Source organism: Dactylosporangium sp. NPDC000521 (assembly GCF_042898305.1).
Classification (GTDB): domain Bacteria; phylum Actinomycetota; class Actinomycetes; order Mycobacteriales; family Micromonosporaceae; genus Dactylosporangium.
Genome location: NZ_JBIAYW010000002.1, coordinates 805,117 through 862,787, shown reverse-complemented (window position 1 = coordinate 862,787; position 57,671 = coordinate 805,117). Strand labels below are relative to the sequence as shown.

The following is a 57,671-nucleotide window of genomic DNA, read 5'->3' as shown; positions in this document are numbered from 1 at the left end:
GGCGGGCAGGCGCGCTCGCCGGCGGTGCACACCGGGTAGGCCGTGTCCGGGTCGGCGGGGAACACGTCCTCGACCGTCAGCTCGTGCTCCCACCAGTCGCCGAAGTCGTAGGTGTACCGCAGCCGGGCGTCCTTCCGCGCGACCGCGTCCAGGCGGGTGTCGAGCTCGTCGCGGACGTCGAGCAGGCCGTCGGGGTCGGGCACGCCGTACTGGACGCCCTCGACGTCGAAGACGTGCAGGTGACGGTCGCCCCAGCCCATCGCGAACTGCACGACGCGGTGGACGCGGTCGAGGGTGAAGCCGCCCGGGATGAGGACCCGTCGCCACACGGTGGGCTCGACGCCGTCGAGCGTGATGCGGAGTTGGATGATCGCGCGCGCCATGGTGCAGTCATTGTTGACCGAGGCGGTATGGCGGCGCACGCTGAAGTGATGATCTGTCCTGCGTGTCGGGAGAAACGGCACGCCGACTGCCCGGGCGGCAACCGGTGCGACTGCCAGCACCGCGAGCCGGCGCCGACCCCTCCCGTCACGGGCGCGCCGGGGCCCTAAGGTTGGCTGGTGCAGCAGCTGTACCCGCATCCGGGAGACGTCGACCAGGCAACGCTCATCGACCTGTACGCGCCGCCGCCGGAGCCCTCCGTCAGGGTGAACTTCGTCGCGAGCCTGGACGGCGCGGGGACGCTCGACGGCAGGTCCGCGGGCCTGTCGGGGGTGGAGGACAAGCGGGTCTTCGGGATCCTGCGGATGCGCTGCGACGCGCTGCTCGTCGGCGCCGGCACGGTCCGCGACGAGGGTTACCGTGCGTTGCGCCTGGACGAGGAGCGGCGGCGGTGGCGCCTGGAGCACGGGCTGAGCGAGTATCCGACCCTGGTCATCGTCTCCGGCCGGGGGGACCTCGACCCCGCGCAGCCCGCCCTCGCCGACGCGCCGGTCAAGCCGGTCGTCGTCACGAGGAACCGGACGGACACGGAGCATCTCGAACCGGTGGCGAACGTCCTCCGGGCCGGTGACGACCACGTCGACCTGGTCGCGGCGCTCGGACGCCTCCGGGCGGACGGCTACGCCCAGATCCTCAGCGAGGGCGGGCCGCGGCTGTTCGGGTCGCTCACCGCGGCGGGCCTCGTCGACGAGCTGTGCCTGACGGTGTCGCCGTTGCTCACCGGCCCCGGAGCGGGCAGGATCACCGCCGGACCCCTGGCACCGACCCCGGAACACCTCACGCTGCGTCACGCACTGCTGGCCGATGGTCAGCTACTGCTGCGGTACGGGCGCTGAAGCGAATTCCACACCGCCGTCCACAGGCCTGTGGACAAGTGTCCCCAACCTGTGGACACGTGACTGGTTTGCGCCTGTTTCGCGGCAGTTTGGCCGTGTGAACGAACGTGAACGCATCCACAGGTGGGCGTGGTGGCTTCGATCCGCCGGTGGTCTTGGGGCACGATGCACAGGCGAACACATGTACTGGGGGTCGACCGGATGGACGTTACGGACGAGACGAAGGACGGGCCGGTCGTCGGCCGGGTCCTCGGCACCGCCGACGCGACCCCGCTCACGTTCTGGGTCGCCGTGAACGACGACGCCTACCTCCAGCTCGACGACGTCGTCGTCACCGAGCGTGAGCTCCCCGGCCAGCCGCCGGTGAAGATCGCCGGCGTGGTGACCGCGGTCCGGGCCCGGCACGAGGGCGTCGTGTTCGACTCCGACGTGTTCCTCGTCGCCGACGGCACGCTGCCGGCGACGGTGCAGGAGGCGGCCGAGATCACCACGACCCGCGTCGATCCCGAGGTGTACGTCCCGCCGACCCCCGGCGCCGTCGTGCACCGCGCGCAGGGCGACGCGCGGGCCGGCGCGCTCTACTTCGACCGGATGGACCGCACGATCCCGATGGGCTTCGGCCGGGACGGCGCCGCGATGTTCCTCAACGCGGACTTCCTCGACGGCAGCCGCGGCGCCCACGTGTCGATCTCCGGCATCTCCGGGGTGGCGACGAAGACGAGCTTCGCCACGTTCCTGCTCTACTCGGTCTTCCGGTCCGGTGTCCTGGGCGGCGCCGGCGAGACCGCCAACACCCGCGCGCTCATCTTCAACGTCAAGGGCGAGGACCTGCTGTTCCTCGACCACCCCAACAGCCGGCTCGACGAGGCGACGGAGGCCGGCTACGCGCGGCTCGGGCTGGTCGCCGGCCCGTTCCCCGACGTGCGGGTCTACGCGCCGCCGCGGGCCGGCGACTCGTCCGGCACGCCGGACGTCAGCAGCCGGCTGACGGGGGTCGACAGCTTCTACTGGACGCTGCAGGAGTTCTGCACGGACCGCCTGCTGCCGTACGTGTTCGCCGACGCTGACGACGAGCGCCAGCAGTACACGATGGTCGTCCACTCGGTCACGGCCCACCTGGCGCGCGTCGCGCAGCCCGCCGAGGGCGGCGTCGCGGTCGACGGCACCCGGCTCAACTCGTACGCCGACCTCGTCGACTACCTGGTGGAGCAGCTCAACGACGACGCGACCCGCGGCCAGTGGGCGGGCAGCGCGGTCGGGCTCGGCACGGTCAACGCGTTCGCCCGCCGGCTGATCGGCAGCAAGAAGGACCTGTCCCGGCTGATCCGCGGCGACCTCGCCACCCGCCGGCCGCACGCGGTCAACACCGCCGAGAGCGCCCAGGTGACCGTGGTCGACCTGCACAACCTGCCGGACCGGGCGCAGCGCTTCGTGGTCGGCGTGACGCTGCGCAGCGAGTTCGAGCGCAAGGAGAAGGCGGGCACGGCGAAGCCGCTGCTGTTCGTGGTGCTCGACGAGCTCAACAAGTACGCGCCGCGGGAGGGCACCAGCCCGATCAAGGAGGTGCTGCTCGACATCGCCGAGCGCGGGCGGTCCCTGGGTGTCGTGCTGATCGGCGCGCAGCAGACGGCGAGCGAGGTCGAGCGGCGCATCGTGGCCAACTCCGCGATCCGGGTCGTGGGCCGGCTCGACCCCGCGGAGGCGTCCCGGCCGGAGTACGGGTTCCTGCCCCCGGCCCAGCGCCAGCGGGCCCTGCTCGCCAAGCCCGGCACCATGTTCGTGTCGCAGCCGGAGATCCCGGTGCCGCTGTGCATCGAGTTCCCGTTCCCGTCCTGGGCGACCCGGCCCGCGGAGGCGGGCGCCGCGCCGAGCGCGACGCTGCGGTCGATCGCGCAGGCCAACGACTCGTTCGCGGTCGTCGCCAGGGTCGGCGGCGGCATCACCGACGACGAGATCCCCTTCTAGCCACTGCGAAAGGACTGCACCGGTGCGGATCCTGCACACCTCGGACTGGCACGTCGGCAAGGTCCTCAAAGGACAGTCGCGGGCCAACGACCACATCGCGGCCCTCAAGGCACTCGTCGACGTGGCCGAGGCCGAGCAGCCCGACCTGGTGATCGTCGCCGGGGACCTGTACGACTCCGCGAGCCCGCCCGCCGACGCCACGAAGATCGTCACGCGGGGGCTGTCGGCGCTGCGCAAGACGGGCGCGGACGTCGTCGTCATCGGCGGCAACCACGACAACGGCCAGGCCCTCGACGCGCTCCGGCCGTGGGCGGACGCGGCCGGCATCACCATCCGCGGCGCCCTCACGAAGCCCGAGGAGCTGCTGCTTCCGGGGCGGACGAGGGACGGCGAGGAGTGGCGGCTCGCCGCGCTGCCGTTCGTGTCCCAGCGGTACGCGCTGCGGGCGGCGGAGATGTTCGACCTCAGCGCGGCGGAGAGCGCGCAGAGCTACGCGCACCACATCGGCGGCCTGCTCGCCACCCTCGCCAAGGGGTTCGGGCGCGACACCGTCAACCTGATCACCGGGCACCTCACGGTCATCGGCGCGACGATGGGCGGCGGCGAGCGCGAGGCGCACACCATCATGGGCTACGCCGTGCCCGCGTCGGTCTTCCCGTCCTCGGCGCACTACGTCGCGCTCGGCCACCTGCACCGGGCGCAGACCGTCAACGGGCCCTGCCCGATCCGCTACTGCGGCAGCCCGCTGCCGATCGACTTCGGCGAGGAGGAGAACTTCTCCGCCGTCGCGGTCGTCGACGTGACCACCAGCACCGCGGCGCGGGTCCGCGAGGTTCCCCTGCCGGTCGCGACCCCCTTGCGGACGGTCCGTGGCACGCTCGCCCAGCTGGCCACCCTGGACACCGGTGAGGCGTGGCTGCGGGTGTACGTGTCGGAGCAGCCCCGGGCGGGGCTTCGCGAGGAGGTCCAGGAGCTGCTGCCGAAGGCCCTGGAGGTGCGCATCGACCCGAAGCTGCTGCCCGACCCGAAGGCCGCCGAGCGGGCCGCGGCGCGCGCCGGCCGGTCCGCGGGCGAGCTGTTCGCCGACTACCTCGGCCAGAAGGGCCACGCCGACGACGCCACGGTCAAGCTGTTCCACCAGCTGCACGACGAGGTTCAGGAAACGAGGAACTGATGCGGCCCATCCGGTTGGACATGGACGGGTTCACCGTCTTCCGGCGGCCGACGACCGTCGACTTCACCGACACGGACTTCTTCGCGCTCGTCGGGCCGACCGGCTCCGGCAAGTCGACGATCCTCGACGCGATCACGTTCGCGCTCTACGGCACCGTCCCCCGCTGGGGCGACCGGCGGGCCATCGCCAACGCGCTCGCCCCGTCGGCGACCGAGGCGAGGGTGCGGTTCGTGTTCGAGTCCGCGGGCGTGCGCTACGTCCTCGCCCGGGTCGTGCGCCGCGACGGCAAGGGCGCGGTCAGCACGAAGCACGCCGGCCTGGAGGCGCTCCCGCACGGCTTCGACCTGTCGCGCTTCGACAGCGGGATCAGCGCCGAGGACATGGGCACCGTGCTCGCCGGCACGCCCATGGAGGTCGACCTGGCGGTGCAGACCGTGATCGGGCTGCCCTACGAGCAGTTCACCAAGTGCGTGGTGCTGCCGCAGGGCGAGTTCGCGGCGTTCCTGCACGCCAAGCCGGCCGAGCGGCAGAAGATCCTGGTCAATCTGCTGGGCCTCGACGTGTACGGGCAGATCCGCGAGCGGGCGAACCTGCGGGGCAGCGCCGCCGACGCGAAGCTGAAGGTGCTCGGCGAGCAGCTGAGCGGCTTGTCCGATGTCGACGACGCGGCCCTCGCCGCGGCGGTCGCGAGGGCGGAGACGCTCCGGGCGCTCGCCGGCGACGTCGACCGGATCGGACCGCAGCTGGCCGACGCGGCGAAGCTCGCCGTCGCCGCGTCGGAGGCGCTCACCGACCTGGACACCGACATCGACCGGCTGACCCGGCTTCGGGTGCCGGCCGACGCGGGCACCCTGGCTGCGGGCGCGGCAAAGGCCCGGGCCGCGGTCGCCGCCGCCGCCGACGCGGTCCGGGCCGTGGAGGAGCGGGAAGAGAAGCTGCGCGGCGAGCTGCAGGCCGCCGGCGACCAGACCGCGCTGCGGCGGCTGCTCGACGCGCACGCCGAGCGGGACCGGCTCGCCGGCGAGGCCACCACCGTCCACGCGACCGTCGCGGCGGCCGAGCAGGAGCACGCGAAGGCCACCGCCGCGCTGGGGGTGGCCCGTACCAAGGCGAGCGACGCGATGGGAGCGCTGGAGGCGGCCAGGGAGGCCTACCAGACCGCGGTCGCCGTCGACCGGGCCACCGCGCTGCGGCCGCACCTGCGGGTCGGCGACGAGTGCCCGGTGTGCACCCAGACCGTGCGGACCCTGCCGGAGACGCCGCTCGAGCCGGCGGTCGCGGCGGCCAAGGCGGCCGGCGACGCCGCCCGCAAGCGCAGCGACGCCGCCGAACGGGTCGTCGCCGACCAGGACAAGATCGTGCGCGACCTCGACCGGGGGCTGGCCGCGGCGCGGGCGCACGCCGAGCAGGTCGACGCCCGGCTGTCCACACTGGACAAGGCGCTGGACGGCGCGCCTGCGCCCGACGCCCTGCGCCGCGACCTCGACACGATCGCGAAGCTCCACAGTGGACTGGAGCAGGCCGGCGCCGAGGTCCGCAAGGCCCGCGAGGCGCACCGCAGGGCCGCCGGCGCCGCCGACCGGGCCGAGGACCAGCTGCGCGCGGCGTGGAAGGCGTTCGACGCGGCCCGCGACGCGCTCGCGGCGTTCGGCCCGCCGCCCGCGGACCGCGACGACCTCGCCGACGCGTGGGCGGCGCTGACCGGCTGGGCCGGCACCGCCGCCGGCGAACGGCAGGCGCGCCGCCCCGCGGCCGCCGAGGCGGTCCAGGACGCCGAGGCGCGGGTCACCGCGGTCCGTCACGAGCTGCGGGCGCTCTTCGCCGACGCGGGGCTGCCCGCGCCCGGCACCGACCCGGCCCGCGAGGCCGCCGTCGCCGTGGAGCGGGCCGAGGCGGCGCACCGGCGGATCGAGGAGCGGCGCGCCGAGGCCGCCAAGCTGACCGCGCAGCGCGACGAGGTCGCGAAGGAGGCACAGGTCGCGAAGGCCCTCGCCCAGCACCTGCGGGCCGACCGCTTCGAGCGGTGGCTGCTCGCCGAGGCCCTCGACACGCTCGTCGACGGCGCGTCGCGGACGCTGCGGGAGCTGTCCGGCGGGCAGTACGACCTCGGTCACGAGAAGGGCGAGTTCTACGTCGTCGACCACCACGACGCCGGCCTGCGGCGCGCGGTGCGGACCCTGTCCGGCGGTGAGACGTTCCAGGCGTCCCTCGCCCTCGCGCTCGCCCTGTCGGAGCAGCTGGCCGGCCTGTCGACGGCGTCGGCGAGCCTCGAGTCGATCGTCCTCGACGAAGGCTTCGGCACCCTCGACCAGTCCACACTGGACACCGTCGCGGCGACCCTGGAGGCCCTTGCCGCGCGCGGCGACCGGATGGTCGGCGTCGTCACCCACGTCGGCGCGCTCGCCGAGCGCATCCCCGTCAGGTTCGAGGTGCGCAGGGACGCGCGCACCGCCCGGGTGGAACGGGTCGGGCTGTGAGGTTCCACGTCGACGCGTGGGACCCGTCGTACGGCGTCGCGTTCGAGGCCCCCGGTGGTCTGGACGGGCCGCAGGCGCAGAGCAGCGCGCAGATCCAGCCTGACGTCGAGCTGCCCGCCCAGGCCTGGCGGGGTGTCGACGCGCCCGCCGGGCTGCGCCCGCCCGGCACGGTCCTCGTCGTCGACGGCGTCCAGCGCATCGACGCGCGGGTCTGGGCCACGGACGACGAGGGCGTCACCCACCCCGGCGTCGCCGCCTCCTACGCGGCCGGGGTCGTGCGCTGCGACCTCGACCGGGGCGCCGCCGCGATCGCCACGACCCGCATCGAGCGCGGCCTGTTCACCCCGTTCGAGCTGGCCCCGCCGCTGGTCGCCGGCGCCATCCGCTATCCGGCGATCCGGGTCTCGCGGGGCGAGCCGAAGGACCTGGCGCTGGGCGTACAGCGGCACATGCGGGCGCTGGAGGTCGGCGTGTCCGGCGAGGAGCGCGACGACGGTGACCTGCTCATCGTCGACGGTCCGCTGCAGGAGCGTGCGCACCTGCCCCGCGCCCTGGGCTACATCAAGACCCACCGCGTCGAGTACCTGCCGGCGGAGCTGACCGCCGTCGTCACCGGGCTGCGCGGCGGCCAGCGCTCCCCCGTGTTCCTCCTGGGCACCTCGTGGCACCGGTTCGCCTGGTACCTGCGGCTGCCGGGGCCGGAAGGGTCGCCGTGGGCGGGCATCGTGCGGGCCGAGTGCTCCGCCGACCTGCCCCCCTCCGAAGCGATCGCCCTCGCCCACCTGTCGGCGGTCACGCTCCCCCGCTTCGCCTCCAGCGCCTACAAGGACCCGCGGGCCCCGCAGAACCTCATCCCGATCGCGGGCCTGGAGCGTAAGCTGCGCGCCATGCTCGGCGACGCCCGCCTCCTGCACCGCGCCCTCGCCCGGGCGGCGTCCCTGCCCCGTTCTTCGCCGCCCCGTCCGGTTTCCTGATGCGGACCTTTGTCGTCCCGGACCGCTACGACCTGGCGGGGACGCTGCGCGGCCTGTGCCTCATCAACGGCGACCCGACGCTGTCCGTCGGTGCGCGCGAGGGCTGGTTCGCCACCCGTACACCCGACGGCCCGGGCACGCTCCAGCTGACGCTGTCGGGTTCCTCCCTGGTCGCGACCGCCTACGGCCCGGGCGCGGACTGGCTGTTGGACCGCGCCGACGCCGTCGCCGGGCTCCGGGACGACGTCACCGGCTTCCTCGAGCTCGCCCGGCAGCACCCGCTCCTGTACCGCCTCGCCCGCGAGCACTCAGGCCTGCGCATCGGCGCGACCGGCCGGGTCTTCCACCACCTGGTCCCGGCCGTCCTCGGCCAGAAGGTCACCGGCAAGGAGGCCCGCGACGGCTACGTGCGCCTCCTGCGCCACTTCAGCACCGACCCCGCCCCCGGCCCGCACCCCCGGCTCCGCCTGCCCCCTCCACCCGACCTGATCGCCGCCGCGCCCTACTGGGTGTTCCACCCGTTCGGCATCGAACAGAAGCGCGCCGACGCCCTGCGCCGGGTCGCCGCCGAAGCGGACCGCCTGGAGCGCTGCGCCACCGCCACCGACGCCGTCACGCGGCTGCTCACCATCCGCGGCATCGGCCCCTGGACCGCCGCCGAGGTCACCCGCGCCGCCTACGGCGACGCCGACGCCGTCTCCGTCGGCGACTACCACATCAAGAACGTCGTGGCCTACGCCCTGACCGGCGCGGCCCGCGGCACCGACGAGCACATGCTGGAGCTGCTCGCCCCGTACGCCGGCCACCGCGGCCGCGTCTGCGGCCTCCTCGCCGCCGCCGGCATCACCGCCCCCAAGTTCGGCCCCCGCATGCCGCTCCGCAACTTCGCCCGCTTCTGAGCTGCACTTCCGCCCCACCGCTGTCGCGGCGGGTCCGGCGGGAATGCTCACCCGACCGCCGTGCTGCCGCCCCACCGCAGCCGCAGCGGACCCCGGCGGGGATCCTCACCCACACCCCAATACGCCGCTCCGCGCGGCACTGCCCGCGCGCGCCCCGCTCCCAGATCCAAGGACCATTCCGGCCGAGCGGGCAGCCAGATCCGTCCTTCGATCACGCCGGCAATCGATCCGCCAACCCCGGTCGACGGTGACAGAGCCCCCGCCCTGAACGCTTCCGGGCTCACCGACACCACCGCCGTGATCCAAGGACCATTCCGGCCACGCGGACAGCCAAATCCGTCCTTCGATCACGCCGGCAATCGATCCGCCAACCCCGGTCGACGGTGACAGAGACTCACCCTGAAGGCTTCCGGGCTCACCGACACCACCGCCGTGATCCAAGGACCATTCCGGCCACGCGGACAGCCAAATCCGTCCGCCGATCACGCCGACGACCGACCCGCCGCGCCCGGTCGACGGTGACAGAAACCCACCCTGAACGCTCCCGGGCTCACCGACACCACCGCCGTGATCCAAGAACCATTCCGGCCGTGCGGACAGCCAGATCCGTCCGTCGATCATCGCGGAGAAGCAACAATCGGGGTCCGCCGCGGCGGCGGTGGGGGGAATTGCAGCTCAGCTTCGGCGCATGGTGATGTGTTCGATGCCGCCCTCGAGGTAGGGGGCGCCCGAGGCTACGAAGCCGAACCGTTCGTACACGCGGACCGCCGTGGTCTGGGCGTCCAGGACCGCGGGGCGGGGGCCGATCAGGGCGACGGCCTCGGCGAGCAGGCGGGCGGCGAGGCCCTGGCCGCGGTGGGTGGCGGCGGTGACCACGCGGCCGATGCGGGCAATCCCCGAAGGGTCGGTGAGCAGGCGCAGGTAGGCGGTGACGGCGCCCGAAGGATCCGTGAGCCAGAGGTGGACGGTGGTGGGCTCGGTGTCGCGGCCGTCCAGTTCCGGGTAGGGGCAGGCCTGCTCGACGACGAAGACGTCGCTGCGGAGGCGCAGGATGGCGTACAGGGTGAAGACGTCCAACGAGGCGAAGGGCGCGCTGTGGAGGGTCACGGTCTGAGCGTAGCCAGCTGCTCGGCGGTCTTGCGGGCGGCGATGAGGACGGGGTCCCAGACGGGGGCGAAGGGCGGGGCGTAGGAGAGGTCCAGGCCGGTCATCTCCTCGACGGTCATGCCGTTCCAGAGGGCGACGGCGAGGGCGTCGATGCGCTTCGCGGCGCCTTCCTGGCCGACGATCTGGGCGCCCAGGAGGCGGCCGGTGGTGCGCTCCGCGATGATCTTCGTGGTGATGGGGACGGCGCCGGGGAAGTAGCCGGCACGGGTGGTGGACTCGGTGACGGTGGAGAAGACGGCAAAGCCGGCGTCAAGAGCCTCCTGAGTGGTGAGGCCGGTGCGGGCGACCTCGTGCGAGCAGATCTTCGACGCGGCGGTGCCGACGACGCCGGGGAAGGTGGCGTAGCCGCCGCCGATGTTGATGCCGGCGGCGCGGCCCTGCTTGTTGGCGTGGGTGCCGAGGGCGATCGCGGTGGGGCGTCGCGAGATCAGATGGTGCACCTCGACGCAGTCGCCGGCGGCCCAGACGCCCTCCGCGGACGTGCGCTGGCGGCGGTCGACCACGATGCCGCCGGACGCGCCGACCGTGATGCCGGCGTCGGCCGCGAGGGCGCTGTTGGGCTTCGTGCCGAGGCCGAGAATGACGATGTCGGCCGGCAGCGTCCCGGAGTCGGTGTGGACTCCGGTGACCCGGCCGCCGGCCGACGAGAAGCCCTTGAGGCGGCACGACAGCCGCAGGTCGACGCCGAGGTCGCGCAGCGCGTTCGCGACGAGGCCGGCCATGTCGGGATCGAGGGTGCGCATGGGCTGGTCGGCGGCGTCGATGAGGGCGACCTCAAGGCCGCGGCGGATCATCGCCTCCGCCATCTCCAGGCCGATGTACCCGGCACCGACCACCACCGCGCGCCGCGGTGCGCGGTCCTCGAGAAAGTCCATCAGCCGGATGCCGTCCTCCAGCGTCTGTACGCCGTGGATACCCGACGCGTCCGAGCCCGGGACGTCAGGGCTGGCCGGCACGCCGCCGGTGGCGATGACGAGCTGGTCGAAGGGTTCGTCGTACGTGCGCTCCCCGCTCCGGACGGTCACCGATCGGGAGGACAGCGAGATCCCGACGACCTCGCAGCCGAGGCGCAGGTCGATGTCGAGCTTGCGGAACTCCTCGGGCGTGCGGGCGACCAGGTCGTCCGGCGAGGAGACGTCGCCGGCCACCAGGTACGGGATGCCGCACGCCGAGTAGGAGACGTGCTGCCCCTTCTCGAACGCCACGATCCGCAGCTCGTCGCGGGACCTGCGCCGGCGGGCCTGGGAGGCGGCGCTCATGCCCGCCGCGTCGCCGCCGATGACGACCAGACGCTCGACGGAGGAGGAAGGGGTCACCAGATCATTTAATCGTGTTTGTCCGGCGCGGGGATCGGCGCGCCGGTGTCGTCCCAGACGTTTCCGGAATTGGCGCTCAGCGTGGTCTGCGTACTGATGAGAACGGGGCAGACGTACTTGCTGTTGCGGCCGAAGCGGTTGTTCACCACGGCGATGCCGGTCATCGGGGTCGGGCCGCCGCCACGGTGGGCGAAGTTGAGCACGCAGGAGCCGCCGTCGAGCCAGTTGTTCTCGACGCGCACGTCGCCGCTGGCGCCGCCCTCCTGCGTGACCTGGAAGGCGGCGTTGGCGTTGGCGCCCGGATAGAGCACGTTGTGCCGCAGCGTGATGCGGCGTTTGCCGCGGGTGTCGACGGCGTCGTTGACGGTCGCGCCCGGGGCGCCGGTGCCGAAGTACGTCAGGTCGTGGATCCACGAGTCCTGGATGACGACGTCGTTGCCGGCCTTCACGCCGTCGACGGTGCCGTGGATGTTGACCCGGGTCAGGGTCGTGGCGGTGGCCCACACGCCGTCGAGGCACGCGTTGGGGCTGGCCGGGGCGACCTCGACGTCCTCGATGACCGCGCTGCCCTCGACCTGGATGACGGCGGCGGCGCAGCGCGCCGGCCCGCCCCGCACGATCGAGTTGCGGATCGTCACGTTCTTCCCGGTGATGCGGACGTATCCGCGAATATCCGCGTTCGACACGACCGCGTTGTCGACGGACAGCGTCTGGTCGCCCGCGAGCACCGTCAGCGCGGTACCGGCGATCACGCCGGTGTTCGCCGCGGAAGGCTTGCCGCCGCCGCGCGACACGTTCCGCGACACGGTGGACGGCGTCGCGCCCGCCGAGGCCGACGGAGACGGAGACCGCGAGCCCGACACCGAGACCGACGGCGAGGCACCGGATCCGGGCTGCCCCGCCCGCTCCGCGGAGCGGCGCTGCTCAGGCGTCAGGCCGTCCGCCGAGGCCAGGCGGTCGGGCTGCGTCAACGGGTACACCATGATCGCCGCCAGCGTCACCGTCACGACGCCGGCGACCGCGACGCCGATCGGCCCCCAGTGGAAGCGGCGCCAGTCCATGCGCCGCCCCGTCGCGGGAAGATCACTCTCGGTGGTCACCGACCCTTTCTAGTGGTACCAGAGTGACGTTGTCCACCTGTTGATGCACGTGTTCACGCAAGCGCCTTCGACATCTGCCGCGAAGTCGTCTCGAACCCCAACGATTCGTACAGGCGCAGCGCCCCCGGATTGTGACCGAAGACGTTGAGGCCGACCCGGGTCACGCCGCGGGCGCGCAGCTCCTCCTCGGCGGCGAGCATCAGCGCCCGGCCGTAGCCGCGGCGGCGGTGCGCCTCCTCGACGGAGATCTCGTAGATCCAGGCCTGCGTCCGGTCCGCCGTCGGCAGCTCGATCCACAGGTGCCCGACCACGTCGCCGTCGACCTCGCCCGCGTACAGCAGGTGCCCCGCGGTGGCGAGGCCATCGGGCAGCCACGTCGCGAACTGCCGTTCGATCCGTGCCTCGACCTCGGCCGGGGAGCCACGCCCCGCCTGCACCTCGTCGAGCGCATAGGCCGTCTTCAGCGAGGCGATGAAGGACGAGAATTCGGTCGGGGTGAGCGGGCGCAGCGTGAGCATGACGCTCACAATACGAAGGCGTCCGTCCACAGCTGCCGAGACCGGCCCGACAGCGCGTCGAGCAGCCCGACCGCCTGCCCGTCGGTGAGCGCCGCCACGAAGTCGACGATCGCCCGCCCGCGGGCCATCGCCATCCGGTCGAGGTCCCCCGAGGGCAGGCCGTAGTCGGCGGCGGTCAGGTCGCGGACCTCCGCGTGTGCCATCTCGACCAGGTCGTGCAGCCGCCGCGGCAGCCGCGCCGCCTCGTCGGGGTCAACCAGCCACGCGTGCAGCGCCTCGACGAGCGCGCCCAGCAGCCGGGCCTGCCCCCGCTGGTGCAGCGCCAGGTCGGGCCGCTCCAGCACGAACCGGTGGTGCACGAACTTGAGCACCTGCACCTCGTGCCACTGGGCGGTGCCGAGCGCGACGTGCCCGGCGCGCATCGGCGGCTCCGGCAGCACGTTGATGGCGTCGATGAGCCGCCGGGTCCAGCGGGCCGAGAAGCGCGCGACGCCCTGCTCCGCCTCGATCGAGCCGTCGAACGGCGCCGCGAGCAGCCCGTCGACGAGCTCGTGCCGCACGTGCTCGACGGCCGCCCAGAAGGCGTCGTCGTCGCTGATCCAGCCGTCCTTGCGGAACAGGTCACGGCGCAGCAGCTCCACCGAGCGCCCCGGCCGGCGCGCGGAGGCGCGCAGATCCGCGAGATCCAGGCCGCGCAACGCGGTCGCGTCACGCTGCCACGCCATCAGCTCGGTGGCGACGGTGCCCTGCTGCAGGACCCCGACCCGGTGGAAGTCCTCGAGGTCGTGGATGGCGTAGGCGATGTCGTCGGCGGTGTCCATCACGGACGCCTCCGCGGTCTGCTGCCACTGCGCGAGGAGCCCGTCGAACGGCGCGCGGGCCTGGCGCAGGTCGGCCAGCTCGGTCACGTAGGCGCCGAACTTCAGCGACCCCACCGCGGGGTCCTCCGGGTCCACACCGGCACCACGAGGTGTCGGATGCATCAGGTGTACGTGCGGCGAAGGGTACGTCCGCCGGGTCCACGGGTACTTCGCCATGGCCGCGCGGACCGCGGCGGTGAGGTCCAGCCCGACGGTCGAGCCGCTGATCTCGGTGCTCGTCACGATGCGGTACGACTGTGCGTTGCCCTCGAACCCGTCCGGCAGCCCGAGCCGCTGCCGGGCGAGCCGGTCCAGGACCCGCTCGCCGAGGTGCCCGAAGGGCGGGTGCCCGAGGTCGTGCGCGAGCGCCGCCGCCTCCACGACGTCGGCGTCGCAGCCGCCGAGCTTGTCCAGCAGCGGCTGTGCCCCGCACTGGGGCGAGCACAGCCGCTCCACGATGCCGCGGGCGACGCTGGCGACCTTGAGGCTGTGGGTCAGCCGGTTGTGCACCAGCAGCCCCGACCCGCCCGGGCTGATCACCTGGGTGACGCCGCCGAGGCGGGCGAAGAACGGGGACGCGACGATCCGGTCACGGTCGGCGCGGAACGGGTTGCCGGTCAGGTCCCCGGTGGAGGGGCCCCGGCCACCGAAGAGTCGCGCGTCCCTCATGCCGGCTTGCGGACCTCGATGACGAAGCCGCTCGCGGTCACCGCGGCCGCCGGGTGGTGCGCCAGCAGCAGGTCGAGGACCTTCAGCGGGGACAAGATCCAGGTGAGGGGCAGGATCGCCCGGTACAGCCGCATGCTGCCGAACGACAGCAGCATCGCCAGCCACTCCTGCAGCGTCCACAGCATGCCGGACGTCGGGCCGGCGCCGACCTTGACGCTGAGCACCTCGAACTGCGGGAACTGCTCGCGCAGCCCGACCTCGGTGTAGCGCTGGAAGTCGTACGGCGAGGCGTGGAACGGCTGCATGAACGGCACGAACACGAGCATCCGGCCGCCGGGCCGCAGCACGCGGTGCATCTCCGCGATGTGCGCCGCCGGGTCGGGCACGTGCTCCAGGACGGCGATGCTGATCCCGCCGGCGAGGCTGCCCTCGGCCAGCGGCAGGCTCCGCAGGTCGGTGACGATGTCGACGTTGGGGTAGGTGCCGCCGTCCATGCAGATGACCCGCTGGTCGCGGCGGTGGGTGCCGCAGCCGAAGTCGGCGACGAGGTCGCGCTCCAGGTCGAAGCTGCGCAGGAACGGCATGATCAGGTTGCGGTCCATGACCGGCGAGAGCACCTTGATCGCCGTCGGATACACCTTGTTGAACCGCTTCTTGACGAACTCCTTGATCCGGTTCAGCGCGTCGGCGGTGAGCTCCTCGGAGTCGAACCCGCCGAACTTCAGCTGGCTGCCACCGTTCTTCCTCAGCAGCTTGCCGGTGTGACCGCAGGCCGCACAGGCGACGATCTCACCGCCGTCGAGCCGCAACGGTGCGTGACAAGCGGGGCAGGCCAGCACCTCGGCCAGCCGGGCCTGGCGGCCCGCGGCGGTCGGCTCCATCGCGGGGGCGTCAGTCACAGTGTCGTTCATCATCCCTCAGCGGATCTCGTAGACAGCGATCTTCCCTGCACGGTGCCTGAACTGCGCGAACTCGCCCAGCGTCGGCGAGGCCGGGACACCGGAGCCGTCCGCGACCTCATAGACGAACAGCCACCGCACACGATACTGGTCGCGCAGTTTGCCGATCGTCGCCGCCGACGGCGTCGTGAACGCCGCGTCGTTGTCGGAGAGTAGCCGCTCGTTCCAGTACGGCGCGAACACGGCGTTCAGACCGGTCTCGGCCGCCACCTGGTGGGTGCGGTTGGTGAAGCCCCAGCCCTCGATGAGGAAGCGACGCTCGCTGTAAGCGGTGAATTCGAAGTGCCGGTTGTCGCACTGGGCGGGGGGATAGCCGACGAAGACGACGCAGTGCGCGTTCGTGGCGACCAAATCGTCCGGGTCGGAGTGGTCGCGCAGCCACCGCCCGGCCTCCATGGTGCCGGCCGGGATGAACTGCGGGTACTGGTTGATGCCGCGCCAGCCGGTCCGGTTGGCGTCGCGGGTCGTCGCGTGCAGGTGCAGCACCGTCGTGACCAGGCAGACGCCGGCCAGCATGCTGGCGATGACGGTGCCCTTCGCCGGGAAGGACGAGCGGCGCACGAGCAGCGCGGCGATGCCGACCAGCCCGAACACCGCCGCATACGGCCAGGCGAGGTGGAGCGCGCTCATTCCGGCCGACCCGTTGAAGCGCGTCGGCCGCGGGATCCAGTTCGGGCCGAGCTCGTGGACCACGATCAGGATCGCGGCGCCGACGGCGATCGCGCCGTACACCCACGTGAGCATCCGCCGGGTGGGCACGCCCGCGGGCGTGATCATCGCCAGGCCGACCACCGCCGCGAGCGACAGGTACGGCCGGCCGGAGACCATGAACCAGCCCTCGGCGCCGCCCTCGTGCCCGAAGACGAGCAGCGCGCCGACGCCGGACAGGCCGATGCCGAACATCAGGATGACCGGGTCGGCGGGGATGGACAGATCGGGGCGGCGGCGCTTCGCGAGCTTCACCAGGCCGAGCAGGCCGGGCCAGATGCAGGCCCAGCAGGCGACCGTGATCGCCGTGACCACCAGCAGCCGCCACAGCCCGGTCAGGCCGGGCAGCGGCATCGCGAACTCGGCCGTGTAGGGCGCGCCGGAGATCTGGGCGAAGTGCAGCGGGTCGATCGCCAGGCCCTGCGCCGCCCCGCCGAAGAGGACGAACTGGGCGAACAGCACCGCGAGGAACGCGACACCGGCGGTGATCAGCGCGGCCGGGTGGACCCGGCGGCGGGTCAGCAGGCGCACCGCGACGACCAGCAGGACGCCGGCGAGGAGCATGGGCAGGAACGTCGCCTTGCCGCCGGTGACCGCCATGGTCAGCAGGGCCACCAGCGCCCAGCGCTTCCAATTGCGTTCCGTGAGCACGTCCACCAGTACCAGCGCGAGACCGGCGAACAGCATCGCGCCGAACGTCTGCGTCGGGCTGGTCCACAGCTGCGCGCGCAGCGACGAGCCGTCCTCGTAGACGTTGGTGCCGAAGCTGGAGAACCAGGAGTGCTGCGGCCACTGGTACGGCGTCGGGGTGAGCACGAAGAAGGTGATGACCGCGGCGGCCGCGCCGGCCCACCAGTGCCCCGTGAGCCGCTTGCCGAGGACGGCCATCAGCGCCAGCATGCCCAGGATCATCGGCAGCGGCGACAGGCGCAGCAGCAGGACCTGCGGCTCGATCCCGGTGATCCAGGAGGTGGAGGCCATCTCGGCGTAGACGAACCAGTGGTAGAGCACCGGCTGCTCCGGCAGCCACGGCGAGGCGAGCGGCATGTGGTGCTTGGCGTCGCCGAGCAGCGCGAGGTGGAACGGGGAGTCGCCGTCGGGGCTCAGCGAGCCGGGCTCGGCCAGGTCGTGCGTGCGGAAGAACCGGACGACGCTCCAGTAGAAGAGCACCAGCCCGGATCCCGACAGGATCGCCGAGAACCAGAACGGCGTCTTCTCCTCGGCCCGGTCGGTGCCGCGCCAGTACCGCCGCAGTTTCGGCACGAGCAGGAAGACCGCCACCGTCGCGACCGGCCACGCGACGGTCAGCAGCGGCACGCCGATCCACCTGGCGACGATGTAGGTCATCACCTCGCACGAGTAGCCGACGGCGAGACCCGCGGCGACGTCCTCGACGAGCCAGCCCGGCCGGCCGCGGACCGCCCGCCAGATCAGCACGCCGGGCAGGATGATCCCGAGGGCGATGTACGCCGTGAAGATCGCCGTGGTCCAGACCGGCACCCCGTAGAGCCACAGTCCGATGAAGACCAGAACACTGAGCGTCACCGGCGGCGCCCACGCGGGCGGCTTCCGCCGGGCCGGGGCCGCTGTCGGCGCATCCGACGATGGCTGCTCCACGGTTACTGCCACGTAGTCCGCCGTTCCTTCGAGATGACCGGTCGCACCCTATCAACGCGCCACTGAGAGTGGGAGGCGCGCGGGCGCCTCGGTGCTGCGGTCGGCCGATGTCCTGGTACGACCGCCGGCCACGGGCACGATCACCCGGTCCGGGACGTCCCGGGCCGGTCGGCGTCGCACGGTTGCCTGCGGTCGATCAGGGTCTGAATTCCGTCCAGAACGCGCGCCAAACCGAACTCGAAGTCGGTATCGGGGGTCTCGTCGGGCAGGTCGAGGATGCCGGTCGCGAGGAGCCTGCCGATCGCGGGGAACCGCTGGGGGTCGACCAGCCTGCCGAGCAGCTGACCGTAGCTGAGCATCGCCTCGTCGGCGGTCGCCCCCGACGCCTGCGCCGCCGCGGTGATGTCGGCGGTCAGCAGCGCCCAGTTCCGGGTGATGCCGCTCACGGTCATGATCGTGGAGAGCTTCTCGTGCTCCTCCAGGGCGGTCTCCGCCAGCACCGCGAGGCCGTGGTCCATCCAGGCCACGTGGTTGGGCGTCAGGGGCGGCGAGGTGATCGGCACCCGCACCATCCACGGCTGGCGCCGCAGGATCCCCAGGTGCGTCCGGGCGAAGCGCAGCATCCCCTCCCGCCAGCCCTCGCCCGGCGACACCGGCGGCGGAGGGCCGATCGCGGCGTCGACCATCAGGTCGAGCAGCTCGTTCTTCGCGGCGACGTAGCGGTACAGCGACATCGTGGCCGCGCCGAGCTCGGCGGCCACCCGGCCCATCGACACCGCGCCGAGCCCTTCCGCCGCGGCCACCTGCACGCCCGCGGCGACGATCCGATCCAGCGTCAGGCCGGGTCGCGGCCCCTTGCCGGGCCGGGCGCGCAGGCCCCAGGCGACGGCCAGGTTCGGGGGCAGTTCCTTCTCCATTGACTGAGATCCTACTTCTGCGTATAACTTACGCAGTAGTGCGTACGACATACGCAGTAAACAATCTTGGAGCGTGCCTCATGACCCTCGCCGTCGAGGCGGCCGGCCTCACGAAGTCGTACGGCAAGCTCGACGTCCTCACCGGCGTCGACCTGGCGGTGCCGGCCGGCACCGTGTTCTCCCTGCTCGGGCCCAACGGCGCCGGCAAGACCACCACGGTGCGCATCCTCGCCACGCTCCTGCGCCCCGGCGGCGGCCAGTGCCGCGTCGCCGGCTACGACGTGGTCCGCCAGCGCCGGCAGGTCCGTGCCGCGGTCAGCCTCACGGGGCAGTACGCGGCGGTCGACGAGCTGCAGACCGGCGCCGAGAACCTCCGCATGATGGGCAGGCTCAGCGGCCTCACCGCCGCCGCGGCCACGAAGCGCGCCGGCGAGCTCCTTGAGCGCTTCGACCTGACCGCCGCCGCCGACCGGCGTGCCGGCACCTACTCCGGCGGCATGCGGCGCCGGCTCGACCTCGCCGCCGGCCTCGTCGGCACCCCGTCGGTGATCTTCCTCGACGAGCCGACCACCGGCCTGGACCTGACCAGCCGGCAGTCGATGTGGCAGGTGATCGCCGGCCTGGTCAGCACCGGCGTCACCGTCTTCCTCACCACGCAGTACCTGGAGGAGGCCGACCAGCTCGCCGACCGCATCGCCGTCGTCGACCACGGCCGGGTCGTCGCCTCAGGCACCCCGGCCGAGCTGAAGCGGCGCTTCGGTGACCAGCGCCTGGACCTGGAGATGGCTTCGCGCCCGTCCTGGGACACGGCGCTGGCCCGCTTCGGCCCCCGGGTGGTGCAGCACGACGCCGGCCGTCTCACCGTCGGCGTCACCACCGACGGCAGCGCCGCACACGTCCGCGCCGTCCTGGACGAGATCGACCCGCAGGGCACCGACGTGCTCCGGTTCTCGCTGCACAGCGCCACGCTCGACGACGTCTTCCTCGCCCTGACCTCCTCCGCCGCGTCCTTGAAGGAGCCCGCCAATGTCTAGCCTCGCCACCGCCCCGGTTCAGTGGCTGACCATGGGAGGCCGCTCGCTGCGCCTCGGCCGGCGCAACGTCGAGGCACTCATCATGTCGCTGGTCCTGCCGGTGATGCTCATGGTCGTCTTCGTGTACCTGTTCGGCGGCGCGATCGACACCGGCACCGCGTACGTCACCTATGTCGTGCCGGGCGTCATGCTCCTGTGCGTCACCTTCGGCTCCGCCATGACCGCGGGCTCCGTCGCCAACGACATGACCGGCGGCATCATCGACCGCCTCCGCTCCCTCGACGTCGGCGGCCCGGCCGTCCTCGCCGGCCACGTCGCCGCCAGCATCGCCCGCAACGTGTTCTCCAGCGTGCTGGTCTTCGGCGTCGCCTTCGCGATCGGCTTCCGCCCGCACGCCTCCGCCGGGCAGTGGCTCGCCGCGCTCGGCGTCCTCGTGCTCACCATCGCCGCCGTGTCATGGCTGGCGGCGGCGCTCGGCCTGCTCGCGTCCTCCCCCGAGGCGGCCGGCGGCTACACCTTCGGGATCACGTTCCTGCCGTACGCCAGCAGCGCCTTCGTCCCGATCGACACCATGCCCTCGTGGCTGCGCGGCTTCGCCGGCAACCAGCCCGTCACGCCGATCACCGAAAGCCTGCGCGGCCTACTGCTCGACCAGCCGGTCGGCTCCGCACCGTGGAAGGCCGTCGCCTGGTGCCTGGCCATCATGGCCGCGTCGATCGTGGCGTCGGCCCTGCTCTTCCGCTCCAAGACCCGCGGCTAGCGGGTCAGCCGGCAGTCGCGGGCATCCTGGGCGTCGTCGACCTGGAGCTCCAGGTGCTCGAACTCGTCGGCGCGCTCGGCCCTGAGCTGGACGGCGGAGTGCTCGCCGAAGTTCAGGAAGACGCGCTGGTCGTTGTATGCGTCCTTCGCGACGATCGACCAGGTGCCGTCTTTGGTGAACGGCGGCATGTTCCCGTCGTCCAGGACAAGGCCCTCCGCGTGGTAGGTGCCGTCGTCGCGGATGCTGACCTTGCCGCCGCACTCGCTCTTCCACACCCCGACCACCTGGTCCTGGGTGAACTGCGGCCGGCCCTTCTCGGGCAGGACGTCGTCGACCGAGGACGGGATGGCGTCGCAGCAGTTCAGGCAGCCGAGCAGCAGCGGCAACGCCAGGATCGCCATGGCCACCCTGGCCCAGGTCGATCTTCGGGGCACGCGGTGATCATGGCAGATCCGTGAATGTCTTACCAGATGCCAGGTCAGCGGACCGGGCGACCGGCACCATCCTTGCGGCGGTGGCGGGACCAGCGTGAACAAAGACTCCGACCGCGGGCGGTGGGACCACCCCTACGCTGGTTCGTAGCCCACCATCCGCCGCGCGGCTAGAACGTACGTTCGGACGTCACTTCGGGTCGAGTCGGATCGAGAGGCTGTTGACGCAGTGGCGGGTGTTCTTGTCCGTCATGCGCTCGCCGCGGAAGACGTGGCCCAGGTGCGAGTCGCACCGCGCACAGCGGATCTCGGTGCGGACCATGCCGTGGCTGCGGTCCTCGATCTCCTTCACGGTGCCCGGGATGGCGTCGTCGAAGCTCGGCCAGCCACAGTGCGAGTCGAACTTGGACGTGCTCTCGAAGAGCTGGGCGCCGCACGCCCGGCAGTTGTAGACACCGGCGGTCTTGGTGCTGACGTACTCGCCGGTCCAGGGTGCCTCGGTGCCCGCGCGGCGCAGGACCCGGAACTCGTCCGGTGACAGCCGCACGCGCCACTCGGCGTCGGTGGTGGGCAGGTCGACAAGTGGCTCGGTCATGCCTCAACGGTAGGCGGCACCGGGCCGGACGACCATTACGGCCCGCGAACGCGATGTCCCCCCGGCCCGCGACGTCTCCGTCCCCACCTCGTTGGACCGACGAAAGCCACGATTCGGACTTTTGTTACACAGTGGGCGAGCGGACGGGACACGACGATGAGGTTGCTCTACAAGGCGGTTGCGGTCGGCGCGGCGGGCGCGGCCGGCATCACGCCGTTGGCCACCGCGGCGCACGCCGCGTCCTCGTCCACCGAGATACGCGTGGACGGCTGCGGCACGTCGTGGAGCGGGGCGCTCGAGCTGTGCGGCGAGACCCCCCACCAGGGCACCGGTCCCGCCGGCTACGGCCCGAACGACACCCACGACTGGCAGTACGCCGCCCCCGCCCAGGCCGGCACCGGCGGCCCGCTCTACGCCGGCCACGCCACCGGGGACGATGACGACGCTCCCGGCTACGGGGGCGGCCACGGCTCCGGCAACGGCGGCTACGGAAGCGGCGGCCACGGTCAGGGCGGCGGGCACCACGGCAGCGGCGGCCACGGCTTCGGCAACGGCGGGCACGGCTCGGGCAGCGGCGGGCACGGCTCGGGCAGCGGCGGGCACGGCTCGGGCAGCGGCGGCGGATACGGCAACGGCGGGGGCTCGACCAACGGCGGCGGCAACGGCCATGGCGGTCACGGTGGCGGCGGGCATGGTCAGGGCGCCGGTCACCACGGCGGCCACGGTTCAGGCAACGGCGGCCACGGCTCCGGGAACGGTGGCCAGGGCAACGGCGGCGGCGGGTACGGCGGCGGACCGGGCGGCTCGCACAACGGCGGCGGCAACGGCCACGGGTCGGGTGGGCCGAGCACACCCGGCGGCGGCGGCAACACGCCCGGCGGCGGGGGCGGCAACGGCGCCGGAAACGGTGGCAACACGCCCGGCGGCGGGGGCAACACGCCCGGCGGTGGCACCGGAACGCCCGGTGGTGGCGGAACGACGCCCGGCGGGGGCAACGGTGGCACGCCCGGTGGCGGTGGGTCGACCCCGGGCGGCGGTGGCACCACGCCCGGCGGTGGCGGCGGCAACGCCAACGGTGGCACCACCCCGGGCGGCGGTGGCACCGCGCCCGGCGGCGGGGGCGGCACCGTGAACGGCGGGGCGACACCCGGCGGCACCGGGTCGGTCAGCGGTGGCGCCACGGGGGCGGGTGCGGGCACGGCGACGGCCACCGGCACGCTCCCGGTGACCGGCACGTCGTCGATGATGACGACGATCGGGTTCGCGTTCATCATCGGCGGGGCCGGCATCCTGTACTTCACCAGGCTGGGCGACCGGGGCGAGGACACCGCCCAGGAGCAGGAGCCGACCCGCAGGACGCCGGCGAACCGCAGCGGCGGCCCCGGCCGGGCACCGGCGCCGATGCCACGGCGCAGGCCCAGCCCCCAGGCGACCCGCAGGCCGTGACCGCGAGGCGACCCGCACGACAGACGCGCGGCGCGTAGGGTGCTTGGCATGGCCGATGCGCTGGAGATCGAGGTCGCTGGGCGGCCGGTGCGGCTGACCAGTCCCGACAGGGTCATGTTCCCGGAGCGCGGATTCACCAAGCGCGACGTGTTCGAGTACTACGTGGCCGTCGGCGACGGGATCATGCGGGCGCTGGGGAGCCGGCCGACGACGCTGCAACGGTTCCCCGAGGGGATCGGCGGCGAGACGTTCTTCCAGAAGCGGGTCCCCGTCCGGGGCGTGCCGCCGTGGCTGGAGACGGCGCAGATCGCGTTCCCCAGCGGGCGCAAGGCCGACGAGCTGTGCCCCGCCGACCTCGCGCACGTGGCGTGGGCGGCGCAGATGGGCACGATCGTGTTCCACCCGTGGCCGGTGCGCAAGGCGCACGTCGACCACCCCGACGAGCTGCGCATCGACCTGGACCCGCAGCCGGGCACCGACTTCGCCGACGCGGCCGTCGTGGCCGGCGAGCTCAAGGCCGTCCTCGACGAACTCGGCTGGAAGGGCTGGCCGAAGACCAGCGGCGGGCGCGGTGTCCACGTGTACGTGCGGATCGAGCCGCGGTGGACCTTCGTCGAGGCGCGCCGGGCGGTGATCGCCCTCGCCCGCGAGGTGGAGCGGCGCCGGCCCGACCTCGTGACCACCAAGTGGTGGAAGGAGGAGCGGGGCGCACGGGTCTTCGTCGACTTCAACCAGATGGCCCGCGACCGGACGATCGCGTGCGCGTACTCGCTGCGCGCCAACGCCCGGGCCACCGTGTCGACGCCGCTGCGCTGGGAGGAGCTGCCGGACGTCGAGCCCGACGACTTCGACCTGCGGACGGTGCCGGACCGGATCGCGAAGCTCGGCGACGCCCACGCCGGCATCGACGACGCCCCGCACGACATCACCCCGCTGCTGGAGTGGGCCGAGCGCGACGCGGCGAACGGCGAGGGCGACATGCCGTATCCGCCGGAGTACCCGAAGATGCCCGGCGAGCCGATGCGGGTCCAGCCGAGCCGGGCCCGCAACGGCGTGCGGTAGCTACTTCTCGCAGGTGAGGTCGGCCGGCGGGACGCGCAGGTCGATCAGGTAGCGGTTGACGGCGTCGTTCACGCAGCCGGTCTTCGGGTAGGCCGTGTGCCCCTCGCCCTTCCACGTGATGAGCGTGCCGACGCCCAGCATCTTCGCCAGCGCCGGCGCCTGCTCGTAGGGGGTGGCCGGGTCGCCGAGCGTGCCGACGACGACGATCGGCGCCGAGCCGGTCGCCTCGCCCGCCGGGTACGGGTCACGCTTGCCGGGCCACTGCGCGCAGATCAGGTTGAGCGCGAGCGCCCCGCCGAACAGCGGGTACTTCTGCCGCCACTGCGGCTGCAGCGCCCTGGCCTGCTCGACCGTCGGGGTGTCGTCACTGTCCGCGCAGCCGACCGCGGCGTTGGCGTCGAACATGTTGGTGTACTTGCCCTCAGGGTCGCGCTCGGCGTACGAGTCGGCGAGCTGGAACATCTTCTCCGGCTTGCCGGCCCGCAGGTCCTGCATCGCCTGGGCCAGCATCCGCCAGCTGGACTCGCTGTACAGCGACGACACCACCGCGGTGAAGACCCACCCGGCGGTCGCGTTGCGCCCCTTGCCCTGCACGGGGGCGGTCCGGGCGTCCGCGATCGCCTTCATGACCACGGCCCGCGGGTCGGGCCCGATCGGGCAGGCGGTCACGTTGGCCTTGCACCAGGTGGTGAAGTTGTCGAAGGCGTGCTCGAACCCGGCGGCCTGCTTCTCCGCGGAGTCCTGCATCGACAGCGTCGGGTCGACCGCCCCGTCGAGGACGAATGCGCGCACGTTCTTCGGGAAGAGCTGCGCGTAGACGGCGCCGAGCAGGGTGCCGTAGCTGTAGCCGAGGTACGTCATCTGCTGCTCGCCGACCGCCGCCCGCAGCGCGTCCATGTCCCGGGCGGTCTGCTCGGTGGAGTAGTAGCGCAGCTTGTCGCCGTACTTGTCGCCGCAGCTCTGCGCGAGCCTGCGGGTCAGCGCGACCGACTCGCCGTACGTCGCGTCGGTCTGCGGGTCGGGGTCGATGCCGAAGTTGGCGTCCAGGTCGGCGTCGGAGAAGCACTTCACCGGCGACGACTTGCCGATGCCGCGCGGGTCGAAGCCGATCACGTCGAAGCGGCGGATGACCTCGGCCGGCAGGTACACCGACCGGTAGACGGCGTACTCGATGCCCGACGCGCCCGGCCCGCCAGGGTTGATGAACAGCGACCCCACCCGGTCCCGCTGCGTCGTCGACCGGCCGCGGACCATCGCGACGTCGAACGTGCCGGTGCCCTCGGGGTTCTGCCAGTCCTGCGGGACCTTGACCGTGGCGCAGTCGTACTTCACGTTCTGCGGCGGGCTGGAGAAGATCCCCTTGTAGACGTCGGGGCACGGCTTCCACTGCGCCGGCTCGACCTTCACCCCGGACGAGGTCGCCGGCACGGCCGGCGGCCGGTCCAGCCGGCGCGCCTCCTGCGCCGGGTCCGTCGGAAGGCTGGCGCACCCGCCGAGCAGCGCCGTGACCAGCAGAATCGCCAGCGAACGTCGTGCGGCGCGAGCGCTCAAGGCCGCCCTGCCAGCACGGACTCCACGTCGAAGCGGATGGGCCGGTCGAGCTGCTCATACGTGCACGAGCGCGGCTCCCGGTCGGGCCGCCAGCGCTTGAACTGGGCGGTGTGCCGGAAGCGGTCGCCCTCCATCGCGTCGTAGCCGACCTCGACGACGAGCTCCGGTCGCAGCGGCACGAACGACAGGTCCTTCTTGCCGGTCCAGCGGCTCACGCCGCCCGGGAGCCTGGTCGCGGCGTCGCCGGCCGGCACCGACTCGATGCTCGCGGCGGCGGCGCCGGGGGTCTGGCCCGCCCAGTTCCACGGGTGGTCGACGACGCCCTCCCGGTACGCCTCGAGCTCCTGGACCAGCTCGGCCCGGCGCTCCCGGGTGAACGACGCGGCCACCCCGACGTGGTGCAGGCGGCCCTCCTCGTCATAGAGCCCGAGCAGCAGCGACCCGACGATCGGCCCGTCCTTGTGCCACCGGAACCCGGCCACCACGGCGTCGGCCGTCCGCGCGTGTTTGATCTTGTACATGCTGCGTTTGCCCGGCTCGTAGGCGCCTTCGGCCGGCTTCGCGATCACCCCGTCGAGCCCGGCGCCCTCGAACCGCGCGAACCAGTCCCGCGCCACCTCGATGTCCGTCGTCACCGGCGTCACGTGCACCGGCGCCACGACGTCCGACAGCACCTCGACCAGCCTGGCGCGGCGCTGCGCGTAACCCACCTCGACCAGCGCCTCGTCACCGACCGCGAGCAGGTCGAACGCGACGAACGACGCCGGCGTCTGCTCCGCCAGCAGGCTGACCCGCGACGCCGCCGGGTGGATCCGCTGCCCGAGCAGCTCGAAGTCGAGCTTCGGCTCGCCTTCGCCCCGCCGGATCACGATGATCTCGCCGTCGACGACGCAGCGCTCCGGCAGCTGCGCCAGGACCTGCTTGACGACCTCGGGGAAGTAACGTGTCAGCGTCTTGCCGCCACGGCTGGCGAGCTCGACCTCGTCGCCGTCACGGAACACGATGCAGCGGAACCCGTCCCACTTCGGCTCGTAGCTCATCCCCTCCGCGCTCGGCAGGCTGGGAATACTCTTGGCCAGCATCGGCTCGACGGGGGGCATCACCGGCAGATCCACCCTCCCACACTAACTGTTTCTGGCTCCGGGCATGCCCCAGCCGCTCCCCCCATGATCCGCCCGACCTCAAGCACCCGACGCACACAAGGCTTTCCGGCTCACGCGACGGCGCTTCGAGGAACGCCAGGCCGATGTGGATCGCACCGACGCCGTGCCCCGGCCGCGCTCCCCCACGAACCAGCCGACCTCCGCCGCCGCCGGCCGGCGCATCCCGGACGCACAAAACCTTCCGGATCACGCGGCGGCGTCTCACGGAACGCCAGGACGCCTGTGGACGGTGCCGACGCCGCGGCACGCCCCCGCCGCACTCCCCCGTGAACCAGTCAACCTCCCCCAGCCGGCGGCGCACCCCGGACGCGCATGGTCGTCCGGATCACGCGACCGCCGCCCAAACGCCGCGCACGCGACGGCGCGATCCCGGACGCGCGTGGTCGTCCGGATCATGCGGGCGCCGCCCAAACGCCGCGCCCGCAGCTGCGCGATCCCGGACGCGCGTGGTCGTCCGGATCACGCGACCGCCGCCGCCCGGGCGGGCTACGGCAGGTTGGCGATCAGGTCGGCGATCTCCCGGCGGCGGCCGGTGTAGAACGGGACCTCCTCGCGGACGTGCCGCCGGGCGGTCGAGGCGCGCAGCTCCCGCATCAGGTCGACGATCCGGTGCAGGTCGTCCGCCTCGAACGCGAGCAACCACTCGTAGTCGCCGAGCGCGAAGCTGGCCACCGTGTTGGCACGGACGTCGGCATACCCGCGCGCCATCTTGCCGTGCTCGGCGAGCATGGCGCGGCGCTCCTCGTCGGGCAGGAGATACCACTCATACGACCGGACGAACGGATACACGCAGACCCAGGCCCGGGCCTCCTCGTCGGCGAGGAACGCCGGGATGTGGCTCTTGTTGAACTCCGCGGGCCGGTGCAGCGCCATCTGCGACCAGACGGGCGCGAGGTGGGTGCCGAGGGCGGTGCGGCGCAGCGCGGCATACGCCTCCTGAAGCGCCTCGGCGCTCGGCGCGTGCCACCAGATCATGAGGTCGGCGTCGGCCCGCAGCCCCGCCACGTCATAGGTGCCGCGGACCACGACGTCCTTCGCGGCCAGATCGGCGAGGAACCCGGCCGCCTCCGCGGCGACCTCGGCCCGGGTCGAGGGGTCGAGCGGAGTCTTCGCCTGGAACACCGACCACATCGTGTAGCGGATCGAGTCGTTCAGCTCGCGGATGCGCGCGGCGTTGCTGGTCATGTGACTATCCTTCCAGTGCCTCGAGCAGGGCGTCGGCAGCGGTCCACCCCGACGTGACGCAGGCCGGGATCCCGACGCCGTCATAGGCGGCGCCGGCGACCGTGAGCGGCGGGCGCCCGGGAGCGGTGTTGTGGGCCGTCAGCGCCGCCCGCAGCTCCCCGACCCGGTCGCGATGATGCGGCGCGTACTGAGGAAGCGCCCCTCCCCACCGGAACACCGCCGCGTCCACGGGGTCGGGCAGCCGGTCGGCCCCGATCAGCCGGGCCACCTCGTCACGAACCAGGCCGAGCAGGTCGGTGTCGCTGCGCTGGAGCTGCTCCTCGTCCCCGGCCCGGCCGACGGACGCGCGGACGAGGGTGAGCCCGGACCGCCGCAGGTGCGACCACTTCTGGTCGAAGAACGTCACCGCCTTGACCGCGAACCCCTCCGTCGCCGGCACGAGCAACCCCGACAGCTCGGGCAGCTTCGTGACGGGCAGCGCCAGCGCGACCAGCGCGACACTGGCATAGTCCAGCGGCACGCCACGCAGACCGGCGGTGGACAGCAGCCGCGCCGCCGGGGTGGCGGGCACGGCGAGGACGACGGCGTCGGCGTCCAGCGCGGACGGCGAGTGGGTCGAGCCGATGGTGAGCCGCCACCGGGAGCCGTCACGGCGGAGGTCTCGCACGGGTAGGCCGAGACGGACCTCGGGCAGGGTGGCAGCGACCGCGTCGACCAGCTGGCTCATGCCTCCGCGGATCGCGCTGAACACCGGCGCGCCCGGCGTGCTCTGCCGGGCGGCCAGGGCGGCCCTGACCGCCCCGGTGAGCGTGTCGGTGCGCTCCGCCGCGTCGGCGAGGGCGGGCAGCGCCATCCGCAGGGACAGGTGGTCGGCGCGGCCGGCATAGACGCCGCCGAGAAGGGGCTCGACGAACCTGTCGACGACGAGGTCGCCGCGGCGGGGGCGGACCAGGGCGCCGACCGTGACGTCCTCGCCGGGGCGCAGGAGGGGGCCGGCAGCGGGGCGCTCGGCTGGGTCGGTGTCGACGGGGATGCCCATCAGAGTGCCGGGTGGCAGGTCGTGAAGCGTGCCGCCGGCCGCGACCGCGGCCTTCGACGTGGCGGGGTGCACGATCGCGTCACCGAGGCCGACCTGCTCGGCCAGGCGGACGGCGGCGCTCGGGCCGCCCGCCGGGTCGCCGGACAGGAACGACTCGGCGCCGCGCTCGACCGGGCCGCCGGCCAGCTCGACGGTGCGCAGCTTGCCGCCGGGGCGGTCGCTCTGGTCGATCAGGACCACGTCGAGGTGCGGGGCCCGCTCGCGCAGCCGGTGCGCCGCGGCCAGGCCGGCGATGCCGCCGCCGATCACCACGACCCGTCGCCGCGCTCCGCCGGTCACGTCATCGCCCCCCGATCAGGTGCCGCCCCGCTCATGCCACCGAGTCTATGGTCGGCGTATGACAGAAACGCGAGTGGCGGTCGTCACGGGTGCGGCGCTCGGCATCGGGCGGAAGACCGCCGAGCTGCTGGCCGAGGAGGGGTACCAGCTGGCGGTCATCGACACGAGGCCGGTGGACCTCGACGGGCTGATGTTCGAAGGGGACGTGTCGGACGAGGCGACCGTGGCGCGGTTCGTGGCCGAGGTCGAGTCGGTGTACGGGGGCTGCGACGTCCTCGTGAACAACGCCGGCATCGCGTCGATCGCGCCGGCCGAGGACACCGACGCGGCGCAGTGGCGGCGGGTCCTGGACGTGAACCTGACGGGGCCGTTCCTGCTGTGCAAGGCGTTCGGGCGGCGGATGCTCGTGCGCGGCTCGGGGTCGATCGTCAACGTGGCCTCCGTGGCCGGGCTGATGGGCGTGGCGGACCGGGTGGCGTACAACTCGAGCAAACACGGCCTGATCGGCATGACGCGCACGCTCGCGGTGGAATGGGGCGGGCGTGGGGTCCGGGTCAACGCCGTCTGTCCCGGCTGGGTGAAGACGGAGATGGACGACGAGTCGCAGGCGTCGGGGGCCTACGCGGACGCCGACATCACCGAGCACGTGCCGATGGCCCGGTTCGCGCAGCCCGAGGACATCGCCAAGGCGGTGGCGTTCCTCGCGGACCCGGAGCGGTCCGGGTTCGTCAACGGCGCCGCGCTCTCCGTCGACGGCGGGTGGGCGGTGGACGGCTCGTGGCAGTCGCTGCGACTGGACAGCCGGGGGCGGTGACCCGGAAGACGTACACCCGAAGTGCGTCGATATGTCGTCGGGTCGGGCGAATCTGACCAGGGGAATGTCCATCTGTGGGACGAACCCCTCTGGAAGATCTCGCCCGAGGCGAGCACACTCTCTCGGATGAGCGACCTCGCGTCCTCCCGACCGTCCCCCGACGAGCCGAGCGACCGCGCGCCGGCCCCGGGCGGCGGCCACGCGCCCTGGTCCGCCGAAGCGTGGTCCGCCGAGCCCTGGACCGCCGAGCCCTGGACGACCGACCCCTGGCAGATCGGCACGGGTCAGCTCGGGGCGGGCACCAGCGGCTCGGACCCGCTCGCCGACGTCATCGCGGACCTGGCCGACCACCTGGCCGACCCGGCCGACCCCGCCGTGGCCGCCGCGGCGGCTGCGGCGGCCGCTGCCGCGCGGGCGGTGCCGGTCGACGACGTGGAGCCGACCGCGAGGACGATCTCGGCGCTGCTGGCGGACACGACGACGACGCCGGCCGAGCTCGCCGACGCGGTCGCCTGGTGCTACGACGACGAGGCGCTGCCCCTGCTGCTGCCGCTGATCCACCACGCGGACGCACGGGTGCGGCGGGCGGTCGCGCAGGCGTTGCCGAGCGTCCTGGGTGAGGCACCGCCCGACGACACCGTGCGGGCGTTGCTGCTGCTGAGCAACGACCCGGACGACGACGTGCGTGACTGGGCGTGCTTCGCGCTCGGCACCCAGCTGTCGGAGATCGACGCCCCGGCGCTGCGCGACGCGCTGGTCGTGCGGCTCGACGACCCGCACGACGACACCAGGTGCGAGGCGCTGCTGGGCCTGGCCCGGCGCCGCGACGAGCGGATCCTGCCGGTGCTGCAGGAGCGGCTCGCCCGCGACAACGTGTTCTCGCTGGAGCTCGACGCGGCCGGCGCGCTCGGTCACCCGTCACTGCACACGCTGGTCCGCGGGCACCTGTCGGGCTGGGACGACGACGTGGTCGCGCGGGTGTGCGCGGCGCTGCGGCTGACCGACCCCGACGGCGTCGGCGACGACCTGCTCGACGGGCTGGCCGAGTGGTTCACCTGCGGCGCCCCGCACGCCAGCGACGAGGACCGCTACTGGTGGTCGGTGACGCTCCAGCTGCTGGAGCACGCCGAGTACCGGGCGCCGGAGATCGCCGAGCAGGTGCACGCCCGGCTCGCCGGCGAGCCCCGCGCCACGTCGCTGATGCTCGGCTCGCGACTGGCCCAACTCGCCGGCGACCACGGCTGGTGGCGCTGGCGCCCCACGTACTAGCCGGCGCCCCACCTACTGGCTGAAGCCCCACGTACTGGCTGGCGCACCACGTACTAGAGCGAATGCACCAGGGAGACGACCCTGGTCAGCACGTCCGGGTCGGTCTCGGGCATGACGCCGTGCCCGAGGTTGAAGATGTGCCCCGGCGCCTTGCGGCCCTCGGCGACCACCCGGCGCACCTCGGCCTCCACGACCTCCCACGGCGCGAACAGCACGCACGGGTCGAGGTTGCCCTGCAGGGCCTTGCCGGGCACCCGGCCCGCGGCCACGTCCAGCGGCGTGCGCCAGTCCACGCCGACGACGTCGGCGCCGGCCTCCCCCATGGCGGTCAGGAGCTCACCGGTACCGACGCCGAAGTGGATCTTCGGAATTCCGGCGATGCCGTCAAGGACGCGACGGGAGTGCGGCAGGACGTAGCGCCGGTAGTCGGCCTCCGACAGGGCCCCGGCCCACGAGTCGAAGAGCTGCACCGCGTGCACGCCCGCGTCGGCCTGCACGCGGAGGAACGTGAGGGTGATGTCGGCGAGCCGCTCGCACAGGGCGTGCCAGACGTCGGGCGCGCCGTACATGAGCGCCTTGGTCTTCACGTGGTGCCGTGACGGACCGCCCTCGACGAGGTAGCTGGCCAGGGTGAAGGGCGCCCCCGCGAAGCCGATCAGCGCGGTCTGCCCCAGCTCGGCGAGCAGCAGCCGGATCGACTCGGCGACGAACTCCACCGCCGACGGGTCCAGCAGGGGCAGCGCGGAGACGTCGGCCATGGTGGCCACGGGCGAGGCGACGACGGGGCCGGTGCCGGCGACGATGTCCAGGTCGACGCCGGCGGCCTGGAGCGGCACGACGATGTCGCTGAAGAGGATCGCGGCGTCGACCTCGTGGCGGCGGACCGGCTGGAGGGTGATCTCGCAGACCAGGTCGGGCCGGCGGCACGACTCGAGCATGCCGATGCCGGCGCGGACCGCGCGGTACTCGGGCAGGGAACGGCCGGCCTGGCGCATGAACCAGACGGGCGGGTGCGGCACCGCCTGCCCGCGGGCGGCACGCAGCAGCAAATTGTCAGTCATAGCGAAGTCATCGTTTCACTGCGTGCACATCGGCGGCGCGGCGGCACCCCCCGAGCGGGTCTGCGGCCTTACTCTTCCGGTATGGCGCCATCGACCGCGACTCCCCCAACGTTCATTCGGGCGGTGGAGGAGCTGCGCGCGTTCACGGCGCGGCCCGAGATCGAGCTGGAGGAGATGCCGGCGCCGCAGCGGCTCGCGCCGTATGCGCACGCGATGAGCGGCACCGTGCTGCGCGACGGTGACGAGGTCGCGACCGGGCGGCTGATCCTGCTGCACGACCCGGCCGGCCACGACGCGTGGGACGGCACGATGCGGCTCGTCACGTACGTGACCGCCGAGATGGAGGCCGAGCTCGCCGCGGACCCGCTGCTGCCGGGGGTCGGCTGGAGCTGGCTGACCGACGCCCTGGAGAGCCACGGCGCGTCCTACACGGCGATCGGCGGGACCGTCACGCAGACGCTGTCGACCCGCTTCGGCGACCTCGCCGGCCCGCCGACCGCGGCCGACCTGGAGATCCGGGCGTCGTGGACGCCGACCGACGGCGACCTGCAGTCCCACGTCAGCGCCTGGTGCGCGCTGCTCGCCTCGACGGCCGGCCTGCCTCCGCCGGGCGTGACCGCACTGCGATAGCGAAGGGCGGGCCCTTTTCGAGAAGAGCCCGCCCTCATCGGTGAATCAGAGTCCGAGGATCGTGTCGGCCTCGTCGCACGGCTTCTTCATCTCGGTGACCTTGTTCTGCAGCGTCGTCTTGTCGCCGTTGTTGGACGCCTCCAGCGCCTCGATCAGCAGCGTCAGGCACTTGCCGATGACGTCGCGCTGACGCTTCGCCTCGGTGCTGTCGGCCGTGACGCCGCGCAGCTCCTGCTGCGCCTTGGCGAGCTCGTCGGACTTCGACTTCAGGTCGTTCTTGGTCTTGTCCAGCTCACCCTGCGTCGAGGTGATGGTGTCCTGGCGCTGCGACGCGAGCTTCTCCGACTTGTCGAGCTTGCCGCTCTTGTCGAAGTACAGCCCGACGAACACGCCGGCCGCGATGACCGCGAGGGCGAGCAGGCTGGCGAGGATCGGCACCGCCACGCTCTTCTTCGGGGCCGGGCCGGGGGTCTGGTAGCCGCCCTGGGCGTACCCGGGCGGGCCGGAGACGGGGCCGTACGAGGTGGGCGGCGCGGACATCGGCGGCCCGGACATCGGCGGCGCCGACATCGGCGGGTTCGCCATCATCGGCGAGGTCGGCGGCGCGGAGACCGAGGGCTCGAGGTTGTAGGCGGCCGGCTGCGGCTCGCCGTAGCCCGGCAGCTGCTGCGTGCCCTGGTCGTACGGGTTGGGCTGGCCGTAACCCTGGTCGTGGGTCGGGGCGGGCTGCGGCGGCACCGGGGCGCCGTACGGGTTCTGCGGCGCGGACGGCGGCGGGTATGCCCCCTGCGGCGCGTTCGGGTCGGGGTAGGCGTAGCCCTCGTTCGGGTTCCCCTGGGGGTTACCGGGGTATGTCATGGTAGTTCTTCCTCCTGAGAATCCTTCCGGGCAAGCGCCCCGGCCAGGGGTGAAGCTGCCGTCGCGACCGGGACGCGGCGGCGTGTTGCAGCGGTCAGCAGACGCTGATCGTTTGGCAAACCACCGAGATCGGGATGGCCAGGCCGATGCCTTCGGCTTCGCGCGCCTTCAGCGTCGCGACGCCGACCACCTCCTTCTTGGCGTTGAACACGGGGCCGCCGGAGTTGCCGGGGTTGATCGCCGCGTCGAACTGCATGAGGTCTTCGCCGCTCCTTGAGCGGAACGCGCTGACGACGCCGGTGGTGACGGTGTCCTCGAGGCCGAGCGGCGCGCCGACGACGAGCACGGGCTCGCCGACCTTCGGCACCTGCGCGGCCGGGACGAGCCGGGTGAACTCCTCGTCGGTGTGCAGCAGCGCCAGGTCCTTGTCGGGGTGCGCCTCGATGACCTTCGCCGGGAAGCGCTGGTTGGTGCGCTCGAGGCTGACGTCGCGCTCGCCCTTTTCGTACGCCTCCTGCACGACGTGGTAGTTCGTGATGAGGTTCGTGCCGCCGCCCGAGGGGGCCTTGCCGAGCGCGAACGACGTGCCGGTCGCGTACTTGGTGGTGACGCGGAACACGCTCGGACGGACGCTTTCGGCGACCGCGGCGGCGTCGAGGTTGCCGCCGGTCTTCGCCTCGAGCTTGTCGGCGCGGTCCTCGAGCGCCTTGAGGCGGGTCTCGTCGGTGGTCTTCGCGGCGGTGGCGGCCTTCTCGGCCTTGTCCAGGCGGGACTCGAGGCGGACGATGAACGCCGCCTGCACGCCGACGACCACGAGCAGGACCAGGCCGATGACCAGGGCGAGAACCCCGCTGCGGCCACGGCCTCCCGGGTGCGGTTGCGCCTGGTGTACGAGGTGCGGCGGCCCACTCTGCGGCTGCGGGCCCGCGGGCGCGGACACCGGCCAGGCACTGGTTGGCTGGGCCGGGAAGGCGCCGCTGCCGGGTTGAGCGGCGAATCCGCCGGTGGACAGCCCGCCCGCGGGTGACACGCCAGCGGCCGGGAACGCTCCGGTCTGGGTCATTCGTGGAGGAAGTGGACCGAGCCGCTCCGAATCTTCGCCGGATCGGTCCGAGTGCCGCGGACGATCGTACGAATCGGAGGTTCCGGAAGCCACCGGGTTGGAAGGGTCATACCCGGCCGTCATGCTTCTCGTTTCCTTCCTGTCACATTTCCACCCGTTTGTCCCGCGGCCCGGTCGTTGAGCGGCCTCGCAGTCGGCCTCACACTAAACCGCTCACACAAGCCCCGCGACCTCCGAGGCAATCAACGGACAGAACCAGAAGTACGACTTCCGCCCGCGCTCGCGACCGTACCGGCACGGGCGGGGTTTGTCCGTCCCGAATTCCGTGTCGCGGGCCACGGAACCGGCCCTCGAATCGGCCACCGAAACGGCCCGCGGGCGGACCGGAAACCGACGCGCCGGACCCGGCTGCATCGGCGTGCCGGTGCCGCAACGTACCGTGGTCCGGGTGACCGACGAACCCCCCGCGCGGCGTCGGGACGAGGAGCCAGACAGTCCGGGCAAACCGGACGACAAGACCGAGCCCGTCCTGCTGACCGCCCCCCGAGACGGGACGCCCGAGCCGATCATCGACCGGGCGGAGCTCGCGCGCGCCGTCGAGCGATTCGCCCAGGGCAGCGGCCCGGTGGCCGTGGACGCCGAGCGCGCCTCCGGCTACCGCTACACGCATCGGGCCTATCTCGTGCAACTGCGCCGTGCCGGTGCCGGCACCGTCCTGATCGACCCCCTGCCCTTCGGACAGCTACCAGAGCTCGACGAGGTGATCTCGCCCACCGAGTGGATCCTGCACGCCGCCAGTCAGGACCTGCCGTGCCTGACGGAGCTCGGGTTGCGCCCGACCCGGCTTTTCGACACGGAGCTCGCGGCACGGTTGTGCGGCTTCGAACGGGTCGGCCTGGCCGCCCTGACGGAGTCGCTACTGGGGTACACCCTGGAGAAGCACCACTCGGCGGCCGACTGGTCGACGCGACCGCTGCCGGCCTCCTGGCTGACGTATGCGGCACTGGACGTCGAGCTGCTGCTGCAGTTGCGCGACACGCTCGCCGAGGAGCTGCACGAGCAGGGCAAGACGGAGTGGGCGGCACAGGAGTTCGCCGCGCTGGTCGCCTCCGCCGGCGACCCGCCGCGGGTGCGGGCCGACCCGTGGCGCCGCACGTCGGGCATCCACCGGGTCCGGGGCGCCCGCGCGCTCGCCCGGGTCCGCGCGCTGTGGCACGCCCGCGACGAGATCGCCGCCCGCCGGGACGCGAGCCCTGGCCGGGTCCTCGCCGACGCGGCCATCATCGCGGCGGCCGAGGCCGATCCGAAGGACGAGCGGACGCTGCTCGCCCTCGCCGGGTTCGGCGGGCGGTCGGTGCGCCGGCTCGCGCCGACGTGGCTGGCCGCGCTGGCCGAGGCGAGGACCCTGACGGACCGGGAGCTGCCCACCACCCCACCGTCCGACGGTCCCCCGCCGCCGCACCGGTGGGCCGAGCGGGATCCGGTCGCGGCGGGCCGCCTGACGCGCTGCCGCGAGCTGGTGACGAGCCTCGCCACCGCCAACCGGGTGCCGCCGGAGAACCTGATCACCCCGGACACGGTCCGGCGGCTCGCCTGGTCACCTCCGGAGGAGCTCACCGAGGAGGCGGTCGGTGCGGTGCTGGCCGGCTACGGGGCGCGCCCGTGGCAGGTCGCGCTGGTGACGCCCGGCCTCACCACGGCACTGGAGGTGCCTTCCGAGTAGGGGCGCTGGAGGTGCCTTCCGAGCAGGGCGGCGGGGTGTGGGCGGATCCACAGGCGCGACGGACTTACTGGCGAGTAACATTGCCGGTAATTCGTCGCTAGGAGGACACCCGTGCCCCGTCCCGTCCGCGACGTCGTCTTCGTCGACGGCGTGCGCACCCCGTTCGGCAAGGCCGGTGGGATGTATGCCAACACCCGCGCCGACGACCTCGTCATCCGCTGTATCCGGGAGCTGCTGCGCCGCAACCCGCAGCTGCCGCCGGAGCGGGTCGACGAGGTCGCGATCGCGGCCACCACGCAGATCGGCGACCAGGGCCTGACCATCGGCCGCACCGCCGCTCTGCTGTCGGGCCTGCCCAAGACCGTCCCCGGCTACTCGATCGACCGCATGTGCGCCGGCGCCCTGACCGCGGTGACCACCGTCGCCGGCGGCATCGCGTTCGGCGCCTACGACGTCGCGATCGCCGGCGGCGTCGAGCACATGGGCCGCCACCCGATGGGCGAGGGCGTCGACCCTAACCCGCGCATCATCGCGGAGAAGCTCGTCGACCCCTCCGCGCTCGTCATGGGCGCCACCGCGGAGAACCTGCACGACCGGCTCCCCGGCATCACCAAGGAGCGCGCCGACAAGTTCGGCTACGCGTCGCAGGTCAAGACCGCCGCCGCCTACAAGGCCGGCAAGCTGCAGCCCGACCTGGTCAGCGTCGCCACCCGCGACCCGGAGGCCGGCTGGGGCCTGGCCACGGTCGACGAGGCCCCCCGCGACACCAGCCTCGAGAAGCTCGGCACCCTCAAGACCCCGTTCCGCCCGCACGGCAAGGTCACCGCCGGCAACGCCGCAGGCCTCAACGACGGCGCCACCGCCGCCATCATCGCGGCCGAGGACGTCGCCCGCGAGCTGGGCCTGCCCGTCGGCATGCGGCTCGTCTCCTACGGCTTCGTCGGCGTCGAGCCCGAGGTCATGGGCTTCGGCCCGGTCCCGGCGACCGAGAAGGCGCTGCGCCAGGCCGGCCTGACCATCGACGACATCGGCCTGTTCGAGCTCAACGAGGCCTTCGCCGTGCAGGTCCTGGCGTTCCTCGACCACTTCGGCATCGCCGACGACGACCCGCGGGTCAACCCGTGGGGCGGCGCGATCGCCGTCGGGCACCCCCTGGCGTCCTCCGGCGTGCGGCTCATGACGCAGCTGTCGCGGCAGTTCGCCGAGCACCCCGAGGTCCGCTACGGCCTCACCGCCATGTGTGTCGGCATCGGCATGGGCGCGTCCGTGATCTGGGAGAACCCGAACTGGGAGGGCGGCAAGTGAGCACGACCATCAGCAACCCCAACGAGGTCGTGACCAAGGCGCTGCTGCGCTTCGTGACCCTGCCCTCGCGGGAGCGCGCCGCGCTGATCACGCTCGACAACGGCTTCGACCACACCAAGCCCAACTCGTTCGGCCCCGGCGGCCTGGCGAGCCTCGACGCGGCGATCGACGAGGCCGTCGCGGCCGCGCCGAAGTTCATCGCGATCACCGGCAAGCCGTACATCTTCTGCGTCGGCGCCGACATCACCGCCATGCCGCTGCTCACCGAGCGCGAGCAGGCCCTGGAGCTCGGCCGCTACGGCCACAAGGTGTTCCGGAAGCTCAAGGACTCGGCGGTGCCGACCTTCGCTTTCATCAACGGCGCGGCGATGGGCGGCGGGCTGGAGGTGGCGCTGCACTGCCACTACCGGACGGTCTCCTCCGGCGCCGCGGCGCTCGCCCTGCCCGAGGTCGCGATCGGTCTCGTGCCCGGCTGGGGCGGCACCCAGCTGCTGCCGAACCTCATCGGCATCGCCCCGGCCGCGCAGGTCATCATCCAGAACCCGCTCACCCAGAAGACCCTCAAGCCGGCCCAGGCCCGCGAGCTCGGCATCGCCGACGAGATCTTCGAGCCGGCCGACTACCTGGAGCGGTCGATGGCCTGGGCGGAGGGTGTCGTCGACGGTACGGTCACCGTCACCCGCCCGGAGATCGACCGGGACATGTGGGACGGTGTGCTGTTCTTCGCCAAGCACCAGCTCGACGAGCGGCTGCACGGCGCCGTCAACTCCGCCAACAAGGCCCTTGAGCTGCTGGCGCTGGCGAAGGACGCCGCCTTCACCGACGGCACCGCGGCCGAGGACGAGGCGCTCGCCGACCTGCTCATGGGCGACCAGTCCCGGGCCAGCCTCTACGGGTTCGACCTCGTGCAGCGCCGCGCGAAGCGGCCCGCGGGCGCGCCCGACAAGGGCCTCGCCCGCGACGTCAACAAGGTCGGCATCGTCGGCGCCGGCCTGATGGCCTCGCAGCTGGCGCTGCTCTTCGTGCGCCGGCTCGAGGTCCCGGTCGTGCTCACCGACCTCGACCAGGCCCGCGTCGACAAGGGCGTCGGCTACGTCCACGCCGAGATCGACAAGCTGGTGTCGAAGAAGCGCCTCGACCCGGGCAAGGCCGCGAAACTCCGTTCGTTGGTGAGCGGCTCCGCGGACAAGGCCGCCTTCGCCGACGCCGACCTCGTGCTGGAGGCCGTCTTCGAGGACCTCGGCGTCAAGAAGCAGGTCTGGGCCGAGGTCGAGAAGATCGTCCGGGACGACTGCGTCCTGGCGACCAACACCTCCTCGCTGTCCGTCAGCGAGCAGGCCGCCGGGCTCGCTCACCCCGAGCGGGTCGTCGGGCTGCACTTCTTCAACCCGGTCGCGATGATGCCGCTGCTGGAGATCGTCCGCGCCGACCAGACCGACGACGCGACGCTCGCCACCGCGTTCGCCGTCGGCAAGGCGCTGAAGAAGTCCTCGGTGCTCGTGGCGGACCGGCCGGCGTTCGTGGTCAACCGGCTGCTGACCCGCTTCCTGGGGGTCGTCACCGCCGCCGTCGACAACGGCACCCCGATCCCGGTCGCCGACGCCGCCCTCGACCCGCTCGGCCTGCCGATGCGGCCGATGGCGCTGCTCGGCATGGTCGGCCCGGCCGTCGCGCACCACGTGGCGGAGACGCTGCACGCGGCGTTCCCGGACCGGTTCGGCGTGTCGGCCAACCTGGGCCGGATCGTCGAGGCCGGCAAGCGCGGCTTCACCGACGCCGAGGGCAACCCCGACCCGGAGGTGCTCGCGCTGCTGGAGGTCGGCTCCTCACCGTCGACGGCGGACGAGCTGCGCGACGAGGCGACGGCGGCCCTGGCCCGCGAGATCCGGCTCATGCTGGACGAGGGTGTCGTCGCCGACCCGCGCGACATCGACCTGTGCATGATCCTCGGTGCGGGCTGGCCGCTGCACCTGGGCGGGGTCACGCCGTACCTCGACCGCGAAGGCATCTCCGAGAAGGTGACCGGCGCCCGCTTCCTGCCGCCGGGCGTGGCCAACGCGCCGTAAGTTCACCCTATCGAGCAGATGTTTCGGTAAATATCGGATTTGGACCCCGTCGACGCTTAGCGTTGGCGGGGTTCGCTCGCAGTCCCCCCGGCTGCACGGATCACTCGTCCCCGGGGGTGCACCATGCGCAAAATCATGTCCGTCGCCGCGCTGTTCCTGCTGACGCTGGCGTATCCGGTCGATGCGCAGGCGGCCTCGACCGCGACCGTGGTCTCCCCGAAACGCCCCTTGAACGTCCGGGCCGGCAGCGCCGTGTGGACCGTACAGCTGCGGACATTGCCTCATGGCAGTCCCGTCGCCATCGACTGCCAGGTCAAGGGCCAGCTCATCAACCAGGGCAGCGTCCGGGTCACGGACCTGTGGGACCGGCTCACCGACGGCACCTACGTCTCCGACGCGTGGATCCGCCACGCCGGCGCCGTCCCCGCCTGTGGCCCGGCGGCGCCCGTCGCCCCCGCCGCCGTGCCTGCCGCCGCGAACACGACCACCGGCACCGTCGCCTCCGGCACCATCCCGCTGAAGGCCCGCACCGGCCCAGCGCACGGCGCGCCACTCATCGCGGCCCTGGCCGACGGCACCCCGCTGACACTCGTCTGCCAGCAGCGCGGCGAGAACATCGTGGGCACGCAGCGCGTCACACCGATGTGGAACCGCCTGCCGGAAGGCACGTACGTCTCCGACGCCTACGTGCGCCGCACCGCGACCCCGCCCCTGTGCACCGCGGCCAACCAGCCCGTCGCCGCACCCGCCGCCCCGGGCGCCGGCGCGTGGACCAACCCGCTGCCCGGCTTCCGGGCCCGCCCCGGCTTCCGTACCTCCAACAACCCCAGCCACATCGGCGTCGACATCATGTCCTTCACCGGGACCCCGATCCACGCCGCCTCTGCCGGCACCGTCACCGAGGTCATCTGCAACATCGAGGCCGGCCACAGCTGCGACCAGACCGGCAGCGCCTCGGTCGGCGGCTGCGGCTGGTACGTGAAGATCCAGCACGCCGGCGGCATCGCCACCCTGTACTGCCACATGGTCCGCAAGGCCCTCGTCAAGCCCGGCGAGCAGGTCAAGGCCGGCCAGGTCATCGGCTACGTCGGCAGCTCCGGCAACTCCTCCGCCCCGCACCTGCACTTCGAGGTCCACATCAACGCCCCGCCGACCGGCCCCCAGAACGCCATCGACCCCCTCCCCTTCATGCGCACCCACGGCGCCCCCATCGGCTAGTTGACCCGACACGTTGCCGCCTGCCCGGCCACCCCGCCGCCGCACTCCCCGCACCCGGTTACGTCGCCCCGCTCCACTTCCCGCGCCGGTTTTGTCCGCTCGCTCCACTCCGCACCCGGTTATGTCGACTCGCTCCGCTCCCCGCGCCCGGTCTGTCCGCTCGCTCCACTTCCCGCGCCCGGTTATGTCGACTCGCTCCGCTCCCCGACATAACCGAAATTTCGGATATGTTCGCGGAGCGGACATATCCGCGGCCGGCCGGGCCTCGACGGGATGCTCACCGGCCCCCCAATGCGCCGCAGACTGCGCACAGCCGCACGTGCGCGCCGCATCTTTGTGGCCGCCCGCCGCCGAACCGCAGACCCAAGCGCGCAGACGCGAAGAATCTCCCCCAAGTGATCCAAGGACAGTCGCGGCCGCCCGCACGACCAGATTCATCCTTGGATCACGCCGACGACCTCCCGGTGGCCGCCCGCCGAACCGCGAACCCAAGCGCGCAGACGCGAAAGACCTTGCCCAAGTGATCCAAGGACAGCGGCGGCCGCCCACACGACCAGATTCATCCTTGGATCACGCCGGCCACCCGCAACGACCAACCACCCAATGCAAAGAACCGGACTCGCCCAAGTGATCGAAGGACGGCAGTGGCCGCCCGGACAGCCAGACCCATCCTTGGATCACGCAGACGACTCCCGGTGGCCGCCCGCCGCCGAACCGCAGACCCAAGCGCGCAGACGCGAAGAATCTCGCCCAAGTGATCCAAGGACAGCGGCGGCCGCCCACACGACCAGACCGATCCTTGGATCACGCCGGCCACCCGCAACGGCCAACCACCCAATGCAAAGAACCGGACTCGCCCAAGTGATCGAAGGACGGCAGTGGCCGCCCGGACAGCCAGATCCGTCCTTGGATCACGCCGGCAACTCGCGGAGGGCGACCACCCGATGCGGCGCGCAAGCGCCGCTGGCCCTGCCTCGCGCCTCAACGCGGGCAGTGCGCCGCGCAGCGGCGCATTGGGGTGCGGGTGAGAATCCCCGCCGGGACCCGCCGCGCAGCGGTGGGGCGGAAGCACAGCGTGAGAATCCCCGCCGGGCCCCGCCGCGGCAGCGGTGGGGGGCACTACAGCGCTACAGCGCGCGGTGGCGGCCGGGGCGGTCGGGGGCGCGTTTGGCGGCGTACATGGCCTGGTCGGCGGTGCGGAGGACCTCGTCGGGGTCCTCGCCCGGGCCGGCCAGGTGCAGGCCGACGCTGGCGCCGATGCGGACCTCGTGGCCCACGATGTCGAAGGGGTCGGACAGGGACGCGCGCAGCCTGGCCGAGAGGGCGGCGGCGTCGTCGGGGGTGACCAAGCCGGGCAGGAGCAGGACGAACTCGTCGCCGCCGACGCGGGCCAGCACATCCGTGGGGCGCAGACAGAGGGAGAGGCGCTCGCCGACCTGGCGCAGGAGCTCGTCGCCGGCCTCGTGGCCGAGCTCGTCGTTGACGGGCTTGAAGCCGTCCAGGTCGACGAAGAGCACGCCGACGGGGGTGTGCTGCAGGGAGGCGGTGAGGCGCTCCTGCAGGCGGCGGCGGTTGGGCAGGCCCGTGAGGGGGTCGTGGTGGGCGTCGTGGGCGAGGCGGTCCTGCATCTCGCGGCTGTCGGTGATGTCGCGGGCGTTGATGACGATGCCGTTGAGGGCGGCGTTGTGCAGCTGGTTGGAGGCGGTGAAGTCGAACCAGCGGTGGTTGCCGTCCGCCTGGGAGACGCGGACCTGCATGCGCTCCAGGCCGCCCTTCTCGCCCAGCAGCGCGGCGAAGCGTTCCCGGACGTGCTGGCGGTCGTCGGGGTGCAGCAGGTCGAAGACGGATGAGCCGACGGCGACGAAGCCGAGGATCCGTTTGCCGCTGGGGCTGGAGTACACGACGCACCCGTCATCGTCCAGGACGGTGACGACGTCCGGGGCGTGCTCGACGAGCGCGGCGAAGCGCTCCTCGGCGCGGCGGCGGACGAGCTGCGAGCGGTACCCGAGGACGGCGAGCCCGGCGACGCCGACGAGGAGCATGGTGAGCAGCGCCAGGTTGATGGTGAGGCTGCGGTTGCGGACCGGGCCGTCGAAGGTGGCGGTGGACTGGGTCCGCACGTACGCCCAGCCGCCTGGCAGCCCGCCGTGGACGGCGGCGATCATGGACCTGCCGCCGGAGCGGTACGTGACGAACACCGACTCCGCGGAGCCGATCTTCTTGATGATCTCCGAGTCGGCCATGGTGCCGACCATCAGAGGGTCGCTGGAGGCGCCGACGGTGCCGCTGGCGTCCACGACGAGGGAGAGGTGCGACGGGTCGCTGAGCTTCTCCAGGTACACCTGGAGCTGCCCCTTCAGGACCGGGACGAAGCCGTAGATGAGCGCGACGGGGTCGCTGCCGACGACGATGGGCACGGCGACCGCCTGCACGAGGGTGTCCTTGACCGTCATGAGGGAGGAGAAGCCGGGCTTGCCCAGCGCCAGGCCGGACATCAGCGGTTTCCAGCCGACCGCGGCCTGGTCCGGGAACATGTTCGCGGGCTTCGTGGCGTTGACCGGGTTGCCGGTGAGGTCGGTGAGGACGACGCCGTACGAGAAGAACGTCGACTTCTTCGCGTAGTCGACGAGGGCGGCCCGATCGCCCGCGTCGCCGGGGGTCAGCGACAGCGGATGGCTCGTGACGAAGTCGTTGAGCTCCTTCGCCGACAGCAGGAGCAGCTGCTCGACCAGGCCGCCGTTGTTGGTGGCGAGGGCGAGGGTGTCGGCGCGGTGCACGGTCTCCGCGGCCCGCAGCGCGGAGCGGTTGACCGAGACGCCGACGGCGCCGATCGCCAGCAGCAGGGCGGCGCTGATGCCCACTACCAGCCAACTGCGCAGCCGCATCCGGTTTCCTCCGACGTGTCCTGTGGAGGTCTCATCGGCGGCGAAGGGCGGAACTGAGAAACTGTGCTCGCGATCACATCGGCTTGACCGGCGCCGTGCCCGTCAGTACCGGCGTGACCGCCGCCGCAGGGAGGCTGACAGTCACCTCGAGGCCGCCGCCGTCCAGGGCCACGGCGCTGACCCCTCCCCCGTGCGCCTCGCAGACCGCGCGGACGATCGACAGGCCCAGCCCCGAGCCGCGGGCGCCGGTGCGCTCCCGCCCGCCGCGCCGGAAGGGCTCGAAGAGCACGGGCACGTCGGCCGGGGCGACCTCGAAGCCGGTGTTGCCGACGACGAGCCAGGCCAGGGTCTCGTCCGTGCCGGTGCGGACCCAGATGCGGCCGCCGAGGTGGTTGTACCGGACGGCGTTCTCGACGAGGTTGCCGGCGAGCCGTTCGAGCAGCCCCGGGTCGCCGACGACCCTCGCCGGCGCCAGGTCGGTGGTCACGTCGAGGGTCAGCCGGGTGATCTCCTTGCCCATCGCGGACATGGCGACGGTGACGCCGGTGGCCAGGTCGGTGGGGACCTTCCGCCCGAGCCGCCGGCCGGCCTGCGCCTCGGTGCGCGCCAGCAGCAGCAGCGACTCGACGAGCGCGTTGGCCCGCGTGGACGCGTCGCGCACGACGTTGGACATGCGGCGGAACTCCTCGACGTCGGCCTCGGGGTCGTCGAGGGTGACGTCGACCTCGGTCCGCATGACGGCGAGGGGGGTCCGCAGTTCGTGGGACGCGTTGGCGACGAAACGCTTCTGGGTGTCGAACGCCTCGCTGATCCGGTCGAGCATCGCGTCGAACGTCTTCGCCAGCTCCGACACCTCGTCGTCGGCGCCGTCGTAGTTGATCCTGGCGTCAAGGGTCTCACCGGTGAGCCGCTGCGCGGTGGTGGTGACCTTCTGGAGGGGGCGCAGCGCCCGGCCGGCGACGACGTACGCGCCGGCGACCCCGACCGCGCCGATGAGCAGCAGCGCGAGGCTGCCGCGGGTCACGAGCTCCCATTCGGCGGCGTCGGCGAGCTCCGTCTGCCACTGCCGGGCGTCGACCTCGCTGCCGTCCTGCAGGACGATCCGGGTGCCGGGCCGCAGCTCGTCGGCGGGCCGGATCGCGCTGTCGACGAGGATGTAGGCCAGCACCACCAGCACGAGCCCGGCACCGACGAGCAGGATGCCGTTGAGCAGGGTGAGCCGCAGCCGCAGCGTCGGGCGGAACAGGGCTGCGCGGCGGGCGTCGTAGATCGTCATTCGGGCGGCCTGGTCCTGTATCCGGCGCCGACGACGGTCTCGATGAGCGCGGGGTCGCCGAGCTTCTTGCGCAGGGTCATCATCGTGACCCGCACGGTCGTGGTGAACGGGTCGGCGTTGGCGTCCCAGACCCGCTCGAGCAGCTCCTCGCTGGACACGACGGCGCCGCGGGCCTTCAGCAGCTCCTCCAGCAGCCCGAACTCCTTGCGGGTCAGGTCGAGCGGCTGCCCGCCCCGGGTCGCGACCCGCTTGGCCTGGTCGAGCACGAGGTCGGCGATGGTCAGCACGGGCGGCGCGGCGGGGGTCGCCCGGCGGCCCAGCGCCTGGACCCGCGCGACCAGCTCGTCGAACGCGAACGGCTTCGGCAGGTAGTCGTCGGCACCGATCTGCAGCCCTTCGACCCGGTCGGCGACGCTGCCGCTCGCGGTCAGCATCAGGACCCGGGTCAGCGCCCCGGACGCGACCAGGTCGGCACAGATGTCGTCGCCGTGGATGCCGGGCAGGTCGCGGTCCAGCACGACCACGTCATAGCGGGTGACCATGGCCATCTCGTGGCCCTGGGTGCCGTCGTACGACACGTCGACCGCCATGCCCTGTCGTCGCAGCCCCCGCACGATCGCGTCGGCGAGGTGCCGCTCGTCCTCGACCACCAGCACGCGCACGCCACATCACCCCCACCCGGTCGGGCCAGTGTCAGGCACCGGCTGTGAAGTCCGCGTGAGCCGCCAGCGAAGCGACTCGGGCGGCGAACCAGTAGTACAGCACGGCTCACGCCGCCGCCGAAGGCGGCGGCAGCCGCCAGCGAAGCGGCTCGAGCGGCGAACCAATAGTCGAACCAATAGTCGAACCCGTAGTCGAAGCAGTAGTCGAGCCAACGTATACCGCACCATTGGCGACCATGGCCCGCGCCGGGCACCCTGAAGATGTGGAAGAGCCGCTGATCGATCTCGGTGTGGTCAACGACCAGGACGATCAGCTGGACGCCGGGCCGCCACCGGCGGTGCCCGGCCGGCGGCAGTGGCCGTTCGTGATGGTGCTGGCGCTGCTCGCGACGTTCACCGGCGGCTCCGGCGCCGGCACCTCCGTGGAGGATCTCGGCGTCCTGGCCGAGCACACCATCGGATTCGTCGCCGACCGCGGCATGCTGTACGCGCTGGGAGAGGACCCGGCCGTCACCGCGTACGACTGGGGCACGGGCGAGGAGCGCTGGAGCCGCAGGATCCTGCCGAACTCCGGCCAGGTCTACCTCGCCGCGGACCGCGCCTACATCCGCCACCGCCCGTGCACCGACGCCATCGGCTGGAGCCTGGAACGGCTCGACCCGGCCGACGGCCGCCAGCAGTGGTTCGCGGCGGGCGCACCGGTCGCGGTGCTGCGCCTCGACGAGAAGCCCGGGCTGCTGCTCGTCGACGAGCGCGCCGGGACGTGCCCGCCGGCGGTGCCGCAGCGCAACACCCCGCAGACGCCGGTGCACCTGGCGGCGATCGACGCGGAGACCGGGATCGTGCGGTGGCAGTTCCAGATGCCGGCCGGCGGCCGGCTGGTCTCCCCCGACGTCCCCGGCAACGACTGGTTCGCGATCTGGTACCCGACAGGGCACACCGAGATCCGGGCCGCCGCGACCGGCGCGGTGCTCAGCGGCGCGGAGGTGCCCGAGCTCGCCGACGGCCCGCCGCAGAGCGTCCGCATCGTCGGCGACATGCTCGTCGTCGTCGCCGTCGGCCTCGACGGGGCGATGATCACCAGCTACGGGCACACGCCGCTGCAGTTCCGGTGGCGGCTGCTCTTCCAGTCGGCGGAGCCCGTGCCGATCGCCGAGCTCGCCTACGGCCCGGTCGTCGTCGCGTGCGGCCCGATGGTGTGCGTGCCGAACTGGCGCGACATCGCCGTCATCGACCCGCGGACCGGTGTGCAGCGCTGGCGCCGGCAGATCCAGATGGACGCGGTCGGCTCCGGTGTCCTGGTCGCCCGGGACCGCGAGGACTTCATGCGGATCCGCATCGTCGACTGGGAGACCGGCACGGACCGCAGCGAGCTGACCGGCTGGGGCCTGATCCCGACGGCCACCGACGGCAACGACGACGCCGCCGGGACCGCCGCGACCGCCGGCGCCACGTGGGCGCTGGTCCAGAAGCCCGACGGCAACGGCTCACAGATCGGGCGGGTGAACCTGCGCACCGGGGAGGTCGAGATCATCGGCCAGGTGAGCCCGATCCCCTCCAGGTGCGCGCTGCGCGGCCACCGTCTGTCGTGCCTGGCCGGCGGCGACAGCCTCCGCCTGTGGCGGCTGTGAGCCTCCGGAGGACCACAGCGCGCGCAGCAGGATAGACCGGCAGGATGCCTGCAGCGCTCCCCCGGTCGCGCGTGGCCAGATGCGGTCACGGCAGGCGGAGCAGGACGACCTCGTCACTGTCGGTGGCGCAGGCGACGAGCTCCCCGTCGATCTCGCACGAGACGAGGACGCCGGGGACCGCGGCCGACGGGGCCGGCACCGGGCCGCGGTCGGACCAGGCGAGCAGCGTGTCGTGGTCGGTCTGCAGGCCGATCAGGACGCGGGGGCCGGCGGCGGCGAGGAAGCGCCAGCCGGGCGGGACGGTGATGCCGGTGTCGGCGGCCATGGCCTGCGCCCCGCCGGGTGTGACGGATGACAGCGCCCTCGGCACGATCCACAGCAGCGCGCCGTCGGACGGGTCGACGGCGGCGGTGCGTTCGCCGCTGACGCACAGCGCCGCGTCGCACGGCAGGATCGTGAGCGGGCTGCCGATGCCGGTCGGCACCTGGGCCTTCCAGCGTTCGACGAGGCCGCGACTGTACGCGGTGATCCGGGTGCTGCCGGCCGGCACGTCCGACCGGGCGACGAGCAGCAGGTCACCGACGACGGCGACGAGGTCGTCGGCGGGTCCGGCGATGCCACCGACCGGGGCGGTGCGCGCGCCGGTGCCGAGGTCGACCGTGCTGAGCCCGCCGGCGCCGTCCAGCAGCGCCGCCCAGCTGGCACCGGTCACGGCCGCGTCGACGGCCACGCGGGTGCCGGGATCGACGGCGGTGTCCCACTGTACGAGGCCCGCGGGGTCGACGAGCTGCCAGCGCAGCACGCCCGCGGTCGGGGTGTTGTCGGCGAGGGCGCGGCAGCCGTCGGACCAGAGACTGCGCATGACGACGGTGCCGGTGCCGCCGGGTGGGGTCCGCACGGGCACGCCGACGGCCCGCCACCGCTCCCGCCCGGTCGCCCGGTTCACCGCGACGGTGACGCCGGTGATGCCGGAGCGGCACAGGTCCGGGGATAGGACCGCCAGTTCGCCGCGGATGTCGACGTACGAGAGCTGGGCCAGCCCTTCCGGGGTGAACATCCACCGCAGCGTGCCGTCGGTGGCGTCGTAGGCCTCCACCGGCGTCGGGGTGCGGTCGCTGTCGAACACGAACAGCGCCCCGCTGGCGACGTGGTAGTCGCCGTTGCGTAGCGGCTGGCGGGTCACCTCGTGCGGGCGCCCCGGCGGCGGCGCCGCGGACACCAGGGAGAGCAGCATCGCCAGAACGGCGGCCAGCCCCCAGCCGCGGGGCAGCCCGGCGGTGTCGTCGGCGACGTGCTCCCAACCGTCGTCGATGACACCCAGATCGATGGTGACCGTGCTCACCGGCACGGCTCCATTGTGCGCCGGGCGCCACCGGCCCGGCAGCCGCCACACGGCCAACGATGCACCGCGCCGCCCTCGCGTACGGGGGCAAGGTCGGCGGTCAGTGCCGGGACGGGAGGCGCCACACGGACACGCCGCCGACCACGACGCAGGCGAGGGCGTCGCCGTCGACGGAGCACTCCGGGTTGCCGAACCAGTTCTCGGCGCGGGCGAAGACGGCGACCACGCCGGTCGCCGGGTCGAGCTCGCCGAGCAGTGCGGTGCGCATGTCCACGGACCGCCACAGCAGCGGCCGCCGGCCGCCGGTGAGCACGTGCCAGCCGGGCAGCTGCTTGACGACGGTGCCGGTGCGGCTGTCGACGATCGCGACGGGCCCGGGATCCGACGGGTCGTGGCGCGAGCCGGTGATCAGGCGCGGGCCGGCCATGCCGAGCACCTGGGTCTGCTCGTCGAGGTGCCAGCGGTGCCGGCCGGTGGTGCTGTCGTAGGCGTCCATGCCGTCGCCGTCGCCCGCGCAGAAGAGGTCGGTCGCGCAGCGGAAGAGGCCGCTGCCTTGCGCACCGGGCCAGCGGAACAGCAGCCGGCCGGTCGGCAGCTCGTACACCTGCGCACCCGGCGAACCGTCGGGGTGGACGACGACCCGGTCGGCGGCGCGGCCCGTGTCGTCGTGCCAGCCGGCGTCGAACATGGCCGAGACGCCCGACCAGGCGAGCTGATGGGTCGCGCGCACCCGGCCGGTCCGGGTGTCCCACCTCGTCAGCTGCCCGGCCCGGCTGAGCACGTCGAGCCGGTCGAGCCGCGACCGGTACATGTCGGCGTAGATGACGTTCATGTCGGACCCCTGCGGGACGGTGACGGCCCAGACCTGCGCCCCGGTCCGCGCGGACAGCCCCAGGAACCGCCGCTCCGGCTGCGCGAAGGCGCGGTTGACGTCCGCGTCGGAGGCCGGCCACACGATCTCGACGCGCCGCTCGGTTGGCACCTCCTCGAGGACGACCACGTCGCCGGTCGTGCCGGTGAACGTGACGTGCGAGCGCGTCCACAGGTCCCGGCCGGTGGCCGCGTCGAGCACGACGAAGGTGTTGGAGCCGCCGTCGCCGGTCCGGTCCTCGCTCACCAGCAGGACCACGTCGTCGCCCGCGGTCACCAGCTGCTGCTGGACCTCGGCCGGGCGCTGCCACAGCAGCTCGCCGCCGGTGAGACTGTGCGCCTCGATCATCGGTCCGGGATCGGTTCCCTGGTACCGGGCGAGGAGCAGCTTCCCGCCGGCGGCCTGCGCCCGGAGGATCTGCTGGTCGATCGTGTACAGCAGGCCCGCCCCCGACCGCGGGCCGGCCGAGACGAGCAGGCCGAGGGTCACGGCGAGGACCACGGCGACGGCGATCCACCGGCCCTGCGGGCCGCGCCGGAGCGCGGGCGGCTCCGGCGGCTGCCACGGGACGCTGACGTCGAGCTCGATCACGGTCTCCGGCACAGCCTCAGGGTGCCATGACCCCCTTCCAGGGTCACCCATCGGTGCCGGGGCGCGGTGGCAGCCGCCAGACGGTCAGCTCACCCACCATGACGCAGGCGAGGGTGTCGCCGTCCGCGCTGCACTCGGGCGTCCCGTACCAGTTCCCGGCCCGGCCGAAGACGGTGACGTGACCGGTCGCCGGGTCGAGCTGACCGAGCAGCGCGTTGCGCGGGTCGATGGGCCGCCACACCAGCAGCCGCTGCGAACTCGCCTCGCGGATCAGCCGCCAGCCGGTGAGGTCGGCGACGACCGCGCCGGTCCGCGCGTCGACGACGCCGAGCGGCGTCTGGTCCGAGGGGACCTGCTCGAACACGCTGACGACGAGCCGGTCGCCCGCGCCGCCGATGACGTCCCGGTAGCGGTCGAGCCGCCACCTGGGCGCGCCGGTGGTGCTGTCGTAGGCGACGAGGCCGTGCTCGGTGGAGGCGCAGAACAGGCTGGCGGTGCACGGGTACAGCCCGTCGTAGATCGAGACGTCCGTGCGGAACAGCGCCCGCCCGTCGGCGAGGTCGAACACGATCCCGCCACGCTCGCCGTCCGGGTAGACGGTGGCACGGTGCGGGATCGCGGCGGGCACGAACTGCCAGCCGGCCCCGGAGCTGTACATCGCCGGCACCCCCGACCAGGCCAGCTGCACGGTCGTCAGCACGGCGCCGGTGCGGATGTCCCGGTGGGTGACCAGCCCCGACGGGTCGAGCTGGTCGACGCCGGTGACCCGCCCGGTGGGGTACCGGCCGTCCCAGCTGTAGTCGAGCAGGGCGCCGGCCGGCGCGACGAGCTCCCAGACCGGCGCCCCGGTGCGCTCGTCGAGCACGAGCAGGTGCCGCGGCGACCGTTCGCCGGCGTGGTTGACGGACGGGTCAGGCGCGGCCTCCGGCGTGTACACGACGATCTTCCGCTGCTCGATGGACAACTGCTCCACGACGACGAGGTTGTCGCGGGTACCGACGAGCGCGGTGTTCTGCCGTGTCCACAGCTGCCGGCCGGTGGCCGAGTCGATGACGGTCAGGGTGCTGTTGAACACGGCCTCCTCGTCGGAGAACCGCGTCAGGACCAGCGCGCCGGCGCTGACGGCCGCCGGCTGCTGCTGCGGGGTGATCGGGAAGTCCCAGAGCTGCGCGCCGTCCGAGCGGCGGTGGGCCTCGATCCGCGGGTCGGAGACGGACCGCTGGAACCGGTCGACGAACAGGAGGTCACCGAAGACGGTGACGCCGCGCACCTGGTCCTGGATCCGGTAGAGCGGGCTGACGCGCGGTGCCGGTCCGGCGGCGGCGAGCGAGCCGAGCGCCGCGGCGAGCACCGCGCCGACCGCCACCCACCGGGTCCTCAGCCGCCGCCGCGGCGTGGGCACCTCCGGCGGCTCCCACGGGCTGCTGAGGTCGAGTTCGATCACTGTCTCGGCCATGTGACTCAGAGTCCCACGCCGGCCGCCCGGTTGCGTGCCCCGTCCAGGTGGTGCTTCCGCCCCACCGCATCGCGGCGGTGGGTCGGCCGGAGTGGTACCGGCCGGGGTCCTGGGCCGGGCAGGTCGTTGCGGCGTAGCCGCTGCCGCGTTCCGCTTGCCCACCGACCCGGGGGCTTTCGCTGTGGCGGCGTTCCGTCGCGCCCGGCGCTTCGCCGGTCGTCGGGTGCGGGCGCAGGTCGTACACAGGCGAAACGGCGGATCCAGAGCAGGATCCGCCGTCTCCGATGGCGCTGGGGTCAGCGGCGGGCGCGGGCCGGGATCGCCGGCTGCTCGGTCTCGTCGAGACGGCTGACCCACTCGGTGACCTGGCGGGACACGTCCTGCGCGGTCAGGCCCAGCTCCGACAGGATCTCGGTGCGCGTGCCGTGCGGGTGCCAGGCCTGCGGGACGCCGAGGTCGCGCAGCGGGACCCACACGTCGGCGTCGCGCAGCGACTTGGCGATCGCGTCGCCGACGCCGCCGGTGCGGACGCCGTCCTCGATCGTGACGACCAGGCGGTGCTCACGGGCCAGGGCGACGATCTCGACCGGCACCGGCCGGACCCACCGCGGGTCGACGACGGTGACGCCATAGCCCTGCTCGGCGAGGCGGGCGGCCGCGTCGACCGCCAGGTGCGCGAACGCGCCGACGCTGACCAGCAGCACGTCCTTGCGCTCGTGCTCGCTGAGCACGTCGACCCCGCCGAAGCCGTCGACGCCGCCGACGCGCCGCAGCGCGGGCAGGTCCGCGGGGACCGCGCCGGTCGGGAAGCGCACGATCGTCGGGCCGTCCTCGATGCTCACGGCCTCGCGCAGCTCCTGGCGGACGGTCTGCGCGTCGCGGGGCGCGGCCAGCCGCAGGCCGGGGACCACGCCGAAGACCGCCATGTCCCAGATGCCGTAGTGCGACGGGCCGTCGGGGCCGGTGATGCCGGCCCGGTCGAGCACGAACGTCACGGGCAGCTTGTGCATCGCCACGTCCAGCAGCACCTGGTCGAACGCCCGGTTGAGGAACGTCGCGTAGACCGCGACCACCGGGTGCAGGCCGCCGATCGCGAGCCCGGCCGCCGACGTCGCCGCGTGCTGCTCGGCGATGCCCACGTCGTACGCCCGCTCCGGGTACTTCTTCATGAGCTTCGCGATGCCGGTCGGCTCCGCCATGGCGGCGGTGATGCCGACGATGTCGGCGCGCTCGTCGGCGATCGCGACGAGCTCGTCGGCGAACACGCCGGTCCACTTCACCGCGGCCGGGGCGAGCAGCTTGCCGGTCTCGATGTCGAAGGCGCTGCCGGGGCCGTGCAGGCAGTCGGCCTCGTCCTCCTCGGCGGGCCGGTAGCCGAAGCCCTTGCGGGTCACGGCGTGCACGATCACGGGCCCGCCGAACGACTTCGCCTTGCGCAGCGCCGACTCGACCGCGACCTGGTCGTGGCCGTCGACGGGCCCGACGTACTTGATGCCGAGGTCCTCGAACATCGCCTGCGGCGCGACCGCGTCCTTGATGCCCTTCTTGACCGCGTGGAGCACCTCATACAGCGGCGGGCCGACCAGCGGCGTGCGGCCGAGGGAGTCCTTGACCAGGTCGAGGACCTTCTCGTAGCTCGGGTTGAGCCGCAGGTTGGACAGGTGGTCGGCAAGGCCGCCGATCGTCGGGGAGTAGGAGCGCCCGTTGTCGTTGACGACGATGACGAGCGGGTTCTTCGCGCCGGCGATGTTGTTCAGCGCCTCCCAGCACATACCGCCGGTGAGCGCGCCGTCACCGACGACCGCGACGACGTGCCGCGGCTCGCCGCGCAGCGCGAACGCCTTCGCCAGGCCGTCCGCATAGGACAGCGCGGTCGAGGCGTGCGAGTTCTCGATGATGTCGTGCTCGCTCTCGGCCTGGCTCGGGTAGCCGGTGAGCCCTCCGCGCTGGCGGAGCAGGTCGAAGCCGTCCTGGCGGCCGCTCACGATCTTGTGGACGTAGGCCTGGTGGCCGGTGTCGAAGAGGATGCGGTCCTTCGGTGAGTCGAAGACCCGGTGCAGGGCGAGGGTCAGCTCCACCACACCGAGATTGGGGCCGAGGTGGCCGCCGGTGCGGGAGACCTTGGCGACGAGGAAGTCGCGGATCTCCGCCGCGAGCACCTCCAACTGCTCCGTCGAGAGGTCACGGAGGTCACCCGGACTGCGGATGGAGCTCAGCAGGGTGGAGGCCTCGGTCTCTTCAGTGCTCATGGGGCTCAACTCTAACGGGGGCGCGCATCAGCGCACGTCGGCCGGACGAATCTTGACAGCTTCCACACATGCCCGTTACCAGCTCACCGGCGTTCGGGCACGGCTTCAGCCGATTGCCGCCGCGGCGAATCTCACGGTGTCCCTGTCCTGCACGAACTGCGCCAGGGCCACGTCGATCGCCGCGCTGCGCTTCGTCCCGGCGACGACACCGTGCGTGAGCGACCCGACCACCCGGGTGGAGCTGTCGGTCCACTCGGCGATCGCCTCGGCGAGATATCCGGTGTACTTCGTCTTGTCGGCGTCGAGCCGCGCCGGGACGGACCCCTTCTGCGGGTTGAACGCGTCCTGCCCGCTGACCGAGCCGCACTCGATCAGCCACTGCTCGGCGGCCCGCCGGTGCGGCGCCCCGCGGGGCAGCGTGAACGAGTCGGACAGGAAGTCGTACACCTTCTCCGAGCCGGGGCTCGCCACCACGGAGTAGCCCTGCTGGAACGTGAGGCCCTTGGTCCGCAGGTACGCGTCGGCCCAGTCCCCCATCACGTTGTAGGCGGCGGTGCCGGCGACGACCTTGTCCAGCGCCGGCTGCCAGTCCCCGGCGGCGGTCGCCACGTCGGACTGGTCGAGGACCCGCACGAACAGCGCCAGCGCCTCCTGCACCGGCGGGCTCCTCCAGTCCGTCGCGCCGTTCCAGAGTCCGGTGTACCCGTCGGCGCCGAGCTCGCCGAGCAGCACGCACTCGAGCAGGTGCTTCTGCGTCCAGGCCGGGCCGATGGACAGCGGCAGGACGCCTTTGCCCCGCAGCACCGCCGCCTGGCTCAGGAACTGCGACCAGTTCATCGGCGGCGTCAGGCCGTGCGCCCGCAGCACCGCCGGGTTGTGCCAGAGCAGGTTGGCGCGGTGGATGTTCACCGGCACCGAGTAGATCTTGCCGTCGAACGTCAGCGCCTCGACCAGGCCCTTCGGCAGGCGCTCGCGCCAGCGCTGCTGGTCGTACAGGTAGCGGACGTCCTCGACATAGCCGGCCTCGATGTCGGTGTCGAGCTGGAGACCGGCGTGCGCCTGGTAGGAGTCGGGCGGGTCGTCGTTCTCCAGCCGGGACGCGAGCACGGTCCGGGCGACCGTGCCCGCCCCGCCCGCGACGGCCGCGTTGTCGAACTCGATCCCGGGGTTGACCCGGCGGAAGTCGGCGACGAGCGCCTCCAGGCCCTCCTTCTCACCGGGCCCCGCCCACCACGAGAACACCTCGACCCTGCCCGACCCGTCGCCGCCGGCCTCGTCCCCGCCGATCGCGCAGCCGGGCAGCCCGAGGACGCTCAGCCCGCCCGCGACGAGCAGCGTCCTCCGGCTAAATCCCACTTTTGCAGTATCTTCGCCGTTTGCGCCCTCGTCAGCGGTTCGGCGGCATCCAGTCCTGGTCCGACCCCTGTCCGGGCTGTTGCTCCTGTACGGACACCGGCGGCTGCTCCGGCTGCTGGCCCTGGTACGGGTGGCCGGGCTCGGGTGCCAGGCCGATCTCGTTCGCCAATGTCGCCGTGCTCAGCCCGTCGAGCCTGGCCCGCATGTCCGCGTACGTCGCCAACGACATCGGCGCCGTCACCACCGCACCCGCCCGGGCGATCACCTCCGACACGATGGCGGCGAGCACGACCCCGAGCACGATCGTCCCGTCGGCCCCGGTCACCTCCATCGGCTGCAGCGACAGCGAGGACGCCCCGGCGGTCCCACCCTGGACGAGGGCACTGACGATGGACGCGACGAACCCGACGGCGACACCGAGCCCGATCGTCGTGGCGATCCGGCCGATCGAGGCGCCGAGATCCTGGTGGAACAGCTTGAAGCAGCGGGAGATCGCCGACGTGCCCCGCTCGAACGTCACCACCGCCGGCAACAGCGTGAACACCGCGGAGAGATAGATCGCCGGCAGGATGCACGCGCAGATCCCGGCGATCACGATCATCCCCGCCAGGACCTGCCACCCCAGCAGCGGAAACACCCGCCGCGCCGCGAGCAGCAGCGCCGCACCGAACCGCGGCCGCAGCCCCGCCGCGATCGTCACCACCACATGGTTGGACGCGATCGCGATGACGAACGAGACGAACACCCCGACGAACGCGCCGAGCACGATCAGCCCCACCGCCGGGAACAACTGCCCGAAATCCGGCGCGACCGGCGCCCCCGTGACCGGGTCCGTCCGGCTCAGCTCATCCGTCAGGCCCAGGCTCGCCAGCGACAGCGGCACACTGTACGCCAGCGTCACCGCCAGCCCGATGAGCTGCAGCAACGCGAGCTTCTGCCACCCCCGCCCGAGGACCGCCATGCTGCGCCGCCACCAGCCCGAGTAGTCGGGGCTGACCAGCGGGTCACCCTCACCGATCTGCCCCGCGTACAACCCACTGACGGGCGTCATCTGATAGACCGCGTACGCCTGCGACGGGTCGTACACGCCCCCGTACCCCTGCGACTGGTCGTACCCACCGGACGGATACTGCGGCTGCCCGTAAGCGCCGGCCTGCCCCGGGTACGGCGCCTGCCCCGGGTAGGTCGGCTGCCCCGGATACTGCGGCTGCCCGGGGTAGCCGGGCTGCCCCGCGAACGGCGGCTGCCCTGGGTAGGTCGGCTGCCCTGGATACTGCGGCTGCCCAGGGTGGCCGGGCAGTCCGGGCTGTCCGGCCTGCTGTGGCTGACCCGGGTGACCGGGCTGTCCCGGAGCCGGCGGCTGCCCGGGGTGGCCGGGCTGTCCCGGAGCCGGCGGCTGCCCGGGGTGGCCGGGATGTCCGGGCTGCTCGGTCTCCCCGCCGGCCGCGGCCGGCACAGGAGCAGCGGCACCCTCGGCCTGCGGGCCTGCCTCCCCCGGCAACGGGGCGGTGGGCGGCTGCCCGGAATCCACCGGTTGCCCGGACTCCGCCGGCGTCACCGGCTCGGACGGCCGGGCCGGTCCCGTGGACTCGTCGGGCCCAGGGGGCTGGGTCATGTTTCCTCCGTATCGCGGACTGCGCCAGGCGGCACGACACAGAAGATAGGGCCCCGCCGCACACCCCGCCGCCCCACCAGACGGCAATCCGACCGCCCGACCAGCCGACCACCCCGGGATCGAACCCACAGCGCGGTCAACCAACCGACCCCGACCAGCAAACCCACCCGCCGATCAACCACCCACTCCGAGCGAAGACCCACCGCTCCCGCCTGACCGAACCGCCGGGAACCCGCTGCCCATCAACCGCTCCGCCGGGCGATCCACTGCCCGGCCACCGCAACCGGCGAACCCGCTGACCGACCAGCAGACCCGCCACCCAACCGACCACCCGCTCCGCCGGACAACCCGCTGCCCGACCACCGCAACCGGCGAACCCGCTGACCGACCAGCACACCCGCCACCCAACCGACCACCCGCTCCGCCGCGCAACCCGCTGCCCGACCACCGCAACCGGCGAACCCGCTGCCCATCAACCGCTCCGCCGGGCGATCCGCTGCCCGACCACCGCAACCGGCGAACCCGCTG

The 57,671-nt window shown here is 72.7% G+C and carries 45 protein-coding genes (1 of these 45 running past the window's edge); 18 read left to right on the top strand and 27 right to left on the bottom strand.

The annotated features are described in order from the left end of the window. On the bottom strand, positions 1-383 hold the 5' portion of the coding sequence (locus ACFY3L_RS09660; RefSeq protein ID WP_389320771.1) for a plasmid pRiA4b ORF-3 family protein. Its footprint begins 163 nt before the window's first position; the window shows 383 of its 546 coding nt (coding positions 1-383); its start codon is at positions 381-383; its stop codon lies off the left edge, out of view. A gap of 177 nt (positions 384-560) precedes the next feature. Here ACFY3L_RS09660 and ACFY3L_RS09655 point away from each other — a divergent pair, with 177 nt between their 5' ends. From ACFY3L_RS09655 to ACFY3L_RS09630, 6 genes are all read left to right on the top strand, one after another. Then, positions 561-1,277 (top strand): pyrimidine reductase family protein, encoded by a 717-nt coding sequence (locus ACFY3L_RS09655; RefSeq protein WP_389320768.1) that lies wholly within the window; start codon positions 561-563, stop codon positions 1,275-1,277. A 201-nt stretch (positions 1,278-1,478) separates the two neighbouring features. After that, positions 1,479-3,242 (top strand): ATP-binding protein, encoded by a 1,764-nt coding sequence (locus ACFY3L_RS09650; protein WP_389320766.1) that lies wholly within the window; start codon positions 1,479-1,481, stop codon positions 3,240-3,242. Positions 3,243-3,264: 22 nt separating this feature from the next. After that, the gene (locus tag ACFY3L_RS09645; protein WP_389320763.1) at positions 3,265-4,416 is read left to right on the top strand and encodes an exonuclease SbcCD subunit D; all 1,152 of its coding nucleotides are present in this window, start codon (positions 3,265-3,267) and stop codon (positions 4,414-4,416) included. Continuing rightward, positions 4,416-6,893 carry an AAA family ATPase gene (locus tag ACFY3L_RS09640; RefSeq protein WP_389320761.1) on the top strand — a complete coding sequence of 826 codons (2,478 nt, stop codon included), beginning with the start codon at positions 4,416-4,418 and terminating at the stop codon, positions 6,891-6,893. Before ACFY3L_RS09645 ends, ACFY3L_RS09640 begins: the two co-directional genes overlap by 1 nt. Next, the gene (locus ACFY3L_RS09635) at positions 6,890-7,867 is read left to right on the top strand and encodes a hypothetical protein (protein WP_389320759.1); all 978 of its coding nucleotides are present in this window, start codon (positions 6,890-6,892) and stop codon (positions 7,865-7,867) included. The genes ACFY3L_RS09640 and ACFY3L_RS09635 overlap by 4 nt, the downstream gene beginning before the upstream one ends. Continuing rightward, complete coding sequence (locus ACFY3L_RS09630; protein ID WP_389320756.1) at positions 7,867-8,766, top strand: DNA-3-methyladenine glycosylase family protein; 900 nt, start codon at positions 7,867-7,869, stop codon at positions 8,764-8,766. Before ACFY3L_RS09635 ends, ACFY3L_RS09630 begins: the two co-directional genes overlap by 1 nt. Before the next feature lie 675 nt (positions 8,767-9,441). Here ACFY3L_RS09630 and ACFY3L_RS09625 read toward each other — a convergent pair. The 8 genes from ACFY3L_RS09625 to ACFY3L_RS09590 all read right to left on the bottom strand — a co-directional run bounded on the left by ACFY3L_RS09625 (position 9,442) and on the right by ACFY3L_RS09590 (position 18,597). Beyond that, positions 9,442-9,873, bottom strand: a complete 432-nt coding sequence (locus ACFY3L_RS09625) for a GNAT family N-acetyltransferase (protein WP_389320754.1) — start codon at positions 9,871-9,873, stop codon at positions 9,442-9,444. Continuing rightward, positions 9,870-11,249, bottom strand: coding sequence for an FAD-dependent oxidoreductase (locus ACFY3L_RS09620; protein WP_389320751.1), 1,380 nt, complete (start codon positions 11,247-11,249; stop codon positions 9,870-9,872). The genes ACFY3L_RS09625 and ACFY3L_RS09620 overlap by 4 nt, the downstream gene beginning before the upstream one ends. A gap of 8 nt (positions 11,250-11,257) precedes the next feature. After that, positions 11,258-12,349 (bottom strand): hypothetical protein, encoded by a 1,092-nt coding sequence (locus ACFY3L_RS09615; RefSeq protein WP_389320749.1) that lies wholly within the window; start codon positions 12,347-12,349, stop codon positions 11,258-11,260. Positions 12,350-12,402: 53 nt separating this feature from the next. Continuing rightward, on the bottom strand, positions 12,403-12,867 hold the full coding sequence (locus ACFY3L_RS09610; RefSeq protein ID WP_389320746.1) for a GNAT family N-acetyltransferase: 465 nt from the start codon (positions 12,865-12,867) through the stop codon (positions 12,403-12,405). Positions 12,868-12,872: 5 nt separating this feature from the next. Next, positions 12,873-14,396, bottom strand: coding sequence for a deoxyguanosinetriphosphate triphosphohydrolase family protein (locus ACFY3L_RS09605; protein ID WP_389320743.1), 1,524 nt, complete (start codon positions 14,394-14,396; stop codon positions 12,873-12,875). Continuing rightward, on the bottom strand, positions 14,393-15,295 hold the full coding sequence (locus tag ACFY3L_RS09600) for a methyltransferase domain-containing protein (protein ID WP_389320740.1): 903 nt from the start codon (positions 15,293-15,295) through the stop codon (positions 14,393-14,395). The genes ACFY3L_RS09605 and ACFY3L_RS09600 overlap by 4 nt, the downstream gene beginning before the upstream one ends. Positions 15,296-15,313: 18 nt before the next feature. Further along, on the bottom strand, positions 15,314-17,608 hold the full coding sequence (locus tag ACFY3L_RS09595; protein ID WP_389320737.1) for a hypothetical protein: 2,295 nt from the start codon (positions 17,606-17,608) through the stop codon (positions 15,314-15,316). A 212-nt stretch (positions 17,609-17,820) separates the two neighbouring features. Beyond that, positions 17,821-18,597 (bottom strand): TetR/AcrR family transcriptional regulator C-terminal domain-containing protein, encoded by a 777-nt coding sequence (locus tag ACFY3L_RS09590; protein WP_389320734.1) that lies wholly within the window; start codon positions 18,595-18,597, stop codon positions 17,821-17,823. A gap of 80 nt (positions 18,598-18,677) precedes the next feature. Here ACFY3L_RS09590 and ACFY3L_RS09585 point away from each other — a divergent pair, with 80 nt between their 5' ends. Together ACFY3L_RS09585 and ACFY3L_RS09580 are read left to right on the top strand one after the other, a co-directional pair. Further along, the gene (locus ACFY3L_RS09585) at positions 18,678-19,631 is read left to right on the top strand and encodes an ATP-binding cassette domain-containing protein (protein WP_389320731.1); all 954 of its coding nucleotides are present in this window, start codon (positions 18,678-18,680) and stop codon (positions 19,629-19,631) included. After that, positions 19,624-20,391, top strand: a complete 768-nt coding sequence (locus ACFY3L_RS09580; protein WP_389320729.1) for an ABC transporter permease — start codon at positions 19,624-19,626, stop codon at positions 20,389-20,391. Before ACFY3L_RS09585 ends, ACFY3L_RS09580 begins: the two co-directional genes overlap by 8 nt. Here ACFY3L_RS09580 and ACFY3L_RS09575 read toward each other — a convergent pair. Together ACFY3L_RS09575 and msrB are read right to left on the bottom strand one after the other, a co-directional pair. Beyond that, entirely contained in the window at positions 20,388-20,825 is a 438-nt protein-coding gene (locus ACFY3L_RS09575) for a hypothetical protein (RefSeq protein ID WP_389320726.1), read from the bottom strand. The two genes, ACFY3L_RS09580 and ACFY3L_RS09575, sit on opposite strands and share 4 nt — an antisense overlap. A 187-nt stretch (positions 20,826-21,012) precedes the next feature. Beyond that, the gene (msrB, locus tag ACFY3L_RS09570; RefSeq protein WP_389320724.1) at positions 21,013-21,417 is read right to left on the bottom strand and encodes a peptide-methionine (R)-S-oxide reductase MsrB; all 405 of its coding nucleotides are present in this window, start codon (positions 21,415-21,417) and stop codon (positions 21,013-21,015) included. Between the two features lie 156 nt (positions 21,418-21,573). Here msrB and ACFY3L_RS09565 point away from each other — a divergent pair, with 156 nt between their 5' ends. Both ACFY3L_RS09565 and ligD read left to right on the top strand, forming a co-directional pair. Continuing rightward, on the top strand, positions 21,574-22,863 hold the full coding sequence (locus tag ACFY3L_RS09565) for a hypothetical protein (RefSeq protein WP_389320721.1): 1,290 nt from the start codon (positions 21,574-21,576) through the stop codon (positions 22,861-22,863). A gap of 48 nt (positions 22,864-22,911) precedes the next feature. Further along, on the top strand, positions 22,912-23,925 hold the full coding sequence (ligD, locus tag ACFY3L_RS09560; protein WP_389320718.1) for a non-homologous end-joining DNA ligase: 1,014 nt from the start codon (positions 22,912-22,914) through the stop codon (positions 23,923-23,925). Here the strand turns inward: ligD and ACFY3L_RS09555 are convergent, their stop codons facing one another. The 4 genes from ACFY3L_RS09555 to hemG form a co-directional block, all read right to left on the bottom strand. Further along, positions 23,926-25,476 (bottom strand): alpha/beta fold hydrolase, encoded by a 1,551-nt coding sequence (locus ACFY3L_RS09555; protein WP_389320715.1) that lies wholly within the window; start codon positions 25,474-25,476, stop codon positions 23,926-23,928. Then, positions 25,473-26,558, bottom strand: coding sequence for an ATP-dependent DNA ligase (locus tag ACFY3L_RS09550; RefSeq protein ID WP_389321168.1), 1,086 nt, complete (start codon positions 26,556-26,558; stop codon positions 25,473-25,475). Before ACFY3L_RS09550 ends, ACFY3L_RS09555 begins: the two co-directional genes overlap by 4 nt. A gap of 567 nt (positions 26,559-27,125) precedes the next feature. Beyond that, positions 27,126-27,824, bottom strand: coding sequence for a hydrogen peroxide-dependent heme synthase (gene hemQ / locus ACFY3L_RS09545; protein WP_389320712.1), 699 nt, complete (start codon positions 27,822-27,824; stop codon positions 27,126-27,128). 4 nt (positions 27,825-27,828) lie between these two features. Continuing rightward, positions 27,829-29,202, bottom strand: a complete 1,374-nt coding sequence (gene hemG / locus ACFY3L_RS09540; protein WP_389320709.1) for a protoporphyrinogen oxidase — start codon at positions 29,200-29,202, stop codon at positions 27,829-27,831. 58 nt (positions 29,203-29,260) lie between these two features. On the opposite strand from hemG, the gene ACFY3L_RS09535 reads away from it, so the two are divergent. Together ACFY3L_RS09535 and ACFY3L_RS09530 are read left to right on the top strand one after the other, a co-directional pair. Beyond that, positions 29,261-30,016 carry an SDR family NAD(P)-dependent oxidoreductase gene (locus ACFY3L_RS09535; protein WP_389320706.1) on the top strand — a complete coding sequence of 252 codons (756 nt, stop codon included), beginning with the start codon at positions 29,261-29,263 and terminating at the stop codon, positions 30,014-30,016. Between the two features lie 126 nt (positions 30,017-30,142). Further along, positions 30,143-31,285: a HEAT repeat domain-containing protein gene (locus ACFY3L_RS09530; protein WP_389320703.1), complete on the top strand. Its 1,143-nt coding sequence runs from the start codon at positions 30,143-30,145 to the stop codon at positions 31,283-31,285. 53 nt (positions 31,286-31,338) lie between these two features. Here ACFY3L_RS09530 and hemE read toward each other — a convergent pair whose 3' ends face one another. Further along, positions 31,339-32,346 carry a uroporphyrinogen decarboxylase gene (gene hemE / locus ACFY3L_RS09525; protein WP_389320701.1) on the bottom strand — a complete coding sequence of 336 codons (1,008 nt, stop codon included), beginning with the start codon at positions 32,344-32,346 and terminating at the stop codon, positions 31,339-31,341. Positions 32,347-32,427: 81 nt separating this feature from the next. Between hemE and ACFY3L_RS09520 the strand changes: the two genes are divergently transcribed. Next, entirely contained in the window at positions 32,428-32,976 is a 549-nt protein-coding gene (locus ACFY3L_RS09520; RefSeq protein WP_389320698.1) for a DUF3000 domain-containing protein, read from the top strand. A 45-nt stretch (positions 32,977-33,021) separates the two neighbouring features. Here the strand turns inward: ACFY3L_RS09520 and ACFY3L_RS09515 are convergent, their stop codons facing one another. Next, complete coding sequence (locus tag ACFY3L_RS09515; protein ID WP_389320695.1) at positions 33,022-33,834, bottom strand: hypothetical protein; 813 nt, start codon at positions 33,832-33,834, stop codon at positions 33,022-33,024. Positions 33,835-33,928: 94 nt separating this feature from the next. Then, complete coding sequence (locus tag ACFY3L_RS09510; RefSeq protein ID WP_389320692.1) at positions 33,929-34,897, bottom strand: S1C family serine protease; 969 nt, start codon at positions 34,895-34,897, stop codon at positions 33,929-33,931. A 448-nt stretch (positions 34,898-35,345) separates the two neighbouring features. Here ACFY3L_RS09510 and ACFY3L_RS09505 point away from each other — a divergent pair, with 448 nt between their 5' ends. From ACFY3L_RS09505 to ACFY3L_RS09490, 4 genes are all read left to right on the top strand, one after another. Then, positions 35,346-36,620 (top strand): HRDC domain-containing protein, encoded by a 1,275-nt coding sequence (locus ACFY3L_RS09505; protein ID WP_389320689.1) that lies wholly within the window; start codon positions 35,346-35,348, stop codon positions 36,618-36,620. 111 nt (positions 36,621-36,731) lie between these two features. Continuing rightward, a complete protein-coding gene (locus ACFY3L_RS09500) occupies positions 36,732-37,925 on the top strand; it encodes a thiolase family protein (protein ID WP_389320686.1) in 1,194 nt (397 codons plus the stop codon). After that, positions 37,922-39,991 carry a 3-hydroxyacyl-CoA dehydrogenase NAD-binding domain-containing protein gene (locus tag ACFY3L_RS09495; RefSeq protein WP_389320684.1) on the top strand — a complete coding sequence of 690 codons (2,070 nt, stop codon included), beginning with the start codon at positions 37,922-37,924 and terminating at the stop codon, positions 39,989-39,991. Before ACFY3L_RS09500 ends, ACFY3L_RS09495 begins: the two co-directional genes overlap by 4 nt. Positions 39,992-40,114: 123 nt before the next feature. Then, positions 40,115-41,209, top strand: a complete 1,095-nt coding sequence (locus ACFY3L_RS09490) for a peptidoglycan DD-metalloendopeptidase family protein (protein ID WP_389320681.1) — start codon at positions 40,115-40,117, stop codon at positions 41,207-41,209. 1,127 nt (positions 41,210-42,336) lie between these two features. Here ACFY3L_RS09490 and ACFY3L_RS09485 read toward each other — a convergent pair. The 3 genes from ACFY3L_RS09485 to ACFY3L_RS09475 form a co-directional block, all read right to left on the bottom strand. Continuing rightward, complete coding sequence (locus ACFY3L_RS09485; protein WP_389320679.1) at positions 42,337-44,094, bottom strand: diguanylate cyclase domain-containing protein; 1,758 nt, start codon at positions 44,092-44,094, stop codon at positions 42,337-42,339. Positions 44,095-44,167: 73 nt separating this feature from the next. Further along, positions 44,168-45,370, bottom strand: a complete 1,203-nt coding sequence (locus tag ACFY3L_RS09480; RefSeq protein ID WP_389320677.1) for a sensor histidine kinase — start codon at positions 45,368-45,370, stop codon at positions 44,168-44,170. Beyond that, positions 45,367-46,032, bottom strand: a complete 666-nt coding sequence (locus ACFY3L_RS09475) for a response regulator transcription factor (RefSeq protein ID WP_389320674.1) — start codon at positions 46,030-46,032, stop codon at positions 45,367-45,369. Before ACFY3L_RS09475 ends, ACFY3L_RS09480 begins: the two co-directional genes overlap by 4 nt. Positions 46,033-46,295: 263 nt before the next feature. Between ACFY3L_RS09475 and ACFY3L_RS09470 the strand changes: the two genes are divergently transcribed. After that, positions 46,296-47,663, top strand: a complete 1,368-nt coding sequence (locus ACFY3L_RS09470; protein ID WP_389320671.1) for a PQQ-binding-like beta-propeller repeat protein — start codon at positions 46,296-46,298, stop codon at positions 47,661-47,663. Positions 47,664-47,748: 85 nt separating this feature from the next. Here the strand turns inward: ACFY3L_RS09470 and ACFY3L_RS09465 are convergent, their stop codons facing one another. The 6 genes from ACFY3L_RS09465 to ACFY3L_RS09440 all read right to left on the bottom strand — a co-directional run bounded on the left by ACFY3L_RS09465 (position 47,749) and on the right by ACFY3L_RS09440 (position 57,143). Then, on the bottom strand, positions 47,749-49,005 hold the full coding sequence (locus ACFY3L_RS09465) for a hypothetical protein (protein ID WP_389320669.1): 1,257 nt from the start codon (positions 49,003-49,005) through the stop codon (positions 47,749-47,751). Positions 49,006-49,105: 100 nt separating this feature from the next. Further along, positions 49,106-50,479, bottom strand: a complete 1,374-nt coding sequence (locus ACFY3L_RS09460; protein ID WP_389320666.1) for a PQQ-binding-like beta-propeller repeat protein — start codon at positions 50,477-50,479, stop codon at positions 49,106-49,108. A gap of 31 nt (positions 50,480-50,510) precedes the next feature. Next, entirely contained in the window at positions 50,511-51,923 is a 1,413-nt protein-coding gene (locus ACFY3L_RS09455; RefSeq protein WP_389320664.1) for a PQQ-binding-like beta-propeller repeat protein, read from the bottom strand. 296 nt (positions 51,924-52,219) lie between these two features. After that, positions 52,220-54,172: a 1-deoxy-D-xylulose-5-phosphate synthase gene (gene dxs, locus ACFY3L_RS09450; RefSeq protein ID WP_389320661.1), complete on the bottom strand. Its 1,953-nt coding sequence runs from the start codon at positions 54,170-54,172 to the stop codon at positions 52,220-52,222. Between the two features lie 105 nt (positions 54,173-54,277). Further along, a complete protein-coding gene (locus ACFY3L_RS09445) occupies positions 54,278-55,528 on the bottom strand; it encodes an ABC transporter substrate-binding protein (RefSeq protein ID WP_389320659.1) in 1,251 nt (416 codons plus the stop codon). A gap of 31 nt (positions 55,529-55,559) precedes the next feature. Next, positions 55,560-57,143, bottom strand: coding sequence for a hypothetical protein (locus ACFY3L_RS09440; RefSeq protein ID WP_389320656.1), 1,584 nt, complete (start codon positions 57,141-57,143; stop codon positions 55,560-55,562). Between the last annotated feature and the right edge of the window lie 528 nt (positions 57,144-57,671).

Bases quoted from the DNA above. Each gene is read 5' to 3' on its own strand.
- ACFY3L_RS09650 (WP_389320766.1), top strand. From the start codon at position 1,479: ATGGACGTTACGGACGAGACGAAGGACGGGCCGGTCGTCGGCCGGGTC.
- ACFY3L_RS09640 (WP_389320761.1), top strand. From the start codon at position 4,416: ATGCGGCCCATCCGGTTGGACATGGACGGGTTCACCGTCTTCCGGCGG.
- ACFY3L_RS09630 (WP_389320756.1), top strand. From the start codon at position 7,867: ATGCGGACCTTTGTCGTCCCGGACCGCTACGACCTGGCGGGGACGCTG.
- ACFY3L_RS09610 (WP_389320746.1), bottom strand. From the start codon at position 12,867: ATGCTCACGCTGCGCCCGCTCACCCCGACCGAATTCTCGTCCTTCATC.
- ACFY3L_RS09605 (WP_389320743.1), bottom strand. From the start codon at position 14,396: ATGAGGGACGCGCGACTCTTCGGTGGCCGGGGCCCCTCCACCGGGGAC.
- ACFY3L_RS09590 (WP_389320734.1), bottom strand. From the start codon at position 18,597: ATGGAGAAGGAACTGCCCCCGAACCTGGCCGTCGCCTGGGGCCTGCGC.
- ACFY3L_RS09585 (WP_389320731.1), top strand. From the start codon at position 18,678: ATGACCCTCGCCGTCGAGGCGGCCGGCCTCACGAAGTCGTACGGCAAG.
- ACFY3L_RS09580 (WP_389320729.1), top strand. From the start codon at position 19,624: ATGTCTAGCCTCGCCACCGCCCCGGTTCAGTGGCTGACCATGGGAGGC.
- msrB (WP_389320724.1), bottom strand. From the start codon at position 21,417: ATGACCGAGCCACTTGTCGACCTGCCCACCACCGACGCCGAGTGGCGC.
- ACFY3L_RS09565 (WP_389320721.1), top strand. From the start codon at position 21,574: ATGAGGTTGCTCTACAAGGCGGTTGCGGTCGGCGCGGCGGGCGCGGCC.
- ligD (WP_389320718.1), top strand. From the start codon at position 22,912: ATGGCCGATGCGCTGGAGATCGAGGTCGCTGGGCGGCCGGTGCGGCTG.
- ACFY3L_RS09550 (WP_389321168.1), bottom strand. From the start codon at position 26,558: ATGCTGGCCAAGAGTATTCCCAGCCTGCCGAGCGCGGAGGGGATGAGC.
- hemQ (WP_389320712.1), bottom strand. From the start codon at position 27,824: ATGACCAGCAACGCCGCGCGCATCCGCGAGCTGAACGACTCGATCCGC.
- ACFY3L_RS09535 (WP_389320706.1), top strand. From the start codon at position 29,261: ATGACAGAAACGCGAGTGGCGGTCGTCACGGGTGCGGCGCTCGGCATC.
- ACFY3L_RS09530 (WP_389320703.1), top strand. From the start codon at position 30,143: ATGAGCGACCTCGCGTCCTCCCGACCGTCCCCCGACGAGCCGAGCGAC.
- hemE (WP_389320701.1), bottom strand. From the start codon at position 32,346: ATGACTGACAATTTGCTGCTGCGTGCCGCCCGCGGGCAGGCGGTGCCG.
- ACFY3L_RS09520 (WP_389320698.1), top strand. From the start codon at position 32,428: ATGGCGCCATCGACCGCGACTCCCCCAACGTTCATTCGGGCGGTGGAG.
- ACFY3L_RS09515 (WP_389320695.1), bottom strand. From the start codon at position 33,834: ATGACATACCCCGGTAACCCCCAGGGGAACCCGAACGAGGGCTACGCC.
- ACFY3L_RS09510 (WP_389320692.1), bottom strand. From the start codon at position 34,897: ATGACCCAGACCGGAGCGTTCCCGGCCGCTGGCGTGTCACCCGCGGGC.
- ACFY3L_RS09490 (WP_389320681.1), top strand. From the start codon at position 40,115: ATGCGCAAAATCATGTCCGTCGCCGCGCTGTTCCTGCTGACGCTGGCG.
- ACFY3L_RS09485 (WP_389320679.1), bottom strand. From the start codon at position 44,094: ATGCGGCTGCGCAGTTGGCTGGTAGTGGGCATCAGCGCCGCCCTGCTG.
- ACFY3L_RS09480 (WP_389320677.1), bottom strand. From the start codon at position 45,370: ATGACGATCTACGACGCCCGCCGCGCAGCCCTGTTCCGCCCGACGCTG.
- ACFY3L_RS09455 (WP_389320664.1), bottom strand. From the start codon at position 51,923: ATGGCCGAGACAGTGATCGAACTCGACCTCAGCAGCCCGTGGGAGCCG.
- dxs (WP_389320661.1), bottom strand. From the start codon at position 54,172: ATGAGCACTGAAGAGACCGAGGCCTCCACCCTGCTGAGCTCCATCCGC.
- ACFY3L_RS09440 (WP_389320656.1), bottom strand. From the start codon at position 57,143: ATGACCCAGCCCCCTGGGCCCGACGAGTCCACGGGACCGGCCCGGCCG.